This is a genomic window from Bradyrhizobium sp. USDA 10063, assembly GCF_054063735.1.
Genome location: NZ_JBSSGP010000001.1, coordinates 57,672 through 115,342 on the forward strand (window position 1 = coordinate 57,672; position 57,671 = coordinate 115,342).

37 protein-coding genes and 18 pseudogenes (1 of these 55 only partly in view) are annotated in these 57,671 nt (G+C 61.2%); 30 read left to right on the forward strand and 25 right to left on the reverse strand.

Annotated elements, in window-relative coordinates; translation table 11 throughout:
- Positions 1–121: 121 nt before the first annotated feature.
- A pseudogene (locus ACVJGD_RS00230) lies at positions 122–809 on the reverse strand (IS6 family transposase).
- A gap of 146 nt (positions 810–955) precedes the next feature.
- On the opposite strand from ACVJGD_RS00230, the gene ACVJGD_RS00235 reads away from it, so the two are divergent.
- Positions 956–1,360 (forward strand): VOC family protein, encoded by a 405-nt coding sequence (locus tag ACVJGD_RS00235; protein ID WP_456632536.1) that lies wholly within the window; start codon positions 956–958, stop codon positions 1,358–1,360.
- A 679-nt stretch (positions 1,361–2,039) separates the two neighbouring features.
- Positions 2,040–2,459, forward strand: a complete 420-nt coding sequence (locus ACVJGD_RS00240; RefSeq protein ID WP_209943960.1) for a globin domain-containing protein — start codon at positions 2,040–2,042, stop codon at positions 2,457–2,459.
- Positions 2,460–2,756: 297 nt separating this feature from the next.
- On the opposite strand, the gene ACVJGD_RS00245 is transcribed toward ACVJGD_RS00240, so the two are convergent.
- Positions 2,757–3,095: an HU family DNA-binding protein gene (locus ACVJGD_RS00245; protein ID WP_456632768.1), complete on the reverse strand. Its 339-nt coding sequence runs from the start codon at positions 3,093–3,095 to the stop codon at positions 2,757–2,759.
- Positions 3,096–3,624: 529 nt separating this feature from the next.
- On the opposite strand from ACVJGD_RS00245, the gene aepX reads away from it, so the two are divergent.
- From aepX to ACVJGD_RS00260, 3 genes are all read left to right on the forward strand, one after another.
- Positions 3,625–4,488: a phosphoenolpyruvate mutase gene (gene aepX / locus ACVJGD_RS00250; protein WP_456632769.1), complete on the forward strand. Its 864-nt coding sequence runs from the start codon at positions 3,625–3,627 to the stop codon at positions 4,486–4,488.
- Positions 4,489–5,129: 641 nt separating this feature from the next.
- Positions 5,130–6,476 carry an IS5 family transposase gene (locus tag ACVJGD_RS00255; protein ID WP_456632537.1) on the forward strand — a complete coding sequence of 449 codons (1,347 nt, stop codon included), beginning with the start codon at positions 5,130–5,132 and terminating at the stop codon, positions 6,474–6,476.
- Positions 6,477–6,562: 86 nt separating this feature from the next.
- Positions 6,563–7,588: an IS110 family RNA-guided transposase gene (locus ACVJGD_RS00260; protein ID WP_456632538.1), complete on the forward strand. Its 1,026-nt coding sequence runs from the start codon at positions 6,563–6,565 to the stop codon at positions 7,586–7,588.
- Positions 7,589–8,393: 805 nt separating this feature from the next.
- Here ACVJGD_RS00260 and ACVJGD_RS00265 read toward each other — a convergent pair.
- On the reverse strand, positions 8,394–8,624 hold the full coding sequence (locus tag ACVJGD_RS00265; protein ID WP_456632539.1) for a reverse transcriptase domain-containing protein: 231 nt from the start codon (positions 8,622–8,624) through the stop codon (positions 8,394–8,396).
- A 22-nt stretch (positions 8,625–8,646) separates the two neighbouring features.
- Positions 8,647–9,411 carry a reverse transcriptase domain-containing protein gene (locus ACVJGD_RS00270; RefSeq protein WP_456632540.1) on the reverse strand — a complete coding sequence of 255 codons (765 nt, stop codon included), beginning with the start codon at positions 9,409–9,411 and terminating at the stop codon, positions 8,647–8,649.
- A 380-nt stretch (positions 9,412–9,791) separates the two neighbouring features.
- Between ACVJGD_RS00270 and ACVJGD_RS00275 the strand changes: the two genes are divergently transcribed.
- Positions 9,792–10,856: an IS630 family transposase gene (locus tag ACVJGD_RS00275; protein WP_456632541.1), complete on the forward strand. Its 1,065-nt coding sequence runs from the start codon at positions 9,792–9,794 to the stop codon at positions 10,854–10,856.
- Between the two features lie 74 nt (positions 10,857–10,930).
- A pseudogene (locus tag ACVJGD_RS00280) lies at positions 10,931–11,348 on the forward strand (transposase); the annotation flags it as partial.
- A 23-nt stretch (positions 11,349–11,371) separates the two neighbouring features.
- Here ACVJGD_RS00280 and ACVJGD_RS00285 read toward each other — a convergent pair.
- Positions 11,372–12,314 (reverse strand): IS630 family transposase gene (locus tag ACVJGD_RS00285; RefSeq protein WP_456632516.1). Its coding sequence is split into 2 segments (ribosomal slippage): positions 11,372–11,974 and positions 11,976–12,314, totalling 942 coding nucleotides; the frame shifts between segments, so codons are not numbered across the junction.
- Positions 12,315–12,413: 99 nt separating this feature from the next.
- Here ACVJGD_RS00285 and ACVJGD_RS00290 point away from each other — a divergent pair.
- The 7 genes and pseudogenes from ACVJGD_RS00290 to ACVJGD_RS00320 all read left to right on the forward strand — a co-directional run.
- Positions 12,414–12,788 (forward strand): annotated as a pseudogene (locus ACVJGD_RS00290) (transposase); the annotation flags it as partial.
- Positions 12,789–12,872: 84 nt separating this feature from the next.
- Positions 12,873–13,319 carry an IS66-like element accessory protein TnpA gene (gene tnpA / locus ACVJGD_RS00295; protein ID WP_456632542.1) on the forward strand — a complete coding sequence of 149 codons (447 nt, stop codon included), beginning with the start codon at positions 12,873–12,875 and terminating at the stop codon, positions 13,317–13,319.
- Entirely contained in the window at positions 13,300–13,653 is a 354-nt protein-coding gene (gene tnpB / locus ACVJGD_RS00300; protein ID WP_259192484.1) for an IS66 family insertion sequence element accessory protein TnpB, read from the forward strand. The genes tnpA and tnpB overlap by 20 nt, the downstream gene beginning before the upstream one ends.
- Positions 13,654–13,753: 100 nt before the next feature.
- Positions 13,754–15,352, forward strand: coding sequence for an IS66 family transposase (tnpC, locus tag ACVJGD_RS00305; RefSeq protein ID WP_456632543.1), 1,599 nt, complete (start codon positions 13,754–13,756; stop codon positions 15,350–15,352).
- 111 nt (positions 15,353–15,463) lie between these two features.
- Positions 15,464–16,015, forward strand: a pseudogene (locus tag ACVJGD_RS00310) (transposase); the annotation flags it as partial.
- Between the two features lie 311 nt (positions 16,016–16,326).
- A pseudogene (locus ACVJGD_RS00315) lies at positions 16,327–17,439 on the forward strand (IS5 family transposase); the annotation flags it as partial.
- Between the two features lie 160 nt (positions 17,440–17,599).
- Positions 17,600–17,968 (forward strand): annotated as a pseudogene (locus tag ACVJGD_RS00320) (sigma factor-like helix-turn-helix DNA-binding protein); the annotation flags it as partial.
- Between the two features lie 96 nt (positions 17,969–18,064).
- Here ACVJGD_RS00320 and ACVJGD_RS00325 read toward each other — a convergent pair.
- The 7 genes and pseudogenes from ACVJGD_RS00325 to ACVJGD_RS00355 all read right to left on the reverse strand — a co-directional run.
- Positions 18,065–19,060 carry a tyrosine-type recombinase/integrase gene (locus tag ACVJGD_RS00325; protein ID WP_456632544.1) on the reverse strand — a complete coding sequence of 332 codons (996 nt, stop codon included), beginning with the start codon at positions 19,058–19,060 and terminating at the stop codon, positions 18,065–18,067.
- Positions 19,050–19,994, reverse strand: coding sequence for a tyrosine-type recombinase/integrase (locus tag ACVJGD_RS00330; RefSeq protein ID WP_456632545.1), 945 nt, complete (start codon positions 19,992–19,994; stop codon positions 19,050–19,052). The genes ACVJGD_RS00325 and ACVJGD_RS00330 overlap by 11 nt, the downstream gene beginning before the upstream one ends.
- On the reverse strand, positions 19,991–21,214 hold the full coding sequence (locus ACVJGD_RS00335) for a tyrosine-type recombinase/integrase (protein WP_456632546.1): 1,224 nt from the start codon (positions 21,212–21,214) through the stop codon (positions 19,991–19,993). The genes ACVJGD_RS00330 and ACVJGD_RS00335 overlap by 4 nt, the downstream gene beginning before the upstream one ends.
- A gap of 88 nt (positions 21,215–21,302) precedes the next feature.
- Positions 21,303–21,677: a sigma factor-like helix-turn-helix DNA-binding protein gene (locus tag ACVJGD_RS00340; RefSeq protein WP_456632547.1), complete on the reverse strand. Its 375-nt coding sequence runs from the start codon at positions 21,675–21,677 to the stop codon at positions 21,303–21,305.
- Positions 21,678–21,869: 192 nt separating this feature from the next.
- Positions 21,870–22,604, reverse strand: a complete 735-nt coding sequence (locus ACVJGD_RS00345) for a hypothetical protein (protein ID WP_456632548.1) — start codon at positions 22,602–22,604, stop codon at positions 21,870–21,872.
- A 112-nt stretch (positions 22,605–22,716) separates the two neighbouring features.
- Positions 22,717–23,631, reverse strand: a complete 915-nt coding sequence (locus ACVJGD_RS00350; RefSeq protein ID WP_456632770.1) for a Ulp1 family isopeptidase — start codon at positions 23,629–23,631, stop codon at positions 22,717–22,719.
- A 72-nt stretch (positions 23,632–23,703) separates the two neighbouring features.
- Positions 23,704–30,788, reverse strand: a pseudogene (locus ACVJGD_RS00355) (shikimate kinase); the annotation flags it as partial.
- A gap of 356 nt (positions 30,789–31,144) precedes the next feature.
- Between ACVJGD_RS00355 and ACVJGD_RS00360 the strand changes: the two are divergent.
- Both ACVJGD_RS00360 and ACVJGD_RS00365 read left to right on the forward strand, forming a co-directional pair.
- The gene (locus ACVJGD_RS00360; RefSeq protein WP_456632549.1) at positions 31,145–31,738 is read left to right on the forward strand and encodes a hypothetical protein; all 594 of its coding nucleotides are present in this window, start codon (positions 31,145–31,147) and stop codon (positions 31,736–31,738) included.
- 432 nt (positions 31,739–32,170) lie between these two features.
- Positions 32,171–32,266 (forward strand): annotated as a pseudogene (locus ACVJGD_RS00365) (IS5/IS1182 family transposase); the annotation flags it as partial.
- 979 nt (positions 32,267–33,245) lie between these two features.
- Here the strand turns inward: ACVJGD_RS00365 and ACVJGD_RS00370 are convergent.
- The 4 genes and pseudogenes from ACVJGD_RS00370 to ACVJGD_RS00385 all read right to left on the reverse strand — a co-directional run.
- Positions 33,246–34,008: pseudogene (locus ACVJGD_RS00370) on the reverse strand (IS6 family transposase).
- A gap of 54 nt (positions 34,009–34,062) precedes the next feature.
- Positions 34,063–34,488 (reverse strand): annotated as a pseudogene (locus ACVJGD_RS00375) (conjugal transfer protein TraH); the annotation flags it as partial.
- Between the two features lie 12 nt (positions 34,489–34,500).
- The gene (locus tag ACVJGD_RS00380; protein WP_456632550.1) at positions 34,501–35,640 is read right to left on the reverse strand and encodes a conjugal transfer protein TraB; all 1,140 of its coding nucleotides are present in this window, start codon (positions 35,638–35,640) and stop codon (positions 34,501–34,503) included.
- A gap of 16 nt (positions 35,641–35,656) precedes the next feature.
- Positions 35,657–35,932: pseudogene (locus tag ACVJGD_RS00385) on the reverse strand (S26 family signal peptidase); the annotation flags it as partial.
- 86 nt (positions 35,933–36,018) lie between these two features.
- Here ACVJGD_RS00385 and ACVJGD_RS00390 point away from each other — a divergent pair.
- On the forward strand, positions 36,019–37,332 hold the full coding sequence (locus tag ACVJGD_RS00390) for an IS701 family transposase (RefSeq protein ID WP_456632535.1): 1,314 nt from the start codon (positions 36,019–36,021) through the stop codon (positions 37,330–37,332).
- Positions 37,333–37,632: 300 nt separating this feature from the next.
- On the opposite strand, the gene traA is transcribed toward ACVJGD_RS00390, so the two are convergent.
- A complete protein-coding gene (traA, locus tag ACVJGD_RS00395) occupies positions 37,633–40,311 on the reverse strand; it encodes a Ti-type conjugative transfer relaxase TraA (protein ID WP_456632551.1) in 2,679 nt (892 codons plus the stop codon).
- 220 nt (positions 40,312–40,531) lie between these two features.
- Between traA and ACVJGD_RS00400 the strand changes: the two genes are divergently transcribed.
- From ACVJGD_RS00400 to ACVJGD_RS00420, 5 genes are all read left to right on the forward strand, one after another.
- On the forward strand, positions 40,532–40,786 hold the full coding sequence (locus ACVJGD_RS00400; protein WP_456632552.1) for a TraC family protein: 255 nt from the start codon (positions 40,532–40,534) through the stop codon (positions 40,784–40,786).
- Between the two features lie 4 nt (positions 40,787–40,790).
- Positions 40,791–41,006, forward strand: a complete 216-nt coding sequence (gene traD, locus ACVJGD_RS00405; RefSeq protein ID WP_456632553.1) for a conjugal transfer protein TraD — start codon at positions 40,791–40,793, stop codon at positions 41,004–41,006.
- Positions 40,993–42,924, forward strand: a complete 1,932-nt coding sequence (gene traG / locus ACVJGD_RS00410) for a Ti-type conjugative transfer system protein TraG (protein WP_456632554.1) — start codon at positions 40,993–40,995, stop codon at positions 42,922–42,924. Before traD ends, traG begins: the two co-directional genes overlap by 14 nt.
- Positions 42,925–43,201: 277 nt before the next feature.
- A complete protein-coding gene (locus ACVJGD_RS00415; RefSeq protein WP_456632555.1) occupies positions 43,202–43,582 on the forward strand; it encodes a hypothetical protein in 381 nt (126 codons plus the stop codon).
- Positions 43,583–43,657: 75 nt separating this feature from the next.
- A protein-coding gene (locus tag ACVJGD_RS00420; RefSeq protein ID WP_456632556.1) for an IS630 family transposase occupies positions 43,658–44,597 on the forward strand; the annotation gives its coding sequence in 2 pieces (ribosomal slippage) (positions 43,658–44,004 and positions 44,003–44,597; 942 coding nt in all).
- 224 nt (positions 44,598–44,821) lie between these two features.
- On the opposite strand, the gene ACVJGD_RS00425 is transcribed toward ACVJGD_RS00420, so the two are convergent.
- Both ACVJGD_RS00425 and ACVJGD_RS00430 read right to left on the reverse strand, forming a co-directional pair.
- Positions 44,822–45,400, reverse strand: coding sequence for a hypothetical protein (locus ACVJGD_RS00425; RefSeq protein WP_456632557.1), 579 nt, complete (start codon positions 45,398–45,400; stop codon positions 44,822–44,824).
- Positions 45,387–46,376, reverse strand: coding sequence for a hypothetical protein (locus ACVJGD_RS00430; RefSeq protein ID WP_456632558.1), 990 nt, complete (start codon positions 46,374–46,376; stop codon positions 45,387–45,389). The genes ACVJGD_RS00425 and ACVJGD_RS00430 overlap by 14 nt, the downstream gene beginning before the upstream one ends.
- A gap of 909 nt (positions 46,377–47,285) precedes the next feature.
- Between ACVJGD_RS00430 and ACVJGD_RS00435 the strand changes: the two genes are divergently transcribed.
- Entirely contained in the window at positions 47,286–48,320 is a 1,035-nt protein-coding gene (locus ACVJGD_RS00435) for an IS630 family transposase (RefSeq protein WP_456632559.1), read from the forward strand.
- 111 nt (positions 48,321–48,431) lie between these two features.
- On the opposite strand, the pseudogene ACVJGD_RS00440 reads toward ACVJGD_RS00435, so the two are convergent.
- Positions 48,432–48,671, reverse strand: a pseudogene (locus ACVJGD_RS00440) (IS110 family transposase); the annotation flags it as partial.
- Positions 48,672–48,775: 104 nt separating this feature from the next.
- Between ACVJGD_RS00440 and ACVJGD_RS00445 the strand changes: the two are divergent.
- Positions 48,776–49,295, forward strand: a pseudogene (locus ACVJGD_RS00445) (IS701 family transposase); the annotation flags it as partial.
- A gap of 679 nt (positions 49,296–49,974) precedes the next feature.
- Positions 49,975–50,280: pseudogene (locus ACVJGD_RS00450) on the forward strand (IS21 family transposase); the annotation flags it as partial.
- Here the strand turns inward: ACVJGD_RS00450 and ACVJGD_RS00455 are convergent.
- The 4 genes and pseudogenes from ACVJGD_RS00455 to ACVJGD_RS00470 all read right to left on the reverse strand — a co-directional run.
- A pseudogene (locus tag ACVJGD_RS00455) lies at positions 50,278–50,511 on the reverse strand (helix-turn-helix domain-containing protein); the annotation flags it as partial. The pseudogenes ACVJGD_RS00450 and ACVJGD_RS00455 overlap by 3 nt on opposite strands.
- Before the next feature lie 92 nt (positions 50,512–50,603).
- A pseudogene (locus ACVJGD_RS00460) lies at positions 50,604–50,804 on the reverse strand (SMC-Scp complex subunit ScpB); the annotation flags it as partial.
- A 53-nt stretch (positions 50,805–50,857) separates the two neighbouring features.
- Positions 50,858–51,064, reverse strand: a pseudogene (locus ACVJGD_RS00465) (DUF3422 family protein); the annotation flags it as partial.
- 128 nt (positions 51,065–51,192) lie between these two features.
- Complete coding sequence (locus tag ACVJGD_RS00470; protein WP_456632771.1) at positions 51,193–52,560, reverse strand: hypothetical protein; 1,368 nt, start codon at positions 52,558–52,560, stop codon at positions 51,193–51,195.
- 96 nt (positions 52,561–52,656) lie between these two features.
- On the opposite strand from ACVJGD_RS00470, the pseudogene ACVJGD_RS00475 reads away from it, so the two are divergent.
- Together ACVJGD_RS00475 and ACVJGD_RS00480 are read left to right on the forward strand one after the other, a co-directional pair.
- A pseudogene (locus ACVJGD_RS00475) lies at positions 52,657–53,188 on the forward strand (IS701 family transposase); the annotation flags it as partial.
- A gap of 551 nt (positions 53,189–53,739) precedes the next feature.
- The gene (locus ACVJGD_RS00480; protein WP_456632560.1) at positions 53,740–54,117 is read left to right on the forward strand and encodes an SGNH/GDSL hydrolase family protein; all 378 of its coding nucleotides are present in this window, start codon (positions 53,740–53,742) and stop codon (positions 54,115–54,117) included.
- A 308-nt stretch (positions 54,118–54,425) separates the two neighbouring features.
- Here the strand turns inward: ACVJGD_RS00480 and ACVJGD_RS00485 are convergent, their stop codons facing one another.
- Positions 54,426–55,460: an IS630 family transposase gene (locus ACVJGD_RS00485; RefSeq protein ID WP_456632559.1), complete on the reverse strand. Its 1,035-nt coding sequence runs from the start codon at positions 55,458–55,460 to the stop codon at positions 54,426–54,428.
- 47 nt (positions 55,461–55,507) lie between these two features.
- Between ACVJGD_RS00485 and ACVJGD_RS00490 the strand changes: the two genes are divergently transcribed.
- From ACVJGD_RS00490 to ACVJGD_RS00500, 3 genes are all read left to right on the forward strand, one after another.
- Positions 55,508–55,765 (forward strand): hypothetical protein, encoded by a 258-nt coding sequence (locus ACVJGD_RS00490; RefSeq protein WP_456632561.1) that lies wholly within the window; start codon positions 55,508–55,510, stop codon positions 55,763–55,765.
- Between the two features lie 189 nt (positions 55,766–55,954).
- Positions 55,955–56,470 carry a DUF6932 family protein gene (locus ACVJGD_RS00495; RefSeq protein WP_456632562.1) on the forward strand — a complete coding sequence of 172 codons (516 nt, stop codon included), beginning with the start codon at positions 55,955–55,957 and terminating at the stop codon, positions 56,468–56,470.
- On the forward strand, positions 56,467–57,671 hold the 5' portion of the coding sequence (locus tag ACVJGD_RS00500; RefSeq protein WP_456632563.1) for a helix-turn-helix domain-containing protein. It continues 58 nt past the right edge of the window; 1,205 of the gene's 1,263 nt are visible here — the first part of the coding sequence; its start codon is at positions 56,467–56,469; its stop codon lies beyond the right edge, outside the window. Before ACVJGD_RS00495 ends, ACVJGD_RS00500 begins: the two co-directional genes overlap by 4 nt.

Below are 57,671 nucleotides of genomic sequence, written 5' to 3' on the forward strand. Positions count from 1 at the left end.
GATGGCGAGCGCGTTTTTGGCTCGGCGGTGAAACTGAAGCGCCGCCAAATTCGAGATTGGCGCGCAGTCATCTGACTCAAGAGAGTCAAGCGAACTGAGTATTCATAGCGGCATCGTCAACTTAATCGACCACCGAGCCGAAGGAGGCAATTCCCAAAGGTCGAGATTCGGCGGTAGCGCTTGTCATGGAGGTCTCGCGCCAAGTCGCAAAGGCTCGCTCACGCGAGGCACGACGGAAGTCGGCGGCGAGGATCCAGGATAGGGAATGTGGAGAAGATTCGCAACCTGATCATGACTGAGAGAAACCGTTCAGCCTGATGGGACGATTTGAAACGCGTCATGATCCGCTCGCGTCGCCGCGTCGGCTGATGAAAATGTTGAGAGCTTTGTGCTGGCGATGATCGACGTGAAAGCCCATCTTCGCCCTCGCAGCACCGTACGAACGGCATTTGTCCGTGATCATCACGCGCGGCGGCATGCCGGCGGATTTCAAGAGCTTCTTCATGAGCCGCTGTGCAGTGCGCGAATCTCTTCGGCGCTGGATCAAGACGTCGAGAACGAATCCATTCTGGTCGACAGCGCGCCAGAGCCAATGTTATTCGCCCGCGATCGAGATAACGACTTCGTCCAGATACCGTTGTCACCGCGAGCGGGAGCGCGCTGGCCGATCCGATCGGAGAACGGCTTGCCAGCATTTCCTCGACCATGCGCAAGCTTACGGGAAACCGGAAATGCTACCAAACGGCATAGCTGATCACTTCCGGCGGGAAGCGATGGCGGTGATAAGGAGGATCCTTGGCAGTCCGCACGTCGCTCGTATACCCCCTTGCGCCGCTCCAGTTCGTCGAACTTGACGGCACCCTCGGACCCCCTACCAGGACGAGGAGGCGACAGCATGCTTTGCGTGTAGCATAAATTCTTGCAATCTGCGTTGCCACAGCATAGGGAGCAAATAATGGCACTGAAAGATGTTATTGGCGAATATGCTTTTGTATCCAAGGTAGATGTATCAGACTTGGATGCCAGCGTGGCGTTCTATGGAAAGAAGCTCGGCTTAATTCCAGACGAAAAGTACCACACGTCGACATGGCGGCAATTCCGTGTGCTTCCACGTGTTGCCATCGGACTGAATGTGCACCCTACCGGAGTCGGAACAGGCGGTGCCGTGGCAACGCTTGTCGTCGATGACATCGAGCAGGCAAGTAACCGGTTGCAGAAGCAGGGCGTGGAGGTCAGTAAAATAGATGATGTGGGAGACGGCGTTCGGCTTGCCTTCTTCAAGGACCCCGACGGCAACTCCCTCGGTCTTCGTCAAAACTCTCCGCAGCATCCCAAGGCAGCTGACGTAGGCGGCGCGTAGTCCACCAGCTACCGGCTTGCGCCTCATGCGAGCCGGTAGCTGCTGACCCGCTGGCGGGTTGCCGCTTCGGAAAGTTGGGTGAACCCGGCCCGCCGCCGGCTCACTTACCCTTGCGCTTCGGCACTTCACAGAGGACCGCCGAGATAACTTGCTGTTGAATGGTTGCGCTGCCAGTCACTGCCGGCACGACACAGTGTCCGCCTCCACAAGCGACGAATGTGACTCCGCCATTCGGCGGGAGACGCACGTCGCCCGGCAAAGTGATCGCCAATACCTACCCAGACCTCCAAAGGGACCGCCAGTCTCTACAGACAAATTGGCATCCGTCTGATTCGCCACGGCATGCGGTTCTTGGACTAGTGGGCTTACCGCTACACCGCTAGCCGGTGCCTGACGGCTTACAAATTCTCGCCCATCTTACGTATGCGTCGCTTGTGCATAAGAATAGAGGTTCCGCATGCTCCCAATTTCGATACGACATCGCATAGAATGCGTTCGCTGTGGTTCTGGATTAGTCACCCTCGAGTGGCATGAACGCGTGAATGCGAATGAAGTTCAGAATCATTGGCATTGCTGGAACTGCAAACACCAGTTTGTCTCCATCATCACTTCTGACGAGAGGGTGCCTTCAGTCGATGAGATCACAAAACCATTCTTTACGAGCCTGCTCGTCTGATCAATGACGCCCGAGCAGGTCGACCTTATAAGGACATCATTTGACGCGATGTGGCCGATTCGTCGCGACCTCGCTGACCTGTGCTACAACAGGTTCATCGAACTAGCACCTGATGCAAGGAGCTTGTTCGGCGGCGATGCTGAGAAGCAGCGAATGAAGATGCTGGATATGATCACCGCTCTGGTCGCTTCGCTTGACGAAAGACCGATGTTCCAATCGCTGATCACGCTTTCCGGTCACAAGCACGCCAGACTTGGCGTTCAGCCATCGCACTTTGTCGCAATGGGCGAGGCGCTGATGTGGAGCTTTGAGCGCAAATTCGGCGCTTTCTTCACCCCCGAGTTGAGGGAATCCTGGCGGACGCTTTACGCCACCGCCCAGAATGAGATGCTGCGCGCAGCTGGCCGGCAGAGTACGTTTTGACAACGGCGGGCGAGGAGCCTAATTTTCGTGGATGACCACGTCGGACGCTCGTAAGACGCGTGTGGACGCGTACAACACTCAACGCCACATTAGACTAACAGCGCGCGTGCCTCGCGTCGCGCGCAGAGCGACACTCGCGGCCCGCCTTGGCGAGAACCAACCGGCGATCCGCTTTGCCGTCAGCGGAGAGCCCCGGCTCCTCCCTGTCGATCGTCCGGTCGATCATCGTGTCTTTGCTCGCGGATTTCGGGACAGAGGCTCCGGAACCAATCAGGCTGTGCGTGGCCTGTCTTCTTGCTAGACAACGTCAGGCGGGGAGTTGATCGCATCCGAGAGCTGGTCGCGGTTCAGCCGTTCATGCACTGCCCTACTGGCCTTGAAGACCGGAAAACGCTTTTTCTCAATTTGCACGTAGTCGCCTGTTTTTGGGTTACGGCCTTTGCGAGCCTGCCGGTACTTCGCCGAAAGTACTCCAAAGCCCCGCAGCTCAACGCGCTCGCCCCGCGCCAGCCCCTCGATGACCTCATCGAGAATGGCGTTCAGAATATTTTCGACGACGCGCTGACGAAGATGTGGGTGCCTGTCGGCGATATGTTGAACGAGCTCTGACCTGATCATCGACGCCGTTGTTACCATTGTTTGGGATGCAGCTATTTCCCCGAAAGCATCGGCGACTGTCAAGGTTATAGCGCGACAACCAGGATGAGAGCGGAGTCTCACCCTGATCGCCGCCGCGCACAAGGTAGCCTTCTGCTCACACTGGTGAGGTTATTTCATCGCGAAACGGAAGGTATCAGCTCGTGCCAGCGTGCTTCGCAGGTGGAACGCGAGACGGTCGGACCTGGCATGAGGCTCCCACATTGAGGCGTTCACTGCCCATTCGGAAAAGCAAGACTCGCTTCAATCGGCAGCACCAGTCGCACATCCTGTGATCATCCGCGTGTGTGGTGACACCATTGCTGCTCATCTTCAGCGACGACGCAACAATGGCGCGACCCGATCAACTACCAATTCTCGCAATTGATCTAGATGACAGAAACATGTCAGCGTCCACTGACGAATCTCGCTTGGTCAATCGCACGCGCAGGCACTCATCATGCACGAGAAATCACGCTCTGTTCTCGCCAAGCGGCCAGATCAATCCTCTGGCTCCTCATCTTCGCAAATGCTACGTGCCGAAGTCTGCTCCAGCAGCGAACTCTCCTTCCTCATGGAAGCTCATGACGGCCTCTCCGCCGCGATCGCCGAGCGCGTAGGATTCAAAGGTCTCTGGGCGTCGGGCCTTTCAATTGCCTGCTCTTTGGGTTACCGCGACGCCAGTGAAGCGTCATGGAGCCAACTCGTCGACGCAGTCGAGCGAATCGTGGACGCGACCGAACTGCCTATCCTGGTTGACGGCGACGGCGACGGCGGCTTCGGCAATTTCAACAATGCTCGTCTGCTGGCGCGCAAACTCCGTCAGCGTGGCGCAGCCGGTGTCGCGCTGGAGGACAGCTGCTTTCCGAAGACGAACTCGCTTATTGGCGAGCGACATCCCCTCGCCGATACCGACGAATTCTCCGGCCGTCTGCGGGCGGTTAAGGATGCGGTCGCGGAAGACCTTGTTCTTGTAGCCCGAATCGAAGCCCTGATCGGCGGCCATGGAATGGACGAAGCAGTGTTGCGCGCTCACGCTTACGCCGACGCAGGAGCCGATGCGATTCTCATTCACTCGCGAAGGACCGCCGCGGACGAGATCCTCGCGTTCGCAGGTGCCTGGCAGAACAGGCTACCGGTCGTGATCGTTCCAACCAAATACTATCGAACACCGGCTTCTGCGTATCGCAAGGCCCGTATCTCCACTGTGATCTGGGCTAATCACTCCATGCGAGCTGCAATAGCGGCAATACAGCAGGTCTGCCATCGCATCCTCACTGAAGAGACGACAATCAGCATTGAACCGAGCATTGCGACGCTCGACGAGGTGTTCAACCTCTTGAGGTACGATGAACTCGCCCGTGCGGAAGCGCGCTATCTTCGCCCTTCCTGATTGATGGCATGACGCCGCATTCGCGCCGCAACATACTCTTTCTCGACGGACCACCGCCATGCAACCAGCCGCCTTTGCATCACACTCAATTCCACTCATCAGCGGCGTTGTCACTGCTGAGAGTGGGTATGCGATCGACTGCCGAGATCACCCTTACGGGGACGATTTGTCCATTGCCGTGGTATCTCGGCGCGATCTCCCTATCTCAACGACCATCCAGTCACGGGCCAAGGATCGCGCCAAGGGTTGCACGCTCATTTCTCTCTGGAAGAAACACCAACGCGGACGATGAGCCGTCATTCCTGAGATGCGGGGGCCGTTTTCGAGAAGCCCGTAGATCCTACATCGCAGCAGACAACCGCGAGTGAAATTGTGGACGGGAGGAGAGCCTTGTAGTGGCGCAGCGGATAGTCTTGTTCGGGCTCCGTTGCTGCGAGAATCCTCAATCCTTGCGAAGCTCGGCGACTTGCGAGTCCCCCGTGAACAAGCCTCTAAACAGTTGAGCAGGAGTCTGTTTTTGGGATTTGAGGGCGTTTGAGATTGCAGGAACTTGAAGCTTGAGTGCTGCAAACCTTGCAAATTCGTTTTTATGGATTTCCCTTCGCTGCGGATCATGATTCTGTGTTGCATCGGAGGGGACGATGCGGCCGAAGAAGCATAAGACGACGGGATCGAACGATCTGTTCCGGGCACGGCTGGACCAGATCATCAACATGAAGCACGAACTGGTTCTGCTCGCCGGCAAGGTCGATTGGGACTGGATCGACGGCGAGATCGCGCCGCTCTATAGCGAGAACGGCAGGCCGAGGATCGAGACCCGCTTCATGATCGGGCTGCTGTTGCTCAAGCACATTTACGGGCTCTCCGATGAGGGGGTGTGCGAGCGCTGGGTGCACGATCCGTACTTCCAGTTCTTCACCGGCGAAGAGTTTTTCCGGCACGTTTTCCCGCACGAGCGCTCGGACCTCAGCCATTGGCGCAAGCGGCTCGGCGACAAGCTGGAGCGGTTGTTGGCCGAGAGCCTTCGGGTGGCACACGAAGCCGGTGCGTTGCGCAGCCAGGACCTCAAGCGGGTCACGGTCGACACGACCGTACAGCCGAAGGCCATCAGCTTCCCGACCGACGCCAAACTCCTGCATGCAGCGATCCGCGGGTTGAACCGCCTGGCGAGGAAGCACGGGGTCAGGCTGCGGCAATCCTATGCTCGCGTGGCCAAAGGCGCGGCGATGATGGCGGGCCGCTACGCTCATGCCAAACAATTCAACCGGCATCAGCGACAGTTGCGCATTCTGCGCAGCCGGCTGGGCCGGATCATCCGCGACATTCGCCGCAAGACCGAAGGCCAGGCTGCACTGGAGGAGGCATTCGCCCTGCCGCTGAGCCGAGCCACCCAGATCCGCTCGCAGCAGCAGCGCCAGCGCGGCTTCAAGCTTTATTCTTTCCACGCCCCGGAGGTCGAGTGCATCGGCAAGGGCAAGGCCGCCGCGCCCTATGAGTTCGGGGTGAAGGCATCCATCGTCACCAACAATCGCCGGGCGCCCGGTGGCCTGTTCGTGTTGCACGCCAGGTCGCTGCCCGACAATCCGTACGACGGTCACACGTTGCGGGACGTTATCGACCGCACCGAGACACTCACCGGCTGTGCGATCGAACGGGCTTATGTCGACAAGGGTTACCGCGGCCACGACGCACAAAATCCCCGTCGCGTCTTCATCTCCGGCCAGAAGCGCGGCGTCTTCGGCGTCATCAAGCGCGAGCTGCGCCGCCGCTCCGCCATCGAACCCATCATCGGACACCTGAAGACCGATGGTCACCTCGGCCGCTGCTGTCTCAAAGGTCGCGTCGGCGATGCGGCCAATGTCATCCTCTCAGCCGTCGGCCACAACTTCCGCCGCGTCCTCGCCTGGCTCAGAGAACTCTTGTGCCTCATCCTGGTCCAGCTATGGCGCACGTTCGTCCGTCCCGCCCAGCTCAATTCGCCTTCTTAACATGGCGTAATCGCGGCTGACGTCTTCTTGAGGACACGAGGGTCGGTAGGATCGGTCTCCGCAGATTATCGAAAGGGAGCAGCGCCATGAAGCAGTACGTTGGTTTGGACATCTCTATGGAAGAGACCAGCATTTGCGTCTTGGACAAGAACGGCGGCGTGACATTCGAAGGTAACGTGCCCACCAAGCCAGAGGCCATCGCAAAACTCTTGCGGCGGCATGCCGGCAATGCTGAGCGGATCGTTTTTGAAACGGGCTCGCTATCAAATTGGCTTTGGCACCAACTCAGGGCGCTGGGCTTTCCGGTCATTTGTCTTGATGCGCGTCATGCCAACGCAGCATTATCGATGCGCATCAACAAGTCGGATCAGAACGATGCCAGGGGGTTGGCCGAAATGGCCCGCATGGGATGGTACCGGGAAGCGGCCGTGAAGGGGGAGGAGAGCTGGAAAACCCGTTCGATGCTGGCGGCTCGAACCAAGCTCGTGAACCTGCGGCGAGATATTGACAACCAAATGCGCGGTCTGTGCAAGGGGCTGGGAATAGTGCTCGGCAGGGCCGGCTCGACCAACCTGGCTCGCAAAGTCGACGCCGTGCTTGCTGAAGCGCCGGATTTGCAAGATATTTTCGCACCGTTGCTCCTTGCCCAGTCCTGTTTGGCTGAGCAAATTGAGAAGTTCGATCGGCAACTCATGGCAGTGGCAAAAGGCGATCAAACTGTTCGGCGAATGATGACCGTTCCCGGTATCGGTCCCCTGACTGCCCTGTCCTTCGTCGTTACCATCGACGACCCCACTCGTTTCAAACATTCCGCCGATGTGGGCGCCTATCTAGGCCTGACACCAAGACGTTATCAATCCGGTGAGATGGATCGTACTGGCCGCATCTCCAAGCGCGGCAACCACCAGATGCGAACTTATCTGTTCGAGGCCGCGAATGTCCTGCTGACCGTTGTCAGGCGAGGCTCTGCGCTCAAGCGCTGGGGCTGCAAGCTGGCCAAACGCATCGGCGCCAAAAAGGCCAAGGTTGCCGTCGCTCGCAAAATGGCTGTCATCCTCCATGCCATCTGGACCGATGGCACCGAATTCCAGGCAGAGATGCGCACCGCATGAAGCAGTCTTAAACCAACCCAGATCCGCCTTCGGCGGAACAAGCGTCCCTGCCGGGACGAAGGTGTGGGCAATCCGAAGTCGTCCCTGCGGGCTTCACGCACCGCGCTCTTAACATCGGGATGCCACACCTCCTGAACGCCATCATGCGGCGCTCCTGCATCGAGACGACCGCGGAAAGAACCATGAACCCGGCAGCGGATCATTTTTGTCGATCGGGGTTGACACCGTGCCCGCGATTAAAGAACGGTCGACTAGTCCCCACTTTCCCTGGGAAGTTCGCGGTAGGGACGCTCATTACTGAGCGCCCCCCGCACAACACCGTACGTGCGGCTTTCCCGCATACGGCGTCCACCTTGGGTGAGTGACGGCAAATCGCTGATTGGGCCAGGGGTGAAGGATCCGAGGTTGTGGGAGGTAGTCGTCAGCAAGCTTCAGTATCCGCTCCCCGCTCGTGTGGTCCTTCTGACCGCGTCGCCGTAGCGTTCGCAGCCAAAGGTCCCTGATATGGGAGCGGAACCTCAGCAGAGCTCGAAAATTTGTCGGCACTGCATGGTAGGCAAAGAAGCCCGTGGTGACCTGCTTGAGCCACTTCCCCTGTTCGGGGATCGGCCTGTGCATACGCCGTCGCAATTCTCCTTTGACCTCCTTGAGTTTCGCCTTCATGCGATCGCGTTGGGTCTTCCGATGGATCAGGAATGTTCCTCGGCGCGACTTGCCGCAGATCAGCGTGAAGCCCAAGAAGCTGAAGGTCTCCGGTTTGCCAAGCCCGCGCTGCTTTCGCTTGGTCGCCGCATGGCGGCCAAACTCAATCAGTCGGGTCTTGTCCGGGATGCAGCGACAGCGAGAACTCCTGCAACCGCTCGCGCATGGCTTCCCAGAAGCGGCGGGCGTCACTCTCATGCTCAAAGCCCACGACCAGATCGTCGGCATATCGCACTATGATCATGTCGCCCGTGGCCTCGCGCCGTCGCCAGCGCTCGGCCCAGAGATCGAAGGTGTAGTGTAGGTAGACGTTAGCGAGGAGCGGTGAGATCACCGAACCCTGCCCAGTTCCCCTATCACTGACAGTCACCCTCTTCAAGGACGCCCGCCTTGAGCCATTTCTGAATCAGACGGATCATCCGCGAGTCCTTGATCCGATGCTCCACGAAACGGACCAGCCATTCCCAGCTGACCGAATCGAAAAAGCTTCGGATGTCGGCATCGAATATCCAGTTCACCTTTGTGCTGCCGATTCCGACAATGAGCGCATCCAGCGCATCATGCGTGCCGCGCCCAGGCCGAAACCCATACGAGAAGCCGAGGAAATCTTCCTCATAGATCGCGTTCAGCACTGCGAGCGCTGCTCGTTGGACGACTTTGTCCTCCAGAGCGGCGACCGCGAGGGGGCGCTGCCGCCCGTCCGGCTTAGGTATGTATACTCGCCGCGACGGCAGTGCCCGATACGCTCCCCGATGGAGCCGAGCATGTAAGTCCTCGAGATTGCGCTCGAAGGCTGTCTCGTACTCCTGCCACGTCAACCCGTCCACTCCAGGTGCGGCATTCTGCTTAAGTTCGTAGAACGCCTCTTCGAGCAGCTCGACCCTGATGTGGTGGAAGAGCGAGGTGAACTTCTCCTTCTTCCTTTCCCTTGCGACTCGTCGTATGCGGTCCAGCGCATTTGACACACTTTCCCGGTCCTGTGCCCGGCGTGCGTTTTGCTGGTCCGCATTCCCCTTGGTCCCCGCCCTTGGCTCTACCGGCTCCGCAGCCGGTCGCCCGGCCTTGTTCGTCGGCTTCACAGCTACTATGACGGGGGCAGACTTCCCACGTTCGTGCATCATCGACTACGGCTCCTCGCCTTCCCGATGCGGGCCGAGGTGGCTACGCCGCCCCGGTCAAACGCGGGATCTCCCAGGTTCCGTTGCGATCCTTTTGTGCGTGATGTGGCCTTCGACCCCGGCAGGGCGACAGCACCTCGCATAGCGGTGCCGCACATGTTGCCTTCGACCGACTCAACAGCCTCGACCCCTGCGTTGTTATCAGTTTCGTGGCTCAATCCCACACCCCACACAATTGCTGTGTACGCTTCGTACCCGCCGTCGCCGACGGCCACGCAACACTCACTACCGGGCGGCCTGCTACGGCCTTACCCGGACCGGTCTTGCACCGGCTGGATCGCACCAGCTTCTCCTGGCGCACTGAGTCATGATTCAAGGTCGGGATGATACCCGAAGCAAGAGAAGTCCACCTTTCGAGGAAAGATCGCAAGGTGCTTGAGGCATGCTGTCGCTCACCGGTGACGTTGCAGCGCGATTTGAAGCGGGCACGGATCGTTCTTTTGGCGGCTGCCGGTCGCAGCACCCGATCGATCGCCAAGGAGGTTGGGGTCCAGCCGCGGATTGTCAGCCTTTGGCGGCATCGCTATGCGGATCATGGTCTTGAAGGTCTGCAAAGCAAGCCCCTGCCAGGCAAGCAGCCGATCTATACGAAGGCCACCGACAAACGGATTTTGAAGTTGCTCGATAAGTCGCCTCCCGCGGGATACGCGCGCTGGACTGGGCCTCTGCTGGCTGGGGAGCTTGGCGATGTCGACGTGCAATATGTCTGGCGGTTCTTGCGCAGCAACAAGATCGATCTGGCGGCTCGCAAGTCCTGGTGCGAGAGCAACGACCCGCAGTTTACGGCCAAAGCCGCCGACGTGGTTGGCCTCTATGTCGCCCCGCCCAGGAAGGCCATCGTCCTATGCGTGGACGAAAAGCCCTCGATCCAGGCCTTGGAACGAGCGCAGGGCTATCTGAAACTGCCCAATGGCAGATCCCTGACCGGGCAAAGTCACGACTACAAGCGGCACGGCACGACCACGCTGTTTGCGGCGCTGGAAGTCGCCACCGGGAAGATCCTTGCGACGCATTCGAAACGACGTCGCCGGGTCGAGTTTCTCGATTTCATGAACAGCCTCACCGCGGCCTTTCCGGGCCGAAAGCTTCACGTCATCCTTGACAACCTCAACACCCACAAGAAGAACGAGGACTGGCTCAAGGCCCATCCCAACGTGCAATTCCATTTCACGCCGACAAGTGCGTCCTGGCTCAACCAGGTCGAGGTATGGTTCTCGATCTTGCAGGGGCAGTCGCTCAGCGGCACCTCCTTCACAAGCCTTAAGCAGCTTCAGGACCACATCGATGCCTACGTCAACGCGTACAACGACAAAGCTGAACCTTTCGTCTGGACCAAGAAAAAGGTCCGTCAACGCCGTTTCAAAGGTCGCCGTATCACTCAGCTCTGATTCCGGGTACTAGCACTACTTAGGCACATTTTTAGCGGCGACGAGTTTTTTGGGATTCCCAAGAGAGGGTTTGCGTGATTCATGAGGGGTCGGCTTATGGAGGGCCGATCTATGGACATGGACTGGCAAGCCGATCTCGATCGCTGGCTTGCGCCGTTTGTCGCGGCGCTAAGGCACAAGACGCGGGCCCGGATGTGCCCTCTCTACGTCGCGGGTTTGATTGGTCCAGGAGACCGCAAGAGCGTTCAACCGATGGCGGCACGCGCCAGCGGGGTGGGTTACGATCAGCTCCATCATTTTGTCGCTGCCGGAGTTTGGGACAGTGCTCCACTCGAGGCTGCCCTGCTGAAGGAGGCAGACAGATTGGTTGGCGATGATGCGGGTTTTCTTGTCATCGATGATACGGCGTTGCCCAAGAAGGGACGTCACTCAATTGGCGTCGCGCCACAATATGCCTCGTCGCTCGGAAAGACTGCCAACTGTCAATCGCTAGAGCGTTTTCCACATGATGTGGATCATTTGGTGTATCCGGCATGTCTAAAGTAATTGGCGCACATCTGCGGCGCAAACGACCTGACGAGCTTGCCGATGAGTTTGAGCAGGGTGTCGACCGTGCGGGCGGCGCCTTTGCGCAGCGCTGCCTTCAACCGGGAGAATGCCTGTTCGATTGGATTGAGGTCGGGCGAGTAGGCCGGCAGATAGCGCACGCGGGCGCCGAGAGCCTCGATCGCCTCGCGGACGCCGACGATCTTGTGAGTGCGCAAGTTGTCCATGAAGACGATGTCGCCCTTGCGCAAGGTCGGCGCCAGAACCTGCTCGACATAAGCCAGGAACGACGGCCCATCCATCGCACCGTCGATGACATAGGGCGCCGTGAGGCCGTCGATGCGCAGCGCGGCAACAAGCGTCAGTGCCTTCCAGTGACCGTGGGGTACGTCAGAGACGAGGCGCTTACCGCGAGGAGAACGCCCATAGTGCCGGACCATCTTCGTCGTGACCGCGGTCTCATCGATAAAGACGAGGCGCGGCGTACGCAGCTTGGGCTGCTCAGCTTTCAGCGCAGCGCGCTCGGCAGCAACGTCAGGCCGATCCTGCTCGGCGGCGTGCAATGTTTTTTTTGAAGGTGATGCCGTGACGGTCGAAGAAGCGCCAAATCGAACCGATGCCGGCCTTTTGCCTTCTCTGGGAGCGCAGACGCACACGGATCTCCTCGAGCGTCAGGTCCGGCTCCGTGGCGATCAACTCGGTCAGCCACTGCTTGTGCTGCTCCAACGGCGAGCGGCTGTGCCCGGCGCCGGGCTTGGCCTCGACATTTCCGGTCTTCCTCCAGCGATCCATCCATCGGATCGTCGTCGAAGCGCCGAGGTTGAGAATGCGCGCCGCCTCGCGGGCGCTTTCGCCGGACTCGATAAGCTCAACCGCACGCACCCTGAGGTCATTGGAGTATCCCTTCGCCATCGTATGACCCCGCATGTTGCCGCAGGTGACACCGAATCTGATTTGCAAGTCCAAGGGAATCCCCTGTGACGCTCTGATTCACATCAACTGGAAACCGCTCTAGTCTCGCTAACATTGGCGTCGGGGGAGGTGCCGGTGATGGTGGGCCTGAGGCTGTTCCTGCCCGAGAGCTGGACAGATGATCCTAAGCGCATGGCGCGGGCCGGTGTGCCGAAGGATAGACAGACTGCTCTGACAAAGCCGGAGATTGCGATCAAGGAGATCGACCGCGTCATCGCCTCTGGTGCGCGTTTCGGCTGTGTGCTTGCCGATTCAGGGTACGGCTCCAGCGGGCCTTTCCGTCAGGCTTTGAGCGAGCGCGGTCTGCTGTGGGCGGTGGGTCTGTCGCGGCGCCAGAACGTCTATCCCGCCGACGTTGCCCTGATCTTCCCCATCGCGAAGACCGGAAAGCCTCGCAAATACCACATCCCTGATCGTAAGCGCTTTTTTCTACGCACCTGTGCAATTGAGAACCCGGATGGGATGAGGTGTCCACCATGAACAAGGTGGACACCATCGATGATCACTGCAGAAGAACCTTTTAAGCTTGAGACGCTCGGCATGTTGCGGAATGGCCGGCGTCGCTATGATCCAGCGAGCAAACAGCGGCTGGTCGAGGCCTGTCTGCAGCCTGGCGTGTCGCTGGCGGGGCTGGCGTTGCAACACGGCGTGAACGCGAACCTGCTGCGGAAGTGGGTTGCCAAGCGACAACTTCAGAACGGGAATGGCCAGCCGGAGGCGCGGGCGGCGATTGCGCCGGCGTTTATTCCGGTGAGCGCGCCGTCGCGGTCGCCAACCCGATCTGCCGGCGCTATCGCCCTTTGCGCTACGGAGCGATCCTCTGCTGGGCGGCTGACGGCATCGATGCCCAACGGCGTGACGCTTTCGCTGGAAGGCGGCGACGCGCAGTTGTTGTCGGCGGTGATTGAAGCGCTGGGGCGTTGCGATGTTCCGGCTGGCGTCTGATCTTCGAGTCTACCTTCACCGCGCGCCGATTGACTTCCGGGCGGGGATCAACAGCCTGGCGATCGTGGTCGAGCAGTCGATGGGGCTGGATCCGTTCCAGCGCGCCGTGTTCGCGTTCTGCAATCGCCGTCGCGACCGGGTCAAGCTGCTGATTTATGATCGGTCGGGATTTTGGATGCTGCTGAAGCGGCTGGAGGCGGACCGATTCCACTGGCCCCGAAGCCAGGAGGCGGTGCTGACGCTGACGACGGAGGAGCTGCACTGGCTGCTTGACGGCATCGACATCGCGGCGGTGCGGCGCCATCCGGTGCGGCAATATCAGAGCGTGGGCTGACAGTGTTCGATGCGCGCGGCGTCATCGGCGCGATCGGATGACGCCGCCAACTACATGGAACCCGGTTGACGCGGCGGCATGACTTCGATTCAAGACTACGATGAGTCGCAAGCCCACGACGCACGAGCTGGAAGCCCTGATCGCGGCGCACGCGGCCGAGATCGCGGCGCTGAAGGCGGAGAACGAGAAACTCGCGCAACGCGTCCTGCATCTTGAGGAGCAGTTGCGCCTGGAGCGCTTGCACCGCTACGCGCCGAAGAGCGAAAAGCTCAAGGAGCGCATCTTCAACGAAGCCGAGCAGGCCGCCGCTGAAAGCCGGGACGACGGCGATGTCGAGGCGGTCGCCGTGCCGGACACGGGATTGCCGGAGGCTCCAAAGCCGGCGCCGAAGACACGCGGCCGCAAGCCGCTGCCTGACGATCTGCCGCGCCAACGCGTCGAATATGATCTGGGTGAGGATCAAAAGAACTGTCCGTGCTGCCAAAATCGGATGCATCGGATGGGCGAGACCGTCACCGAGCAGTTGCACGTCGAGGTGAAGGCGTCGGTGCTGCAACATGTGCGGTTCAAATATGCCTGCCGTCACTGCGAGCGCACCGCGCTGAACACCCCGATTGTGACCGCGCCGATGCCGGCGCAGCCGCTGCCGGGTAGCGTCGCCACGCCATCGACGCTGGCGCTGGTGCTCGCCAACAAATACGTCGACGGCACGCCGCTGTACCGTGTGGCGGACGCGCTGGGGCGCGCCGACGTCAGCATCGGCCGCGGGACGCTGGGCAGCTGGGTGATCCGGGCGAGCGAGTTGCATCTGCATCGGGTCTATGACGCGCTACAGCAAAAGCTCAGGGCACAGCCCCTGGTCCACGGTGACGAAACCTGGGTCCAGGTTCTGAAAGAGGAAGGCCGGGACGCGCAGGCCAAATCCTTCATGTGGGCCTACCGCAGCGGCCAGGACTGCGCGCAGCCGGTCGTGCTGTTCGATTACCAGCCCGGTCGCGGTCAGGAGTATCCGCAGGCGTTCCTGGCCGGCCATCGCGGCTTGTTGATGAGCGATGGCTATGACGCCTGGCGCACACTGACAGGCGCGACCCATCTCGGCTGTATGGCGCATGCGCGCAGGAAATTTACCGATGCGCTCAAGGCCAGGAAGACGCCCGGCGGTCCGCCATTGCAAGCGCTCAAGTTCTTCGAGGCGTTGTATGAGGTCGAGAGGGTGGCGCGCCTGACGCCGCCCGACGGCGAAACGCGCGCCGCATACACCTTGCGGCTGCGCCAGCAGCATAGCCTGCCGGTATTGGCCGCCTTCAAGACGTGGCTCGACGACCAGGCGCCGAAGGTCCTGCCCGAAAGCTTGACCGGCAAGGCGATCGCCTATGCGCGCAACCAATGGGACTATCTGACCCGCTACACCAGTGACGGTCTTGCCCCGATCGACAACAATGTTCTGGAGCGCGACATCAGGCCGTTTTGCACCGGAAGAAAAAGTTGGCTGTTCAGCGACACCGTTGCCGGCGCCAAGGCAAGCGCCGTGATCTACAGTTTGGTGCTGACATGCCGGGCATGCGACGTCGATCCCTATGCATGGCTACGTCACGCGCTCACTGAATTGCCTCAGCGTGCGCCCGACGCCGATATCGAAGATCTGTTGCCGTTCAACTGCACCGCTCAAAAACACCTGCCAGCTGCGAACAACGGCTGACGTTCGAACGCTCAGGTCAACCAAGCCGTTCCGATGATCCCGCCGCGGCCCGGCGTCACACCACGCCGCGGCCACCTGCGCGCAGCCTGTGCAGTAAAATGCGCGCTTACCCCTGATCAGCCACCGGTCTCTGCTGAAGCGTTGTTGGCCGAAGGCAAATGGCAAAGGGTCAGCTGGCGGCGGGGCACCAAAGGTCGGCTCACATGTCTCTTCACGGCCCGCCGTGTCCGCGTTGCGGATGGCCATAAGCGCCGGATGATCAATAACCGTATGCAGTGCATGCCTGGCGACGAGGTCTGGCTCGTCGGCGAGCGCCGGTCGACCGGGGAGCAAAAATACTATGTGTCGAACCTGCCGGCCGATGCCACCATCAAGACGCTTGCTGCCACGATCAAGGCCAGGTGGGTCTGTGAACAGGCTCACCAGCAGCTCAAGGAGGAGCTGGGGCTCGACCACTTCGAAGGTAGATCCTGGACGGGATTACATCGACATGCGTTGATGACGATGATCGCTTACGCCTTCCTCCAATCCCGCCGCCTCAAAGCAGCGGGACGGAAAAAAAAGAATCTCAGGACCGCCACCACAACCAAGCATGCCGGCCATCAGGCAAGCGATCCTCGACCTCTTCACACGACCTCCACCCCGACGATGTCCTCACTGTGACCTGCTCCTTGCAAATATCGCGAAGACTAAAGTGCCAAAGTAGTGCTAGCTAGCTGTGCAGGTTGGCGGGCAGGGTGACGCACCCAACTACGAACAAAACCAGCGAGCTCACAATCGCGATGAGCCCGGCCCGCATATACAGAGTTGCCCGTGAACAAGCCTCTAAGCGATTGAGCGAGAGTCTGTTTTTTGGGCTTGAGGGCCGTTTGAGATTGCAGGGATTTGAGGCTTGAGCGCCGCAAACCTTGCAAATTCGTTTTGTGGATTCCCCTTCGCTGTGAACCGTGCTTGTGTGGCGCATCGAGGGGACGATGCGGCCAAAGAAGCACAAGACGACGGGATCGAACGATCTGTTCCGAGCACGGCTGGACCAGATCATCAACATGAAGCACGAGCTGGTTCTGCTCGCCGGCAAGATCGATTGGGACTGGATCGACGGCGAGATCGCGCCGCTCTACAGCGAGAACGGCCGGCCGGGGATCGAGACCCGCTTCATGATCGGGCTGTTGTTGCTCAAGCATATTTACGGACTGTCCGATGAGGGGGTGTGCGAGCGCTGGGTCCACGATCCGTACTTCCAGTTCTTCACCGGCGAAGAGTTTTTCCAGCACGTTTTCCCGCACGAGCGCTCAGACCTGAGCCATTGGCGCAAGCGGCTCGGCGACAGGCTTGAGCGGTTGCTGGCCGAGAGCCTTCGGGTGGCGCACGCGGCCGGTGCGTTGCGCAGCCAGGACCTCAAGCGGGTCACGGTCGACACGACCGTGCAGCCAAAGGCCATCAGCTTCCCGACCGATGCCAAACTGCTGCATGCAGCGATCCGCGGGTTGAACCGCCTGGCTAGGAAGTACGGGATCAGGCTGCGGCAATCCTATGCTCGCGTGGCCAAAAGCGCGGCGATGATGGCGGGCCGCTATGCCCATGCCAAACAATTCAACCGGCATCAGCGACAGCTGCGCATCCTGCGCAGCCGGCTGGGCCGGATCATCCGCGACATCCGTCGCAAGACCGAGAGCCAGCCTGCGCTGGAAGAGGCATTCGCCCTGCCGCTGAGCCGAGCCACCCAGATCCGCTCGCAGCAGCAGCGCCAGCGCGGCTTCAAGCTTTATTCTTTCCACGCCCCGGAGGTCGAGTGCATCGGCAAGGGCAAGGCCGCCGCGCCCTATGAGTTCGGGGTGAAGGCCTCCATCGTCACCAACACTCGCCGGGCTCCCGGTGGCCTGTTCGTGCTGCACGCCAAGTCCCTGCCCGACAACCCGTACGACGGTCATACCTTGCGGGACGTCCTTGACCGCACCGAGACACTCACCGGCTGTGCGATCGAGCGGGCCTACGTCGACAAAGGATACCGCGGCCACGACGCGCAAAATCCCCGCCGCGTCTTCATCTCCGGCCAGAAGCGCGGCGTCTTCGGCGTCATCATGCGTGTTTCGGCAATTTCCGGACAGCAATTTCGCTGATTCGCGGACAGCGATTTCAGTAATTCCGGGACAGGGATTCCGCTAAATCGCGGACAGTTGCGGGAGGTTGGTTTTCGGGAGCGCCGTTCAGGCAATGTTCTCTCTCAAGCTGAGTTTGAGAGGGGCAATGCCGAGACGGAAGCAAGCGAAACGAACCACAGTGAAGGACCTACGATCGATCCTGAGGCTGACGTACGAGCAGGACCTGTCGGTTCGGGAGATCTCGGAACGGCTGCAGATCAGCAAGAGTTCGGTTGCCACCTACCTGCTGCGAGCGCGTGAAGCGGGTTTGAGCTGGCCGCTGCCGCCGATTTACGAGAGCGAGGCAGCCTTGCAGCGAGCCTTGTTCCGGCGGGTCGGGCGCCCCCCGCAGGACTTGAGCGAGCCTGAGTGGCCACGGGTGGCGCAGGAGCTCAAGCGCAAGGGCGTGACGCTGACGCTGCTGTGGCAGGAATACCGGACGGCGCATCCCGACGGCTATGGTTACACGTGTTATGTTGCGGCCAGATTTATGTTGTCGCTGCTGGAGTGAGCCAAGGATTTCGCCAACCTCCTCGGCTCGCTCCGCAACATAAGAGTGTGACCTTTCGGCCTACAGGGCCTTCAGGAATGCCATCAACGACGGGAGAGAGGATTGCCGAGGCGGCGGCCTCAGGCTACTGATATCGACCCTGGCTAACGCCTCTGCTTTCATCTCCAGGTCGACTTCAGCATAGATGTGCGTGGTGTTTAATGACACGTGACCCAGCCAAGCACGGATTGTGTTGATGTCGACGCCGGCGCGCAGCAGGTGCACGGCCGTTGTGTGCCGAACCGTATGTGGGCTCACACGCTTCGCCGCCAACGTCGGCACTGTTTCGCTCGCCATTGCGGCATATTGCGTCACGAGACGGTGTATTCCGAAGCGGGTCAAAGGCTGGTTCGTCCGCCCGAGAAAGACCGCTTCACTTTCGTTCCGGTCGGCCACAAGACGAGTCAATGAGGTTGCCGTCGTTGACCACAATGGACAGATTCTAATCTTGTTTCCCTTGCCGTGAAGTCGCACTGACGGGGACGCACCCAGTTGGAGATTGCCGACCGTCAATTTTGCTGCCTCATCGGCGCGAGCACCGCTGTTGTATAGGAAAAGCAGCAGAACATGGTCGCGCACCCCAAGACTCGTGCGTCTGTCAGGTTGGTTTAGCAACGCGTCCATCTCGGCCTTTTCGAGGTATCCGATCGCGGACCTGGCCGTCTTTTTGAACGGCACTGCCCGTATCTCGGAACACCAGGCCAGGTGAACCGGCGAACTCGTCCCGATAAAGCGCGCCAGTGAATGGATGGTCGCCAGCCGTTGGTTGCGGGTGACCTCGCTGCACCGGCGATCGCGCTCCAGGTGGTCCAGGAACTTGCGGACGACTTCCGGCGTCAGCTCTTCCACGGTCATGCGATCGATGGCGCAGCCTCCCTGCTTGCTGGCAAACGGCAGCAACAATGTCAGCGTGTCGCGGTAGCTGGCTTGGGTGTTGCGGGAAAGATTGCGCTCGGCAACCAGATGTTCCAGCAAGAACCGCCGGATCCACGGACCAAGCAGGTTCTTATCCTTCATGGTCGGCCTCCATCGCGTACAGAGCGAAGCGCTCGCTGGCTGCCTGGAGGAGATCCGGCGTCATCTGCAAATAGCGCTGGGTTGAACGGATATCGATGTGGCCAAGGTAGGTTGCCAGTTGCGGAAGCAGTCGCTGCACGTCTTGACCGGAGCGATACCATGCGATCACCCGGTGCACCGCGGCTGTGTGGCGAATATCGTGCAGCCGTGGAGATCGAGGCTCACCGACAGGGCAACTGATTCCGGCCGCTCGGCGGACATGCTGAAACCAGGAGATGACCCGCACATAGTGCCATGGTCGACTGCCGCGCGTAGTGAATAATGGAGATTCTTGCCCGCGCGGCAGAGGGAGCCGGCGACGGCGCTCGACGTACTCGACCAGTTCCTGGTTGAGCTTGGGTCCGATTGGCACGAGGCGCGTTTTGAAGAACTTCGTGTCACGGACGGTGATGACCTGATCAGTCAGATCCACGTCTTGCAAGACCAAACGAAGCGCCTCGCCAATGCGCATGCCGCTTCCGTACAGCAACAAGAGGAGCGTACGGTACATAGCTGGCACGTGAGGGCGATGCCCAATCTTCAGGATCGAGGTCGCGTCCAACAGGCGGCGCAGTTCTTCCGTGGAATAAACATAGGGCGTTTGTTGCGGCGGCAGCTTTGGAAACGTTGTCGGCAGTGGGGAGGATGCCGCGTACCCGCGACTGATGGCGAATCTATAAAGGCCGCTCAAAACTCTATATCGCAGCATCCAGGTGGCACTGAGCGATCCTTTGCCTTGGAGGAACTCGGCTACCGCCTCTGGGGTGACTTCGCCGATATCTCGATTGCCCATCGCTCGGCAGAACCTGCGGAGCAGGACCTCAGCGGACTCGAAACGCGGCCCCAGTGACCGTTGCTTGGCCAGATAGGCGTCGACAACATGGGTCAGCATCATTGGAGGCCTCCCAGGTCGAACGCTCCGACGTCGCGAAGCGCCTGCATGTTCACCTTGGCGTAGATGCTGGTTGACGCCGCGCTGCGATGTCCCAAATGGTCCCCGATCTCCTTTATCGACAGACCTTCGGCAAGAAGCCGGGAGGCGCAGGCGTGGCGCAACGCATGGCCACCGCGGTGGGCGGCGTCGATTCCAAGTGCAACAAATCTGCGGTTAGCGACATCATAGATGCTCCCTGCCTTCAACGGCCGACGGGGCGCGTGCATGCAGAGAAACACTTCCGGGCACGATGATAGCGGCCGCATCGTGTCGATGTAGCGGGCGAGCGCCTCAGCCGCAGAGGGAACCAGCGGGTAGATCTGCGGCTGACGGCGCTTCAGGCGGAAAAGCCGTAGCGTCCCACCCGGCCAGTCGATCTGATCGAGGCGCAATGCCGCCACTTCGCCGCTGCGCATCCCGTAGACCGCGAGCAACAGCAGGATCGCACGATCACGGATGTCCCGGGGGGTGTCAGTCTCGGCGTCGGCCAACATGCGCTGCACGTCGCACCAATCTGGGGCATACGGCAGCGACTCCTGTCGATAGAGCCGAGGCCGGCAAATCGAGGCCGCTAAGCGATCCGTACACATTCCCCGCTTTGCCGCGTAGCGCAGAAATCCCCGCAAGGCAGAGGCTGTGCTGGCTACCGAAACGCGGGACCATCGTCCCGTCGCCTGGGTAACGAAATAGGCGTCAACGTCCCCAGGCTGAAGGTCCCTAAGTTGCCGGCTTGTCTGATCACACCAGCGTAGGAACCTACCGATGATCCGGCTCCATTGCTCCACCGTCGATGGCGTAAAACCGCGCTCATTGCGCATCCATGTCACATACTGGTCGAGTTGGCTCTGGTACTGAAACACGACGGTTTGTTCACGCCACCAACCGAGAAATCGAAGCCAAGGTCGTCCGATGTCGACCACTCTTCGTGCTGCGGTGACAGCCCCCGTCAGGCGCAGACGCTCGGTCGCGATCCGTTGGAGCGCCTCGATATCGATGCCCTCCGAAGCATCTGGACCGAGATATGCGGCAATCCGCAACAGTTCGTTCCGCTTGACTCTGAGAGAAGCTGCGGTCGCGCCGGCTTCTGCACAGTGGCGAAGGTATCGGTGCCGCTCGTCGGTGAATGGCGCGTCATCACGGTGGGGCACGGTCAAGGGGACGGAATAAATCGTCTGATCCATAGCGAGGCTCCATTGGACAAATGGTTCGCTACTCAGACGTCGAATTATGTTGCGTGAACAATGCCCCCAGTGTTCAGGCTCCCCGCAATTATGGCTCCTTGCACAACATAAATTTGGCCGCAACATAACACGAATAGCTGAAGCTGTCGGACTTGGAGTCGCAATACTCCTCCCACAACAGCATCAACGTGACGTTCCTCCGCCGCAGCTCGCGATGCACGAGCGCCCAATCCGGCTGCGGACGCTCATCGCTCGGCAGATCGGACGGTGGCGGAAACAGGCGGTTCTCGAGCCGGACATCGTCATTGAGCTCCGGCGGCAACGGCCAGGTCAGGCCGGCCCGGCGCGCCAGGTTGAGGTACTTGTTGACCGTGCCCTGGGCCAAGCCGAGGCTGCGGGCAACCGCGCGCTGCGACATGCCGACGCTGTAGTGCAGGCGTAAAACTTCGCGAATGTGGCGCATGGACAGTCTCTCTGTCGGCATCTCAATCCTCTGCTGTCGGGCAAAAGACCAAGCTACCTGGGTTGCAGACTGTCAGTGGTGTCCGGCTCGCTGTCCCCGATCACGATCCGCTGGAAACAGCGATCACGATCCTGTGGAATTGGTGATCACGATCCCCTGGAAACGGTGATCACGATGCTCTGGAATGGGTGATCACGATCGTCTGGAACGCGCAGGCATTTCGTCAAGGCCAGCGGTTTGCGCTGGCTGTCCGCCATGCTGTTGGTGCGCGTGCCGTGGGCCGACCGCATCATGGCGCTGCCCTTTCTGACCCTGCTGGCCCCGTCCAAACGCTTCTATGCTGGCAGACCGAGACAGCCCAAGGCCCTGCTCGACTGGGCCCGCCAAGCCGTCCTGCAGATCAGTCGCTGGCTTCCTGGACGCTATATCGTGCTCGTCGCTGACAGTGCGTTTGCGGCCGTCGAATTCCTCGCCGCCATTCACAGCCGTGTCTGCGTCGTCACCCGCTTGCGGATGGACGCCAACCTGTTCGACTTCCCGCCGCCAAAGCGCAAGGGCCGCGGTCGGCCGCCGATCAAAGGCAAGGCGCAGAAGAAGCTGTCCGCAGTCGTCAAGGATCGCAAGGTCCGCTGGCAGCGCTGCCACATCAGCCTCTGGTACGGCCGAACCAATCGCGTCGTCGAGATCGCTACCGGTACCGCCCTCTGGTATCGAAGCGGCGTCAAGCCGCTGCCCATCCGTTGGCTCCTCGTCCGTGATCCGATCGGTGAACTCGAACCGCAAGCATTCCTCGCCACCGACCTCAACGCCAAGCCGCACGACATCCTCGCCTGGTTCGTCAGCCGCTGGCAGCTTGAAGTCACCTTCGAGGAAGTTCGCGCTCACCTCGGGTGTCGAGACCCAGCGCCAGTGGTCGGACAAGGCCATTCTGCGGACCACTCCGATCTTGCTCGGCCTGTATTCCCTCGTCACGCTATGGACGCACGACCTCGCGAAGGCGCGGAAGCTCGAGCCCAGAACCACCGCCTGGTATCCGAAATCAGTACTCACCTTCAGCGATGCGATCGCGGCGGTCCGACGCGAAATATGGGCTCATCAAATTTCCTTCATGTCCCAGCCTCACCGAGATGCCATAGAAATTCCCCGCCATATCTGGCACCGCATGCAGGACGCTCTCGCCCACGCCGCATAATTCGGCCAAAGTCAAGCTTAGTCGGTTCCGCAATGCCTGCCGATCGGCGACGATGTTGTCGAGGTGCAGCGCCTCTGGCCGCTGTCCTTGCGCCAAACGTTCAACCAGCGCCCGCGTGGCGTCGAGCACGAAGACGCCGCAATCATAGTCGTTCTGCTGCTGGGCCATGGCAGCTATGCTGAGGCGGGCGCCCAGCCGTGTTGCGAGCTCTTCTGCGACGGCCCGGTTCCTATTCCCGCTGGAGTCGTAGTGATAGGCGCGTATCCTTTCCGGCACGCGGCGATCAACGAGCAGCAGCGACCAATGGGTGCCTGCCCGATCAGCGCCGCCATCGTTCACCGGCAGCAACAGAAAGTTGGCTGTATCGTTACCATTATGGTCCTGGACGATCCCCATCAGAGTTTCTTGTATGTCGTTCGGGTTCTCGGCCAAGCGCAGTAGTTGAACTGGCGCGGGCGGTGCGAACCGGATCTGCGCGGCTAGACCCGGGTTCTCCCTCTGCCATTCCTGCTCCAGGAGCGCGTAATCCGCCGCGATATGCTCGTCGCCCAGCCATTCCTGGGCGTCGAGCGCTAAGCTGCTGCGACGGTGGAGCGAGGCTGTCGGATCCAAGGTGTCCGTGCGAGCATCCGAAGCTTTCATCGACGACACCCGTAAATGGTGAGGCAAATCAATCAGAGCTCCACGGCTGGCATGGATGTCTGACGATCGAGCCACCGCAGATGATGAGGCGGCGGCGACCCGCATCTCCTGCACGAGCATACCCGAAGCTCCCGCATTCTGAGAGCTTGGCGCAACAGGAAGCTCCTGAAACAAGCCGGTCTGCCGAGCGCCCTGCCCTGCGTCGCAGAGATAGGCGTGCAGCGCGGTCACGCATTCATCCGCCTGATTTTGATGCGACCCGCTGCCCGAGCCAATCGTGAGATCAGCAGTTTGATAGACCGGCTCGCGCTCCCTAATCAGTTGTGTGACGGTCGCCTTCGGGTCGGGGGTCTGCAGCAGCCGTCGGCCGGACCGGCCCATGTTGCGCCGCATTATCACGTCGGCGTCGGCCTTGAGCCAGATCGAGACTGCCTTGTCATGGATCAGGTTACGGGTCTGATCGTGGATCAACGAATCGGAACCAGTCGCGAGCACCGCGGACCCTTGCTTGAGCGCATGCGCGATTACCTTAGCCTCAAGATCCCTAAAATACTGTTCGCCATAGGTCTGGCAGAGTTGCCTTATCGACGTGCCGGCTTCTTTCCTGATCTCGGCATCGGAATCGATGAAGTTCAGCCGCAGCCGCTTCGCAAGACGCCGGCCGATGGTGGATTTGCCAGCACCTGGCATGCCGACGAGCACGATCGGTCGATCGCCGAGAGCCGTCACAATCTCTCCAATCTCGCGCCTTCCTGGCTCGGCAGCTCGCGCCGTAAAGGCTGCACCAGCCTGCCTTCTACGAGCCGGTTCTACTCCCCAGTGGGGGATGTTCTTGGCGCCATCGGGGATAGCCACCTTCTTACAGACTTCTCGCGCACGGCGCGCCAGTTCTTCGGCGTTATACAGAGCATCTCCGCTCGATTGCTGCTGAAGCTTCTCCAACTCCTTGTAGGTATCGTGATTGGCGATCTTGGCCTTGTAACTGTCTGGTGTGTGGAACTCCGCCTCGAAGCGGTAACCTCGCGGAGTGGCGAGTACGGTTTTGATGCCGACAAACGTCGGATTGCGCATTCTGAACCAGTTGGTTGTGCTGATCTCGGCAAAGCCCCGCTCACCGAAGCCCAGCACGGCCTTCTTGAAGGCGCTTGCAAAATCCTCGTCAGGGACTTCGAAGACGTGGCGAACAGCGCTGCTGATCAGCTGAGAGTCGTCGTCAGACGTGACGCTCATCCCGGTGAGTTGGGCCGTCATGGAGGCTTCCGATCTCAAGCGGCGATCGAGATGGGGCATATTCACCTGGACGCCCACCTGGCTAAGCGTCTTGGCAACCTCGAATGCCGTTGCAGTGATCTCTGTCTCTTCGACTTCCGCGCGGGCGGCCTCCATTTGAGCACGCTCCGCAGCCTCCTCGCGGGTCAGCATGACCGTCATGGCGGCATCCTCAGCCGTAAGCAGTCGGCCAGTGGGTTCGGGCAGAATGTGCTTCTCCGCAGCAAGCTTGATTGAGGCCTCCATGACTGACGCCGCCAGCGTGGGATTATCCTTCAGATCCTCCAAGGCCGCATCGACGTCGAACCGGCCCTGGCTGAGCGTCGCCGCCAGGCTCTTGCTGAAGGGTACGGAGGTCAGGCCCGGCACCTGTTGCAGGAGTCGCTGCAGCTCTTGGCTTTTCTTCATGAAAAGGTGGACTCCGGTGTCGGATTTATACCCGTCGGTCCCGACCTTGATGCCAAGACTCAGAAGATTGTTTGCGCTTTGGACGAGATCGTCCAGATTGTAACCATCCGGTCGGGGCTCGATGCGCGCAGGGTAGTGGTCAAGCAAGACCTGGATGCGGTCGCGGGGCTGAGGAGCGGCCGAATAGGCCTCCGCCAGTTCCGGGAAAAGCTCGACGAACGCTGGGCTCACCGTCAGTTTGGTGTCGCTTTCGGCTGTTTCGGGCAGCACCTGCTCATCCGCCCTCGCTGCCCATGCCTTAAGGTCGGCAACAAGCAACTCGGCCGTTTCGCGGGCGACCGGATGGTCTGCGACCTCGGTCTCGCGCCTCGCCCGCTCGAGCTTGTCCTCTATATCCTGGCCACTCACCTGTTCCTGGTTCAGTAGCTGACGGATGTCGTGCCGTAGCTTGTGGTGAACGCCCTCGTAAGTACCAAAGATGGCCCGCTCGGCAAACCAGCGTCGTGCTTGATGGGACTGCGCCAGAAAGCTTCGCTGCAGGCTGCTATAGATTTCCAAAACATTCGTCGTGGCCGCGAGGATCTGGCTGGCACGACTGAACTGATAGTTACCATCCTCAATCGCCGGCGTATGCGACTTTGGCGGCTTGAGCGAGCAAACGCCGCGAGCTTGCTCCTTTTCATCGAACTGCCAGACATGCTGATAAAGCTGCGGCCGGTCGCCGATGATAATGACGGCATCCCCGTCGAAGTCGCCGTCGAGCTTCTTCTGTTCATCGGGCGGGACGGCAACCAACGACCCAGGAGCGAACAGCTCGGTCGCCTGCAGGATGCCCACGCAGTCGACCGGCATGTCCACGGTTGCGCGGTCCTTGCGTTTAGTCCAGCTCGAATGGCACTTGACGTCCTCGGCCGACATCACCAGCCCACGGTCGGCGTAGTTGGCCGGCCACATCTCATCCGGCACCACGATCAGAATGCCCTTGGCAAAGAAGCTCGGATCGTCGGCCGCCAGTTCCTCCCGCGATTTCTGGGCGACACTGAAACTGTATTGCATGGCCACGCACCAATCGAGGAATGCCGCAGTCGGATCCCCATCAGCTGCCGACTTGACTCGTTCGGCAGCGAGCGGACGCAGGTTGGGCTTATCATAGGGCGCCCGCCCGATCAGCACGCCCCCCGTTCCCGGCAGCGTGTCGCTCTTGAGCTTTGGCACATGGAGGCAGCCATCATCGGATGGAACGGCGACCGCGCCGGGACCATCGGTGTGTCCGGTCGTCACGGTGCGAAACAACTCTTCGGACGTCAGCTCTCGTCCGTCTCGGCTCTCAAGCCAGGTCTTGGCCTTCTCGCTCGCTTCTTCCGCCACTTGGTCGTTGCGAGGGTAATGTTGCAGCGCCGAGGGAGGGACGGACGATCTCCTTCCCTCACCAAAGGCCCGCAGCCGATCGGGACCTTCCTGGTGACCAACCCGGTGAACAGCTGGCATCTGCTCGGCCAGCGAGGCCTTGATGAAGCCGCAGCCGTCATGCGGTCGCAAGGCAATCGGACCTTCCGGTCCAGTCAGCTTAAAGGGATGCGCCTTGGTGGCCGGGCGGTCTGGCAGCAGCAACAGCTTGAAGGCGCCCTCCAGCGCGTAGTCTGTGAGGCCCTAGATCTTTGATCGCCGGTGGCGCCGCAAACCCCCTGCGTTGGGTGTACCAATAGGCTTCTTTGAACGGCGCCCAGGCGCGCGACAGTTGCTCGAACGCCGTCCCCGGAGCGGTTTCGGCATAGGGAATGGCCAGCAGCTTGCCTCCGGAAGACGCGGCTGGCTGCGCGCCTGGAGCCCGGGCGGCGATCTGCGACAGGGTCGGCTTTGGTGGTTTCAACTTGCTGCCGCCAAACAGGTCCAGGCGGTACGGCACACCATCGACGGTGAGCGTCCGCGCCAACATGAAAGTGCTCAGCTTTGCCGGCAGCTGCACCGCGACCACCGGCAATGCCCCCGAGGTCAGGCGATGAAAAATCGAATAGCGCGTCTCGGGCTCCGTCGCCACGCGCCGTCCCTGCATGTCGACTACGGGCAACTGCATCAGTCCCGCATCACCCTGCGGCGGTCTGGGCTCATGGTCCATCGATCGCAACACCTCATGCATGTCGAAGACGGATGCCGGATGTCGCGCCTGGATCCTCGCCGCATCCTGCGCCATGAACGTGTCCAGCACATCGAGCGGATTGTCCGACTCGATCTGCGCGATCAGGTTCCAGCTCATGTTGGAAAGATCGCTTTCGATGAGGTCGCGCGTGCTGTCCAGGATCTCCTTGGTCTTGCGCTGCAGCTCGCCCTGCCGTGCGAGCAAATCGGGCTTTTTGCCCTCGACATACGGCCGCTTGAACAACGTCTCCAGGACCGCACGGGCTTTCAGCACTTGATAGATCGACAACGCCGGGCAGCGGCTCGCGAACGGCCCACGGGTCCGTTCGGCCTCGCTTGCGTTGAGATGCGCCTCGATCTTGTGCTCCACGACGGGCTGGATGTCGTTCAGCAGGCTCAGAGCCTGCCTACGGTGCCAGCGCAGATGCGGGCTACGCGCCAGCGGCAGCAGGGCGGCGCAAAGATTGCCCGTGGTTTCGAGGTTATTCTCCGCGGCAAAACCAGGGGCACGATGCAATCCCGTAAGGCGATCTAGCCCTGTTGGTGCGAGCAAACCGAGGTCCTCGAACAGCCTGACCTTCGCCAGCGCCTTGAAAATGGTAGCAATGCTCAGAACATCGGCCTGCTCCAGCCGATCATCGGCATAGTGCAGGTAATGAGCCAGCTGATGTAGGCTATTCTTCAGCAGGGCCGTCTCCGCAACGTCTCCACCGTCCTCGCCCCTTATGACACTGCGTCCCAGAGCATTGGCGATCGTGGCGAGCTCAAGCGTCGTGAACGAACCAAAGCGTCGGCCCGGTCCGCCGAGGCCGCGCGCGATGTCCATTACCGCCTGGTGGCATGCCGCATCTTCCGGCCATTTGCTGAAACCGTTCACCAGGTTCGCCAGCGCCTGGGGCTTAAAATTGGAGAGCTGGGAAGGCACCTCACCGGCGATCGCGGCGGCGGCCTCGCGACAGCCCGCCGCGTCCGGCCATTTGCTGAAACCGTTCACCAGGTTCGCCAGCCCCTGCGGGTCAAAACGGGTGAGCTGGGAAGGCACCTCACCGGCGATGGCGACGGCGGCCTCGCGACAGCCCGCCGCGTCCGGCCATTTGCTGAAACCGTTCACCAGGCCCGCCAGCCCCTGCGGGTCAAAACGGGTGAGCTGGGAAGGCACCTCACCGGCGATCGCGACGGCGGCATCGCGACAGCCCGCCGCGTCCGGCCATTTGCTGAAACCGTTCACCAGGCCCGCCAGCCCCTGCGGGTCAAAACGGGTGAGCTGGGAAGGCACCTCACCGGCGATCGCGACGGCGGCATCGCGACAGCCCGCCGCGTCCGGCCATTTGCTGAAACCGTTCACCAGGCCCGCCAGCCCCTGCGGGTCAAAACGGGTGAGCTGGGAAGGCACCTCACCGGCGATCGCGACGGCGGCATCGCGACAGCCCGCCGCGTCCGGCCATTTGCTGAAACCGTTCACCAGGTTCGCCAGCTGCTGGGGGTCAAAACGGGTGAGCTGGGAAGGCGCGACGCACCTCACCGGCGATCGCGACGGCGGCATCGCGACAGCCCGCCGCGTCCGGCCATTTGCTGAAACCGTTCACCAGGTTCGCCAGCCCCTGCGGGTCAAAACGGGTGAGCTGGGAAGGCACCTCACCGGCGATCGCGACGGCGGCATCGCGACAGCCCGCCGCGTCCGGCCATTTGCTGAAACCGTTCACCAGGTTCGCCAGCCCCTGCGGGTCAAAACGGGTGAGCTGGGAAGGCACCTCACCGGCGATGGCGACGGCGGCCTCGCAACAGCCCGCCGCGTCCGGCCATTTGCTGAAACCGTTCACCAGGTTCGCCAGCCCCTGCGGGTCAAAACGGGAGAGCCGGGAAGGCACCTCACCGGCGATGGCGACGGCGGCCTCGCAACAGCCCGCCGCGTCCGGCCATTTGCTGAAACCGTTCACCAGGTTCGCCAGCCCCTGCGGAGGAAAATCAGAAAGCCGGGCGGTGCGGACGGCGCGACGACGCACCTCACCGGCGATGGCGACGGCGGCCTCGCGACAGCCCGCCGCCTCCGGCCATTTGCTGAAACCGTTCACCAGGTTCGCCAGCTCTTGGGGCTTAAAATTGGAGAGCCGGGAAGGCACCTCGCCGGCGATGGCGGCGACCGCCTCGCGACAGTCCGCCGCGTCCGGCCATTTGCTGAAACCGTTCACCAGGTTCGCCAGCCCCTGCGGGTCAAAACGGGAGAGCCGGGAAGGCACCTCGCCGGCGATGGCGACGGCGGCCTCGCGACAGCCCGCCGCGTCCGGCCATTTGCTGAAACCGTTCACCAGGCCCGCCAGCTGCTGGGGCTCAAAATTGGAGAGCTGGGAAGGCACCTTACCGGCGATGGCGACGGCGGCCTCGCGACAGCCCGCCGCGTCCGGCCATTTGCTGAAACCGCTCACCAGGTTCGCCAGTTCTTGGGGCTTAAAATTGGAGAGCCGGGAAGGCACCCTACCGGCGATCGCGACGGCGGCCTCGCGACAGCCCGCCGCGTCCGGCCATTTGCTGAAACCGTTCACCAGGTTCGCCAGCTGCTGGGGCTTAAAACGGGTGAGCTGGGAAGGCACCTCACCGGCGATGGCGACGGCGGCCTCGCGACAGCCCGCCGCGTCCGGCCATTTGCTGAAACCGTTCACCAGGTTCGACAGCTCCTGGGGCTTAAAATTGGAGAGCTGGGAAGGCACCTCACCGGCGATGGCGACGGCGGCCTCGCGACAGCCCGCCGCGTCCGGCCATTTGCTGAAACCGTTCACCAGGTTCGACAGTTCCTGGGGCTTAAAATTGGAGAGCTGGGAAGGCACCTCACCGGCGATGGCGACGGCGGCCTCGCGACAGCCCGCCGCGTCCGGCCATTTGCTGAAACCGTTCACCAGGTTCGCCAGCTGCTGGGGGTTAAAATTGGAGAGCTGGGAAGGCACCTCACCGGCGATGGCGACGGCGGCCTCGCGACAGCCCGCCGCGTCCGGCCATTTGCTGAAACCGTTCACCAGGTTCGCCAGCTGCTGGGGGTTAAAATTGGAGAGCTGGGAAGGCACCTCACCGGCGATGGCGACGGCGGCCTCGCGACAGCCCGCCGCGTCCGGCCATTTGCTGAAACCGTTCACCAGGTTCGCCAGCCCCTGCGGAGTATCAGAGAGCCTGCCGGGCCAGCGAGCAACCTCACCGGCGATCGCGACGGCGGCCTCGCGACAGTCCGCCGCGTCCGGCCACTTGCTGAAGCCGTTCACCAGTAAGGATAGGCCTTGATTAGTCTGCCTCCAAAGTTCGCGGCTTTCATTGCAACAAACTTCCGCGATTCTGATCGCCCCGCTGCGGCATTCCGGCACCCGGGAGTGCCGACCGAATGATACGGCGAAGAGCGCAAGGGCTCGGTCCTCGACTTCGTTCATAAGCGCGTCGTCGAGCCTCGATACTCGAGCTGCTAAGGCCTTGCAAGCTTCCATGCCCTCCCGACCACCAGCCTCCCCGCTCACCGCGTTGCATGTCTTGGCGTAGCTCCATGATTCACCAGCGCGGATATTTTCCTCCAAGCGCGCGACAAATCTGTATCGGAAATCAGCGGCGGCCTTTTGCAGGAACGTTGCCTTGTCTGGCATCCGCAACTGCCTGGCATAGTTCACCACTGCACCTGAGAATGCATAGACGTTGCGAGCCCGATCAATGTCCTTTAGCGCCGTATTAAGTGAGCTCGAAGAGCTATAGGGGCGCTCTAAGCTTGCACCATGGACGCTCTGCGCGGCGACATCATCGACGCGCCGTTTTCCTGGCCTGGCACTCAGGTCGGACGCGGAATACCTATGTGGCGGGAACGCCTCTGTTCGCGAGCTTCCGGCTGCTCGATCGCTCCGCCAGTGCTCGCCGCCAGAACGCGACAAGCTCTCTTCCCGACTTCGTGCGCCACGATAAGGCCTGTACGATTGTTCAGAGCTTGCACCATGGACGCTCTGCGCGGCGACATCGTCGACAGGCCGCCTTCCTGATCCAGCCGCTCGGTCGGACGCGGAATATCTATGTGGCGGGAACGCCTCTGTTCGCGAGCTTCCGGCTGCTCGATCGCTCCGCCAGTGCTCGCCGCCAGAACGCGACAAGCTCTCTTCCCGACTTCGTGCGCCACGATAAGGCCTGTACGATCGTTCAGAGCCTGCGCCATGGACGCTCTGCGCGGCGACATCGTCGACAGGCCGCCTTCCTGATCCAGCCGCTCGGTCGGACGCGGAATATCTATGTGGCGGGAGCGCCTCTGTTCGCGAGCTTCCGGCTGCTCGATCGCTCCGCCAGTGCTCGCCGCCAGAACGCGACAAGCTTTCTGCCCGACTTGGTGCGCCACGATAAGATCTATACGGGATCTCGGAGCTTCCACCATGCCCGCGCTGCGCAGCCTTATCGTCGATAGGGACGCGAGCAGAACAAGTCTCTAAATCTTGCGGCTCAGAGCCCATCCGCCCAAGGACGGAACTGTTCGTTTGACCGCCCTCACCAGAAACGCCATCTGTGTGAGACTTGGCCGCGCCTTCAGCGCTGTCGTCCGCAGATTGCCAAATGCGATTCCCAAGTCCGCTGATGCGAGTCATAACGCGCCTCCAATACAAGCGAGAATGCGCTGGTTGTGATCTTCGCACAATGGGCGGCCTTGAGCGTGCCACTACACCCATCGTCAATTCGCCAGATGCTTGAGCACAAACGATAACAAATCCTTTTCGATCACACTCCCAATGCTCGAAGAGCGATCGGCCATCCGTTGTATTCGAATCTGCTGTGCTCCTCTCCTACGACCAGGACAAATAGATGTTCATTATGAAGCGATATTCCACGCCTATTGCTCTGAGCCAAGGATTGGGAATGTCTCAATCGCAAGGCGCTCGCCTTCCTCAAGCTCGCCTCCATTCGCCTCATGCTCCGAAAGCTATGCAATCCAAGTTGATTTTCCCGGACAGACTCTAACTGCGTAAATAGGAGGATTATGGCCCCAGCGCCATCATGCTCTAGCGTTCCAGCTAAACCTCGCGCGCGTCGCTGGCTCGTTCTGTACCGACAACAACCGAGACAGCAACAGATCGAAGGAGGCTTGTATCGGCCCTCGCGTCAGGTTGTACATTGCGGCGGAAGACAACGTCCGCGAAAGCCCATCGGCAAATGAAGCACCCGTTTCTCACTTTGGGATTCTTAAGTGTGTTTCTCGAAAGCGGTTTTGGCTCGGTGATTGATGCGCTCCATCGATCTCTCGTTCGTAAGGGCACGCAATTGAAGAGTCTGCGTGCTCGCCGTTTGCGGATCCGATCCATTCAATCAGCTCTGTCAAATAAGACCAGGACAAGCGGCCGAGCCGGCGCGTGCTATCGCGCTCGTGAGGGCAGCCTGCACAGTTTCCGCTACATTGGAGATGGATTATGAGGCCCATTGACGAGCGCGGCAAATCGCCCATTTCAGAATTTGGCGCCAACGAAGGTCGAGGCGCTGAGGGGTCTAGTACTGGGCGGGCTTCTGGTCCGGGTGAAGAGGGCCGATCGTTCAATTCTGTTGTGGAGCGGATACGTTCTGAGCCTCAGGATTCAGATGCTGCATATTCTCGCGTCCCGCCGCGCGGAAGTGCAGGCCGGTTTGCCGGTCCTCTCGCCGGCCCACATCGACGCCTCGCGGCTGCGCTGCAAGGCGCAATCGGTGAGAACCGTCGTCGTTTCCGCTCCTTGCCGGAATCCGGCGTGTCGCGATCTGAGGGGGAAGCGCGGCGCGACGATCCAGAGGCTGAAAGCTCACGAGGACGCTCGCTCCTGTCGCACCCAGCGAGCGGACCAGAAGGTGGGCACGTCCATGATGTGCCCACCCAGGCGGTCCAAGGCCGAGGCCTGCAGCGACCTTATAGACGAGACAGTGGGGGACCAAGTCGAGACGGCATCGTCAACTTAATCGACGGCCGAGCCGAAGGAGGCCATTCTCAAAGGTTCGAGATTCGGCGATAGCGCTTGTCGTGGAGATCTCGCGCCAAGTCGCGAAGGCTCGCTCGCGCGAAGCACGACGGAAGTCGGCGGTGACGGCTCCGGGATAGGGGATGTGGAAAAGGTTCGCGACCTGATCATGAACTGCCAAAAACCGTTGAGCCTGACGGGACGATTTGAAACGCTTCATGATCCGCTCGCGTCGCCGCGTCGGCTGATGAGAATTCTCGGCCCGATTGTTGAGAGCTTTGTGCTGGCGATGTTCGACGTGCAAGCCCATCTTCGCCCTCGCAGCGCCGTACGAACGGAGCTTGTCCGTGATCATCACGCGCGGCGGCGTGCCGGCGGATTTCAAGAGCCTCTTCATGAGCCGCTGCGCAGCGCGCGAGTCTCTTCGGCGCTGGATCAAGACGTCGAGAACGAAGCCATTCTGGTCGACAGCGCGCCAGAGCCAATGCTGTTCGCCCGCGATCGAGATAACGACCTCGTCCAGATGCCATTTGTCGCCGCGAGCGGGAGCGCGCTGGCGGATCCGATCGGAGAACGCCTTGCCGAATTTCCGTCCCCACTGGCGCACGGTTTCATAGGCCACGCCAATGCCACGCGCCGCCAGCATTTCCTCGACCATGCGCAAGCTTAAGGGAAACCGGAAATACAACCAAACGGCATAGCTGATCACTTCCGGTGGGAAGCGATGGCGGCGATAAAGAGGGTCACGGGCGGTCGGCATGCCGCTCGTCTACCCCCTCGGCCGCTCCAATTCGTTAACTTGACGGTACCCGTCGAACACATACTTCCCCTCGAAATACCCGCTCTTCCAAGCTTCGATCGCATCGCCGAACGCCTCGTCGACCGGCGCGCCATACCATTTCGTGACGATGCGATAAACCTTGCCGAACAGCGCGGTGCCCATTCTGATATTGGCGCAGGCGTCGACGAGGTCGGGCTTGAGCTCGGCGACGTCGGTGACGCCGAGCCCGGCCGGATATTGGATCACCCCAACGCGGACCATGGCCTGGCCGACGTAACGACGGACGAGCTCCATGGCGTCATCCGGCGTCTTGGGCGGCGTTACGAGGATGACGCGGTTTCCGGTCCGGACAGTGACGGCGAGCGGATCGGGTGCCCCGACCGCGCGGATGAATTTCTCCACGATCGCGGGCTTCAGAGCAGCATCGGCGCATTGATGAATGGTGGCGGCATCGATCATGATGATCCCCCTTCAGGTGTTGAACGAGAGCACGAGCGGCAGTCCGAACAGGCGCGCCCAGGCTTCGGTACTGGCTCTTTGAATCGCGAGGACGTTGGTACCGGCGGTCCACCAGTCGTTGCCAACAGCGACAAGCACGCCGGGCGAATGGAGCATCGAGTGCAGGACGGGCCAGACGAGCAGTTGCTCGTAACAGATCAAGGGCGCCACGTGGTGGCGAGTAGACTTCACGACCGGGTTGGCAAAGAAGCTGGCCCTGGCGCCTCCGCCCTGCCCCGTCCATGCGAGCCATGGTTGCCACATCGAGACCGGGACCGGCATGCGCTCGCCATAGAGCCGGCGCGCGCGGCCCGTGCTGATTTCCATCATGGCGTTGTCATAGCCTTCGCGATCGACGATCGCCGCACCGGCGATCACCGTGACGTCGGAGCCGCGAAGGCCGTCCATCCAGAAGCGGCTCGTAGTCGCCGTCCACAGCCCGGCCGCACTCTCGGGAAGCACGACAACGCGGGCTCCGGCAGTGCCAGCCTCGCGCACGCGCTGGAGAAGCGCCTGGGATTGATCGAGATCGGGAGCCCGGCCGAGCGCGCTGCCAAGCTTGGTATCGAGACCAACCCAGCTGTCTGGTTGCGCTGGCGCGATCCAGTGCGCGGCCGACCAGGCCCAGAAGCCGGCCACGACGATCGCCGCGATGGGCCACTTGCCGGTCGTCATGGTGAGCAGGATGGCCGCGGTCGCGGCCAGCCCCCACCATCCCCATCCCGGAAACAAAATGCCGGCCGCGGTGATCGGCTGCGCCCATCCGACGATCCCAAAGGGCGGCACGCTCATCAAGATCGCCGCAAGGGCGAACCGTAGCGCCCGCCCCCATCCCCGCCGGCTTTGCCACAGCACGGCGTGGACCAGGACGAAGATGGCCGCCGCGGCGATCCACAAGGCGATGCCGACGCCGAGATCCGTGCCGTAGAAATTGACGACGCCCTGCGGCAGAGCGCGCGATGCCGCAAGGAAATAGGCCGCGCTCACTACGGCTGAGATCAACCGCGACGGCGCGAGCGCCCACAGCGTCGGGAAGGTGCAGGCGAGCGGAAGGGCGAGCGCGTATCCGCTCCAGGCGACGGCGCCCACCCCAGTCGCCGCGATGACCATCATCGCGGCGCGCCAGGCGCTAAGGACCGAAGGTGAACACGGGCCGGGCGAGGCCGAGAACGCCCGATGACGGGATCGGGCCGAAGTAGCGGGAATCATAGGAGCCTGCAAAATCGGAGTGGAGATAGAGCTCGCCGTCGGGAATGACGCCGCCGGCAAAGGCTAAGAGAGGACGGCCGGCGGCATCGGTATGCCGGACATCGGAATCGGGCAGCGGGCGGCCGTCGATCGAGACCTGTTCGGCAACATCGACCTGTTGGCCACTGACGCCGGCGACCGTCTTGATGAGTGGGCTTAACACTACTTAGGCACATTTTTAGCGGCGACGAGTTTTTTGGGATTCCCAAGAGAGGGTTTGCGTGATTCATGAGGGGTCGGCTTATGGAGGGCCGATCTATGGACATGGACTGGCAAGCCGATCTCGATCGCTGGCTTGCGCCGTTTGTCGCGGCGCTAAGGCACAAGACGCGGGCCCGGATGTGCCCTCTCTACGTCGCGGGTTTGATTGGTCCAGGAGACCGCAAGAGCGTTCAACCGATGGCGGCACGCGCCAGCGGGGTGGGTTACGATCAGCTCCATCATTTTGTCGCTGCCGGAGTTTGGGACAGTGCTCCACTCGAGGCTGCCCTGCTGAAGGAGGCAGACAGATTGGTTGGCGATGATGCGGGTTTTCTTGTCATCGATGATACGGCGTTGCCCAAGAAGGGACGTCACTCAATTGGCGTCGCGCCACAATATGCCTCGTCGCTCGGAAAGACTGCCAACTGTCAATCGCTAGTCTCGCTAACATTGGCGTCGGGGGAGGTGCCGGTGATGGTGGGCCTGAGGCTGTTCCTGCCCGAGAGCTGGACAGATGATCCTAAGCGCATGGCGCGGGCCGGTGTGCCGAAGGATAGACAGACTGCTCTGACAAAGCCGGAGATTGCGATCAAGGAGATCGACCGCGTCATCGCCTCTGGTGCGCGTTTCGGCTGTGTGCTTGCCGATTCAGGGTACGGCTCCAGCGGGCCTTTCCGTCAGGCTTTGAGCGAGCGCGGTCTGCTGTGGGCGGTGGGTCTGTCGCGGCGCCAGAACGTCTATCCCGCCGACGTTGCCCTGATCTTCCCCATCGCGAAGACCGGAAAGCCTCGCAAATACCACATCCCTGATCAGCCACCGGTCTCTGCTGAAGCGTTGTTGGCCGAAGGCAAATGGCAAAGGGTCAGCTGGCGGCGGGGCACCAAAGGTCGGCTCACATGTCTCTTCACGGCCCGCCGTGTCCGCGTTGCGGATGGCCATAAGCGCCGGATGATCAATAACCGTATGCAGTGCATGCCTGGCGACGAGGTCTGGCTCGTCGGCGAGCGCCGGTCGACCGGGGAGCAAAAATACTATGTGTCGAACCTGCCGGCCGATGCCACCATCAAGACGCTTGCTGCCACGATCAAGGCCAGGTGGGTCTGTGAACAGGCTCACCAGCAGCTCAAGGAGGAGCTGGGGCTCGACCACTTCGAAGGTAGATCCTGGACGGGATTACATCGACATGCGTTGATGACGATGATCGCTTACGCCTTCCTCCAATCCCGCCGCCTCAAAGCAGCGGGACGGAAAAAAAAGAATCTCAGGACCGCCACCACAACCAAGCATGCCGGCCATCAGGCAAGCGATCCTCGACCTCTTCACACGACCTCCACCCCGACGATGTCCTCACTGTGACCTGCTCCTTGCAAATATCGCGAAGACTAAAGTGCCAAAGTAGTGTTAAGCCCCCGGCGCAAAGTCCGCCCCGGATGTAACCGCGCACGAATGCGCGTTCGAACTCGGCCGTATCGGGCGGACAGATGAAGACGAGATCGCCGGCGGCGGCGGCCCGATCCAGCGTCTCGATCCGCCAGAGACCCCGCGGGTAGCTCGGCGTCATGTTGATACGCAGTCCGGCGCCCCAGCCGGCACCTGCCACGGCAGCGACGAGGCCGGTGCCGATCGCCAAGATCGCCAGAGGGGAACGCCGAATGCTCATTTCAGGGTCTGTCCCTGGCTCTGGGTCAGATGCTGCGCCTCGGCCTGCTTGAGGGCCTGCGCGGTGCGCTCCCCTGCTGCGAGCTGCCGTGCCGCGCGCATGGCTGGCCAGGCTTTTTTCAGCTGCTCGCGCCGCGCCGGATCCATGCCGACGGCCGCCTTCTCGAAGAGCCGCCCGTTGGGCTCCTTGGCGGCGTTCGGCAGGAAGGTGCGATCGCCGAAGCGCTCCGCGACGGCCTTGTTGAAACCGTCAATCTCCGCCTTCACCATCCGGTCCGCGAGCGCGAATTCGAGCGCACTCGGCAGGTCGTTGCGGTCAATGGCATCGCGCACGCGCTCGAGCACGCGACGCGCCTCGCGCGACAAAGCGGGGATATCGATGGTTACACAATGCCGGATCGCGCGTTCCTCGGCCTCATGCTTGTGCTCGGCCTCGACGCGAAGACGCAAGTAACGCTCGATGTCGCGCTGGGGCGCCGGCACATTGGCCTCGGCGCGCTGGCGCTCCTGCTTGTCGGCCTTGCCCGCCAGCAGACCGGTCTTCCCGCGCAGCGGCCCGAACGATTCCGGGTTCGTGGCAAGACGGGCGATCGTCGACGACGCCGCGGCGGCATCCTTCAGCATGGCGTCAAAGTTCGTCGCGCGGAACGCGCGCTCAGGATCGGCAAAGACGAGGCGGAAGCGGGTGGACACATCCTCCCACTGCTTCTTGATGGCGGGGTCAGCGAGGATCCTGTCCTCGACGGTATCGATGAGGGATTTGGGGAATGTCGTTACGCCTGCGACCATCGGCTTCGCCTCCTTGGGTGCGGTGCTGAGGATGGGTTTGCGGCCATCGACGAGGCCGAGTTTTTCGGCTAGCGCACGCAGTCGACGGCCGAAATCGGCAAGGCGCTGCTTCTGGCGAGCCGTCCAGCGCAGGCGGTCGTTCACGAGCGTGCGCGCCACCTTGACGATATGCAGTCCGCGGTTCGCGGCGAAGCGCAGCGCATCGCGATAGAGGCTGCCGCGTTCGTAATCGAGCGTGGTCTCCTTTGCCCGCCGCTGCGACAGGATCGGGATCAGGCCACCGGCCTTCTGGAACGAACGCCGGCCGTAATAGAGCGCCACATCCTCGCGATGGCGGGTCAGCGCGACATAGGTCAGGTGCTTATCGAGGGACAGCGTTGCCAGCACCTTGACGCGGTCGACGGTGGCGCCTTGCGCCTTATGCACGGTCGTCGCATAGCCGTGGTCGATACTGCGGTAAAAGCGCTGATCGACATCGACGCGGCGGCGGCCCTCACCCTCCCCGATCTCGGCGACGAGGCGCGCAGGCTCGGCGGCCACGACCCTGCCGATCATGCCGTTCTTGACGCCGAGCGAGCCCTCGTTCTTCAGGAACACGATCTGGTCACCGGGCGCAAACCGGCGCTCACCATCCTCGGTCCGGAAGACATGCCCCTCTTCGACGAGTCCCCGCTCGACGAGTTTAGAGCGCGCCATGTCATTCAGCGCACGGACGTCGCGGCGCAAATGCGCCAGGACCAATGTCGACTTGGACGGATCGTACTCGCGGTTCCAATCGGCAACGAGATTGTCGATCGCCTGCGCCTTCAACTCCGAGCCGAACAGACGTCCATGATGACGATAGGCGGACAGGGCCTCTCCCGTCCGGCCACGGGCAAGATCGAGCGAGGCCTCGCGCATCCATTGCTGGCGCTGGCGATAGATGGTTTCGAGTTCGGCATAGCCGATGCGTTCCACGATCGCGCGGAACGCTGCGCCTGCTTCGATCGGCTGGAGCTGCTCGGGATCGCCGACAAGGACGAGCTTCGCTCCCGCCCTTGACGCTGTTTCGACGAACAGCGCCATCTGCCGCGAGGCGACCATGCCGGCCTCGTCCAGGACAAGAACCGTTTTGTCATCGAGGCCATCCCGACCGCTTTTCCAGCGTAACTCCCAGGAGGCCAGCGTGCGGGATTTAATGCCCGCCTCCTTCTCCAATCCCTCGGCCGCCTTGCCCGCCAAGGCGCCGCCGACCACGCGGTAGCCGGCGGCCTCCCATACCTCGCGTGCGGCCCGCATCATCGTGGTCTTGCCTGCGCCTGCACGGCCGACAACCGCGGCGATCCTCTCTCCGGTCGCGATGTGCGCGATGGCAGCGCGCTGCTCAGCCGAGAGGTTGGCGTGACGCGCGGACACCGCGGCAATCTCCTGTGCCCTGACCGTGAAAGCCGTGCTGCCCGAGAGGTGGACCGCGCGCCGCGCCATCTCCGCCTCAAACCGGATCAGCTCGCGCGTCGTGTATTTTGCCGGCGCCTGCGCGCCGGTGGCGAAGTCGACCTGCTCCCCTTCCAGCCGGAGCGCATCGGGGCTTTGCAGCACCCGCGCCATCAAGTCTTGGAAGGTTGCGGCATCGTCGACGTAGCGATGCAGGAGCTTGCCGACGTCCCGTTCGTCAAAGACGCTCTTCTCCCGCGAAATCATGTCGAGCACGATCTCCGGACGGCGCTGGATTCGCCTCAAGGTCTCGGCCCGGTTCTCGTCGAAGACGCGCAGCCGTTCGAGATTGGGGTCGCGCCCCTCGCGCTCCGCCCGGCGCTGGATGGCCTTGGCCGCGACGCCGATATGGGTGGTTGGCAGTGAAATGGGTGATGGCCACGGCTGGAAGCGATCCTTAAGACGAACGAACATGCTGTTCGTCGGGATCGACCTGCCCATTTCTGGGCGGGAAGCAGGACGTCGCGCCAGCGACGTATTACTGCGCCCTTGGAAGCCGCTCCTTCGGAACGGCGGGATGATCTTCCAAAGCGTCGGCTCCGCCGACCCCGTTAATTACCCGGGTCGCGCTTCGCGCTCAGCCCGGATTTCCTGTCGGGCGCTTCGCGCAAAATGATAGGAAAGGTCTTCCGGAATGAAAAAGCCCTCGCGGCAGATCAGGGACGAAATCGCTCGGCTTCAGGATCAGCTGAAACAGGCTGAAACGCGGGAGGCCGAGCGCATCGGCCGCATCGCGCTGAAAGCCGGGATGGGAGAGATCGAGGAAGGCGCGCTGCTGTCGGCCTTCGAGGAGATCGCCGGCCGGTTTCGCAAGGGTGGGAGCCGAACCGCAAAGGCGGCCGCGATCGTCGCGCCTGGCGCGTCTTCGGGCGTGGCTGAACAGGGCTGAGCGCATGCGCCGCTCCGATGCGACTAGTGCCCGCAAGAAGGACACGCGGGAGAAGATCGAGCTCGGCGGCCTGATCGCCAAGGCCGGGCTGCGTTACGAGAAGCGTGCGCTGCTGCTCGGTCTGCTGCTCGATGCCGCTGGCCGTCTCCGCGACAATGAGGCGGAACGCGAGCGCCTGGCGGCGATCGGCGCGAAGGCGTTCGGCCATGAAGGCAAATAAGATCGCGCTGGCGATCGTGCCGGCCGTGCTGATGGCGGGCCTATGCCTTGCCCTCACCGGCATCGAAGCCTGGCTTTCGAAGTTCGGGACAACCCCGAAGGCGCACCTGGTGTTCGGCCGGATCGGCATCGCCCTGCCCTACGTGATGGCGGCGGCGATCGGCGTGGTCTTCCTGTTCGCGGCAGCCGGTGCGACGGCGATCCGCTCCGCCGGCTGGAGCGTCGTGTTCGGCGGTCTGCTGGTGGTCGCGATCGCCGCCTCGCGCGAGATCGCGCGCCTCCATTCCTTTGCCAATGCCCTGCCGGCCGGAGATCGCCTTCTCGCCTATGCCGATCCCTCGACCGTCGTGGGAGCGACGATCGCCGCGCTCGCGGCCGTGTTCGGGCTGCGCGTGGCGATGAGAGGCAATGCCGCCTTCGCGGCCGCTGAGCCGCGCCGCATCCACGGCCGGCGAGCCATTCATGGCGAGTCGGACTGGATGACAATGAGCGAGGCTGTGCGGCTATTCCCGGAGAGAGGTGGCATCGTGGTCGGGGAGCGCTATCGCGTCGATCGGGATGCGGTCGCTGATCAGTCCTTCCGGGCCGATGACGGCGAGACATGGGGCGCCGGCGGCAAGTCGCCTTTGCTCTGCTTCGACGCGTCCTTCGGCTCGTCGCACGGCATCGTGTTCGCCGGTTCCGGCGGCTTCAAGACAACTTCGGTCACGGTGCCGACGGCGCTCAAATGGGGCGGCGGACTGGTCGTCCTCGACCCCTCCAACGAGGTTGCACCGATGGTCAGGGGACACCGGCACGGGGCGGGTCGCCAGATCTTCGTGCTCGACCCGCGCGCCTCGGCGATCGGCTTCAATGTGCTCGACTGGATCGGCCAGCACGGCGCAACCAAGGAGGAGGACATTGCCGCCGTCGCGTCATGGATCATGACCGACAATCCGCGCCAGGGCTCGGCGCGGGACGACTTCTTTCGGGCCTCGGCGTTGCAACTGCTGACGGCGCTGATCGCCGATGTCTGCCTGTCCGGTCATACCGAAAAGAAGGATCAGCACCTCCGCCAGGTCCGCGCCAATCTGTCCGAGCCGGAGCCGAAGTTGCGCCAGCGGCTTCAGACGATTTACGACAACTCGGAATCCGGATTCGTGAAGGAGAATGTCGCGCCCTTCATCGCCATGACGCCGGAGACCTTCAGCGGCGTTTACGCCAACGCGGTCAAGGAAACCCACTGGCTCTCCTATGCCAACTATGCCGCGCTGGTGTCCGGTTCAAGCTTCACGACGGCCGAGCTCGCGGAGGGCCGGACCGACGTCTTCATCAATCTCGATCTGAAGACGCTGGAGAACCATGCCGGTCTCGCCCGCACCATCATCGGCTCGCTGCTCAACGCCATCTACAATCGCAATGGCGAGGTGACCGGCCGCACCCTGTTCCTGCTCGATGAGGTCGCCCGCCTCGGCTACTTGCGCATTCTCGAAACCGCGCGCGATGCGGGGCGCAAATACGGCATCACCCTCTTGATGCTCTACCAGTCGATCGGCCAGATGCGCGAGGCCTATGGTGGGCGGGATGCCACCAGCAAGTGGTTTGAGAGCGCGTCCTGGATCTCCTTCTCGGCGATCAACGATCCCGAGACGGCGGACTATATCTCGAAGCGCTGCGGCGACACGACCGTCGAGGTGGATCAGCTGAGCCAGTCCTCGCAAATGTCGGGTTCGTCCCGGACGCGGTCCAAGCAGCTCGCCCGCCGCCCGCTCCTGCTGCCGCATGAAGTGCTGCGGATGCGGACCGATGAGCAGATCATCTTCACCGCCGGGAACCCGCCGCTGCGATGCGGACGCGCCATCTGGTTCCGGCGCACCGACATGCGGGCGTGCGTCGGCGAGAACAGGTTCTACCGGAGAGAAGCTGGCGGGCGTAGCTGATCATCGCGAAAGCGGCGATCAGGGAAAGACTCGGCCAGCATACAACAGACCGGCTGGCTCCCAACTACGGAAAGACGGGCGTGCGGGGGAACGGCAATATTGTCGGAGATGGAAAGTCGAGACGAAACGCATCCAGCAACGACGGCATACCGGGCTCGGTGCTCGGCTCGTCGTACGAGCCAGCGCATCACCTCGCCCCGCCTCACCTGCAAGCCGCCTAATTATTGCCCGCTCAGGCCGCAACAAAATGCCCAACGATTTGCAAGGAGAAAAGCAGATGAGCGATAACACCGACCTCGAAAGCAGAGTCGTTGCAGCGATCCGACGCTATCGCGAAGCGCTCGAACTGGCGGAAAACCTGGAACGAGAGCACGCGTGCGCGCAAGGAGCGCTGTCGAGCACTCTGCTCGACGTGAAGCGTACTCTGCGAGGCGAAGCGGCACCGCATCTCAACAACGACCTGTTTGAGATTGGCTCCGCAGCGGTTGCGCGGTCGGACAATACATGGGCCGACCTGGTCGAGGCGACTGCGAAATTGGATTCCGCCCGTCGAACTTTGGCTGCCCTGGAACGGCAGTTGGGATATCTTCCAAAAGTCTCGATCGGGGCGGACATAAGTAGATCCATTGAGTCCTATAGCGGTTTTCGCCCGATTTGAATCTGGGGGATTCCCAAACGGTTAGCGATGATGGAGACTGTGTGCATTGATTCTCCTTGCCGGCGGGGGCGGGCGGTGCCGAAGGCCTATTCTTGTGACCTGCGGGAACGCGTTATCGAGGCCGTGGCTGCGGGCGCGTCGCGGCGCGAGGCGGCCGAACGCTTCGAGGTGAGTGTAGCATCGGCGGTCAAGTGGGTGCAGCGCTGGCGGGACGATAACAGCGCCGCTGCGAAGCCGCGCGGCGGAAGCGTTTCGCCGCTCGAAGAGTTCGCAACCGAGATTTTGGCTGTGGTTGCTGAGCATCCAGACCTGACCCTGGTGGAGACGCTTGCAGAGCTGCGCAAGCGGAGAATTCGAACCAGCCGCAGCGCGCTCTGGCGCTTTCTCGACCGTCACAACATCACCTTTAAAAAAAAGCCTGCAGGCTACTGAACGGCAGCGAGAGGACGTTGCGCGAGCTCGCCGACGTTGGATACGAGAGCAAGGTTTTCTTGATCCCGCCCGGCTCGTTTTTATCGACGAGACTGCGGTCAGCACAAATCTGGCGCGGCTCCGGGGGCGTGCGCCAAGGGGTGTCAGGGTGATCGGCGCCGTTCCGCTGGGGTCATGGGAGACCATCACTTTCGTGGCGGCCTTGCGCCACAATAAAATGACTGCCCCGATGGTGATCGAGGGAGCTATGACCGGAGAAATGTTCCTCGCCTATGTTGAGCAGTGCTTGGTTCCAACCCTTCGGCGCAACGACATCGTCGTGATGGACAACTGCCGAGCTCACATGGCGCCTGCCGTTAGGCACGCGATTGAGAAGGCAAAGGCGAGCGTGCGGTATCTCCCGAAATACTCGCCTGATCTTAATCCGATCGAGCTGCCCTACAGCAAATTTAAGGCATACTTGCGTAAGGTCGCGGCACGAACAGTTCCGCATCTCACGCGCGCGATCCGTTCGTTCATCCCACAACTAAGCCCACGCGAATGCACCAACTATTTCGCTCACGCAGGCTATGCTTCTAAATGACAGGAATCCGCTTTAGGCTAGTTTCCGTCGCGAAACGGCTGAACTTAGGGGGTCCGATTGAAGTTATGCCGATAGATTGGGCATAAAGTGACGGAGAGTGGTGGAATCGGCAAGCTCGTAACGGGCGATTTTTTCGGTGCGGTTCGGAGTTGCGCGCCGTTTGTCAGCTTGGGATGTGCTGAGCCGCGGCCACTTTGGGTGACCGGGGCGGGCCGTCGTGTCGATCAAGCAGCTTTTCGCTTGCGTGACGGTCGCGCCAGCAGTGCTGCGATCCTCATGAGATTGTTGGCGAGCACGGCGGCGCCGACCCACAGCTCGAAACGGTCGCGTCCTTCGGCGAGGCAGCGCTTCATGCCGCGGCCTCGAAACAACACGGAGATGCGTCCCTCGATGCCGGCGCGAAAGCGCTGACCATCCTTGAAGACCGCGCTCTTCTCGTACGCTTCACGTCGTCTCGTCCGCTTGCCGCCACGTTGTGGAATGCAGACCACCTTGACGCCGGCGTGCTTGCACGAGGCGAGGTTCTGTTCGCTGAAGAAGCCACGATCCGAGCCATACAACTGCGGGGCGCGGCCAAAGGCCTGCCTGTGGCGCTGGAGGGAAGATGCCACGTGAACCTCGTCGGGCGGATTGCCTTTGAGCACCTCGTATTGCGTAATCAGGCCCTGAGCGCTTTCGGCGAGGAAGACCTTGTGGCCAAACTCGACCGGCGTGCGCACCTTGCCGCGCTTGATCAGGTCGGTATGAGGCTCGAAGATGGAATAAATCTTCTCGTCGGTAGCGAGCTGCTCACCAAGGAGCACACGACGACGTGACTGATCGATGACACGATCTCCCAGGTGGCAGAAGTGCCTCGATCTGCCCGCGCAGTTGCTCGATGGCCATGGCGGTGAGCACGTCCTTGCCGCGGATCGTGCGGGTTCTCTCGAGCCCCGCGCGTGCGTTGCCTACGACCTCCTCGACGATGTCGATGAGCACCCGGTAGGTGCGGGCCTGCTGCTCGTGACGTTGCCTCGTCGTCATGCGCTGGATCTCGTACATCCGGCGCCGCGCCGCCCGCGTGCGGTCGCAAAAGCCCTTGATTCTTCGCAATTCCAGCGCTTTGGCCAGACGGCGGACCAAGCGTGTGACGACGCGGACCACATCCCATAGCAACGTGTTGTCGGTCGGATGATGAATGTCGGTCTGCACGACCGTGGTGTCGACCCGCAACTTCGCGCCGTCCTCCAATCCGAGCTCGACCGCTGCCCGAACCACCAAATCGTTGACCGCTCTCAGGGTTTGTGGGGTCAGACGGATGAAGCCACGCTGAAAGGCGTCATGCTTCGGCACCGGCGCGCAGTAGAAGTCGGTGAACTGACGAAGCGTCAATCCATCTGCGATGCGTTCACGCAACTCGCGATAGTCCCAGTTCTTGAGCCGCATCAAAACCAGCGAGCGCAGAACCTGCGTCGCCGTTAATCCGTGACGACCGCTATCGGGCTGCTTCAGGCCACGCACCAAGTCCCGCCGGACGCGCTCGATGACGTCCCGCTGGTCGTCGAGAAAGCCGGATATCGCCTCCAGCAGCGGTTCCAGGCGAATGCCCTGATCGCGTTGCCGCATCAGCTCCCAATCGGCAAAGCTGATCTGTCGCGCCGTCGTTCTCACATCGCTCGGCTCTTCTTGCTCTTGGATGCTTCGGCGCGTTCTCGCTTCAACGCTTTGATGTATCGCGGTGCCGCCTGGTGCAGCCTGCAGAGCGCGCCCGTTGTCCAGGCTGTGCTGAACCTCCGGCACAAGCTCTTCCGGCACGTCGACGGCAACGCGACGCCCGTTCGCGCGACCGTAAAGCACATAACTTTGATGCTGTTCGCCAGACCGGCACGCCGGGCAATTCTTGCGGATACATCGGCTCCGACGCAGGCTCAGCGAACCCAGAAGCGCAGGCCAGAGATTCGTCGATTCGCTTCGCAGCCAGCGCGCGACATCCGAAGGCGATTCCGAATCAACATGCTTCATATCAAGAATGTGATACGATGCACATGTACGGCGCAAGAAAAAACGTCGCGAAAATCGCGCGATAACCCATATTTTAGAGGGCGAAATGCGTTTCGCGACGGAAACTAGGCTAGATAAGAGTCTCGCACGATCGGAAGGTTCGCGACCATTTCAGAGCGGCGGCAACGCTCTGACAGGCTCGCATCCCCGCCACAATTCCGCACACCTTCTCTGTGCCCTCGTGTTTGGGACCGCCGAGGTAAAGGGCGAGAATCGGGACATTGTGATCAAGCCCGAAAAATGGATCGACGACACGCCGACCGACGGTCATCCCCTCTTGCTCGATGCCGCTGCCTTCCGGAGGAGGTCAGGGTCCTCCCGGCTATGCCGACTACTTCGAAGCCATCAGTTCCACTGGCCGCATTCGCTGCGTGGTGGACGTTCATATCCTCACGCTGTCAGGAGAGCTGAACCTCGCCCTAGGCCAGCCGCCCATGACGCCGCCGCCTTGGTAGCAGAGCCTCGGAGGACCGGTGCGCCGGCCGCAAGAAAATCCTCTGCAGCATTACCACAGTCGGGCTGGCGTAGCCGTGACGATTGCGGACAAATTGCATAGGGAGAACCGCTCCACGCCGATGGCTGGATCGACGAGCTTACTCATTGGTCAGAAATATAGACGACATTGCAGCGTTGGTGTATGCTATCGGCATGAAACGCGACGGCCGACTTCTTGACCACCGGACACTGGAAGAAATCCGCAGGATGGCGCTGGAACGGGTGCGCGAAGGCGAAAAGCCGAGCGCGGTCATCGGCAGCTATGGATTTCACCGCAGCGTGATTTACCGCTGGATGAACGCGGCGCAAGGTCGTGGGAAAGGCCTGCGGGCGCTGGCGTCGCGCAAAGGAACGGGACGTCCGAAGAAGTTGACGGCGGTGCAAGAGCGACAAGTGTTTCGCTGGATCAACGGCAAGAACCCGCTGCAATACGGGTTCGATTTTGGCTTGTGGACGCGGCAAATCGTGCGCGAACTGGTGGTGCGGGAATTCGGCGTGAGGCTGAGTCTGGCGTCGATCGGGGGGATGCTGGCGCGCTTGGGATTGAGCGCGCAGAAGCCATTGCAACGCGCCTATCAGCGTGACCCGGAAGCGATCGAGCGTTGGCAGCGGGAAACCTATCCGGCCATTGCGCGGCGCGCCAAGCGGGAGAAAGCGGATGTCTATTTCTGGGATGAATCCGGTTTCCGGGCCGATGCGGTGCAAGGCACGACGTGGGGCGTGAAAGGAGAAACGCCGGTGGTGCACACGCCGGGGCAACGGCAAAGCATCGGCGCGGCGTCGGCGGTGAGCGCCAAGGGCGCGTTCTGGTTCGCTACGTACAAGGGCGCACTGTCTGGTGAGCTGTTCGTGGAACTGCTCAAGAAGCTGATGTATCGCCGCAAGAAAGCGCTGCATCTGATTGTGGACGGGCTGCCCGCGCACAAGAAGGCGGTGGTCAAGGACTACGTGGCGAGCACGCAGGGAAAGCTGACGCTGCACTTTCTTCCGGGATATGCCCCGGATTTGAATCCGGACGAGCTCGTATGGAGCCATGCCAAGCGCACTGGCAATGCACGCCGGCCGCTGCGCGCAGGCGAGAAATTGGAAGACCGGGTCCGCACCCAGCTCGCCGACATCGGCAACAGACCAGCTTTGGTGCGTTCCTTCTTCAAGCATCCAGATGTCGCCTATATTTCTGACCTATGAGTAAACCGACCCAGATCCGCCTTCGGCGGAACAAGCGTCCCTGCCGGGACGAAGGTGTTGGCAATCTCGAAGTCGTCCCTGGGCGTTACGCACCGCGCTCTTCACATCGAGATGCACAAGCCGTGTGATCTGACGATGGAGACCGTAGCCGGTCGGGCCGGCTTCGTAGCAAAAGGCGAGGTCCCGGTGCCTTTTGGCGAGCTTCGTAACCAGTCGCTCCACCGCATCAGGCGCACTATCGATCTCACCGATGAAGCGCACGTCGCCATCGCGCCCCGCCTCGGCCACGGCTACCGAGATCTTTAGCTTCGACGTATCCAGTCCCACGTAGATTTTGCTATCCTGCCGCACGGCTCGTCCTCCTATGCGAGAGGCTCGGTGCCGGCCCACCCGGCGCAACCCTCGCTCATCGCATACTGCGGACGAGCCACCTCTCGGACAACGAACATACGGTCTGCCAAGTCGCGGTGTCGCTGTCGCTGGCCAACGCTCATGCGAGCCTGCCGGTGGCCTATCGCTTGTATTTGCCGGAGACCTGGGCTTCTGACACCGCCCGCCGCAAGAAGGCAGGCGTGCCTGAGGAGATCGTCTTTCAGACCAAGCCCGAGATCGCGCTCGATCAGATCCGCGCGGCCTGCACAGCGGGCTTGCCGCGCGGAGTGGTGCTGATGGATGCGGGCTATGGCACTCACATCGATCTACGCGAGGCTGTCACGGCGCTTGGGTTGCCTTACATTTGCCGGCATTCTCTCGAACACCACGGTGTGGGCGCCTGGCACGGGGCCCTTGCCGCCTAAGCCTTACGTCCCGGGCCGCGGCCGGCCGACCAAACAGCTCCGCCGCGATGCCGAGCACCAACCGATCAAGGTCAAGGATCTTGCCTTCAGCCTGCCGGCCAAGCACTGGCGGACGATCACTTGGCGCGAGGGAAGCAACGTGCCCCTCAAATCGCGTTTTGCGCGGGTGCGCATGCGACTGTGCAGCTCGTCAAGTGAGAGAAGGCTCTCCTGATAGGCCGTGAGGAGGCGCTCGATGCTTTTCCGGGAGCGCGCAAGATCGCGGCGAAGCGTTTCCTCCCGGCGCTGTGTGGGATCGGCGTTGCGCGCCGCCTTGAGGCGGCGCTCAAGTTCGTCTTCGATGAGCTGTCGGTCTTCAAGTAAACGCGCGATCTCTTTCCATACCACCTCGTCCAGCAAATCCTGGCGCATCGGGCGATTGGCGCAGACCGGCCCGCCGAGCCGGCGCCAGCCATCCGAGCCCAAGCAGCAGCGGTAGTAATGGATGGTTCAAGCGCTCGACCTGCTGGAGGTGCGATAGAGCCCATAGCCGCATTTGGCGCAGCTCAACAATCCTTGCAGGGCGCTCGGCGTGATCGTGCGTGTCATTCGGCCTGCAATATTGACCCCCTAAGCCGGGGGTCAAATTTGAACGCCGATTGACATCCATTCCGCGCGTGACTGCCGCGCGGCAATCAGGGTGACAGTGGAGCGTCAATCAGGATGAGAGAGCTACGCCGGGCTCGTGACGCAGGGAGGGCGTAGCCCGACCGGAGTTAGGCGCCCGGCGTCGGCGCGATCCACAGGGGACCGCGCCGACTGGTGATCGCGGCCGGCTGGTTGTGCAAGTGGTTCTTCCGCCAAGAGGAATCACTCGCTTGCCAGGCCGACACGTTACCGATCACCAGATGAGGCTCTACATGAAGTACCGTCAGACCGATACCCCGCCAGTGGCCGCCGCCAAGGCATCGTTCAGTACTTCGACCGCGTATCGCTTCGAGAAGGATCGAAGGCTCCCATCGCAGAAGAAGGGAGCCCGCGGCCGGCGCCGACCGGACCCGTTGGCCAGTGTTTTTGAGACCGAGGTCGTGCCGATGTTGAAGGCGGCCCCCGGCGTACGGGCTGTCGCGATCTTCGAGGAGCTGTTACGCCGCCACCCTGAGCTCGGGGCTGGAATCCGCCGCCCGGCAGCGTTGCACCAGCCAATCACGATGCTTTCCCGAAATCTTCTTCGGCTTGTAGCCGCCGATCTGGTCCGGCTCGACGCTGCCGGTCACGCGAAAGCGCTGCACCCAGAGAATGGCCGTGCTGATGCCTACACCAAATTGCGCCGCCGCCTGATGGCACGACAGGCCACCCTCGCAGACGGCGTCAACCACGCGCTCACGCAGATCAATCGAATACGCCCGCCCCATCCCATGCTGGCCTCCTTCCCAGCCAGCATGTTGAATCAGAACCGATGTGATTTGGGAATCCTCAATCGATTCAAGCTAACGCCATCACGCTCTAGGTTTTCGGACTGCGACAGGGATTTGTCCTCGCCTCCCCCGATCGCCGCCCGGATCACGTCGCCGAAATTCTTCCGGGTCCGGTGCTGCCAGCCGCCGGCGACCGAGACGAGCTCGTAGGGCCGGCCACGCAGCTCCTCGCGGATGTCGTCGATGACGAGATCGAGATTGCAGTCGCGGCCGACGACGCGCGCCAGCACGGTGCAAGCTCAAGGGCCGCCGATAGGCCAAGCAGCGCCAACGGACGGTAGGTCTCGATTTCCAGGAGCCGCTGCACCAGCGCTCCGAGATCGTGCGACGTCAACCCGAGGTCGCAGACGAGGATTTTCGTGAAGCCGTTTTCGTCTACGCGGAAGTCTGAGGCGGCAACGCCTGCGCCGCTCTTTGTGGCAACCATGGCCAGGCTATTCTTGTCAAAAATCTGCTCGGCGCGCCTGGTCGGCGAGGCGTCCTGCTCCACTTCTAACCTGATCGCGACCAGCAACTGTCCGGTCTGGCGCAACGCGCGGATCAGCGATCGGACGGTATCGTCAACTTTGTTGAATTGGTGAGCGGCAGGATCATTTACGTTAGGATGTTCATGAACAACTACTGAATGGCGGCGGGCAACATGGTAAGTTCATCCTGCCCTACAGCCACGATCTTATCAACCGAAAACCCGTTGAATCGCGCCATATCCGTATAGGCGCCCACATTCTGGAATTCAATCCAATCGCCTTCGCTCAAATCGCGTGGCAGTGAATACGCGAATCCAAGCCTGTCCATGCTGTCGCAAGTTGGGCCAAAGATGATGAAGTCCTGCCACTCCTCAGTCTGGATCGGCTGTCCCCCACGCCAAGCGCGGGCGGGGAGCAGAAAACATTGTCGGGCAGGTGAGAGCCCGCTGTAGATGCCCGCGCCGCAGTAGAGCGCCTCGCCTTTTCTTAAGATCACGCGGCAAAACAAAGAGATGCTATCATGAACCAGTGCTCGTCCGGGCTCACACAACAGTTCAACACGCTTTAGTGCATCCGTTCCGCGCACCAGTTTCGTGATCTCGGAGAGCATGCGCAAGGGAGAGTGATAGGGGACGTTCAGATAATGGCCGGGAAAGCCGCCACCGATATCGAGCGCTGTGGGGGCCGGAGAAACAGCTTCTATAATGTCGACGGCCGCCCGAATGCCATGCAGATAGGGATTGACAACGATCGTTTGGGAACCTGGGTGAAAGGACAACCCCGTGGTCCAGCGCGATTGCGCGTTGACGAGATCCAGCAGACGGCTCGCTTCGGCGGGCGAGGCACCAAACTTGCCGTTTAAGTCTAAGATGGCGCACGTCCTGCTACACTTGAACCGGACGTAGATTCGTATTTCCGGATCATGCGACGGCAAGACTTCGAGGAGCTTCCGCAGCTCGGCATCGCAATCGATGACATAGTCGCGAACCCCCAGATCGCGGAACGTCCGTTCGATATCGCGTCGAGATTTCACGGGATTCATGAACCATGAACGGGCTCCGGGAATAGTGGAATGGACAAGGTGGGCTTCGGCCAGCGACGCCACGTCGAATCCGGCCACTCCGGCGCGAGAGACCGCGTGAAGAATTTTGGGCAACGGATTCGCCTTCACCGCATACAGCACGCGTCCTGAGAAATGCTCGGTGAATTCGCGCGTGACGGATGCAAGACGCCCCTCATTGAGAGTATAGAAGGCGTCAACTTCCGCCCTTTCCAATGACCTTACCAAGCTCATATTGGACCATTCCTCTCGCGCCAGACGCGCAGTAGCCAGTGCCGTTGTTGCCTGCTGCGAGAGCAATGACCATGCCAGCGCTCCTCGCGCATTAAACCGCCTGGTTACGCTTTGAAACAGTTCGCCATGCGCCACGGCGCGCGATGTCTTGGATCTTACAGCTTTTGTACACGGCTGTAAAAAACCAGACAAAGATCGAGGGGCCGACGCATCCGGATCGTGCATCACGGCCTTAATCTCTGGTTGAAATTCGCTCTGGCCTAACATTACAGTCGTAATTTTTGTTGCGCGCTTTCGCGAGTTCTGACTCGATGCATCACCATGATTCGATCTCAATCATGGCCGACGGGCGCGCCGATCGAAACGGTGCTGGAGTTGTGGGCGTCGTCGCTTCGGGACGTGAAGCGACGGATACGTCCATTGTTTGCGCAGGAGCGTACGGCGGCGAGCGCGGGCACGTTCATTGACGGATTGCTGAGCGAAGAGCGGCGTAAGACAGGTGGGATGCGAGCGGAGGCAGCGGGCGATCCCGGCCCACGGCGCCAGCAGGAGCTTTTGGGCCGAGACCGATGGGACGCAGACGAGCTGCGAGATCTGGTGCGCGATTACGTGGTCGAGCATCTCGGTGATGAAGGCGCGGTGCTGGTTATCGACGAGATTGGCTTTCTCAAGCAGGGCAAGGCCTCCTGCGGAGTGGCGCGACAATACACCGGTTCGGCCGGGAAGATTACGAATTGTCAGATCGGCGTGTTATGTGTCGCGTCACGGCCATGCCTTCATGGACCGCGCGCTCTATCTGCCGAAAAGCTGGACGGAGGATCCGCGTCGCCTGAAAGCCGCTCATGTGCCGGAGGGATACGTTCGCAATATCCCGTCATAACGACAAACTATTTGACCAAGACATCGCGGCAGAGCACCCTCATTAGCCATCTGCCCTCGCTGAGTGAGGGCTTGCGACAAGCGACAGCTAAACAGTCGATCGAACCCCAGCAGCATCGTTTGCCGTAACGTGACATCGCCGCCGCTGCAATGCACAAGTTACGACACTAGGTCTTGATTGTACCATGCACCACATCCGCCCAACTCGACCTCTCTCTCACTACATTGCGCCAGTTAATAACGAGCCCGACGAAACTTCCTATGATGCTACAACCTCGTCATCGGTTGATCGGGCTCAGGCATCACCGCTCGCAGCTCTGAATCGTAACGCAGCAACTAGGCTTCGCTGGCGCTACGCTTGGCGCGGTACCTAAACGACGTCTTCAGTTCGTCGGAGTGCCCTTATGCGCCTGCGAAGTGATAGCTCCGGCAACCGGATCGCCATCGAGCTAGGAAGCGCAGAAGATGACGTCGACAAACCCAAGCTGCGAGACGCGGGACAACCTCATCTCGTTGGGCTAGCATTTGCCCCATCTGGCTGAAGCACTGCATGGTCCCGACGATGTAAGCATTGTTGCCATCGGTTCTTCGTCGACGGTAGGCGAAGGAGCGAGCTCAAAGGAAAACTCGTACCCGAACAAGCTCGCTGCCGCGCTGAGTGCCCGCTTCCCGGGCCCAAAGATTGACATGCATAATGTCGGCGTGAACGGCCAAGAGGCGCCGGACAAGGCTGCGCGATTCAAGAATGACGTCCTCGCGTTCAAACCAGCGCTGGTAATTTGGCAAGTCGGCACGAACGCCGCATGGAATCTAGACGACGTTGGAGCAGCCATTCTTCGCGGCCTGGATCACCTCTCGGGCGCGAACGCCGACGCCTCGAGCTCCGCCGCCCATGTGATATGAGCATCTGTCCCGGCCGCCGGTTCCTGACCTTTCAGGTAGTATTTCCTCGCGGGAGACCAAAAGCACGATGTCAGCATCCTGTTCGATCGAGCCGGACTGTTCAGTTCTGACCAGCTATCGATTGACTCTGTGCCCGTTCGTAGCCACTTGATGGCCGTATCGACACAATCAATTGGCAGGGAAAGCATGAAGTCTCTGATGCAGCGCGAGGAAGAACTCAACGAGGATAAGCAAGCCAAAACCAGAAAAGAGGAAGAGCGGAAACAGCGCGAGGCCGCAGCTATCAGGGAGCTGTCCGAAAACATTACTCATAGGTCAGAAATATAGGCGACATCTGGATGCTTGAAGAAGGAACGCACCAAAGCTGGTCTGTTGCCGATGTCGGCGAGCTGGGTGCGGACCCGGTCTTCCAATTTCTCGCCTGCGCGCAGCGGCCGGCGTGCATTGCCAGTGCGCTTGGCATGGCTCCATACGAGCTCGTCCGGATTCAAATCCGGGGCATATCCCGGAAGAAAGTGCAGCGTCAGCTTTCCCTGCGTGCTCGCCACGTAGTCCTTGACCACCGCCTTCTTGTGCGCGGGCAGCCCGTCCACAATCAGATGCAGCGCTTTCTTGCGGCGATACATCAGCTTCTTGAGCAGTTCCACGAACAGCTCACCAGACAGTGCGCCCTTGTACGTAGCGAACCAGAACGCGCCCTTGGCGCTCACCGCCGACGCCGCGCCGATGCTTTGCCGTTGCCCCGGCGTGTGCACCACCGGCGTTTCTCCTTTCACGCCCCACGTCGTGCCTTGCACCGCATCGGCCCGGAAACCGGATTCATCCCAGAAATAGACATCCGCTTTCTCCCGCTTGGCGCGCCGCGCAATGGCCGGATAGGTTTCCCGCTGCCAACGCTCGATCGCTTCCGGGTCACGCTGATAGGCGCGTTGCAATGGCTTCTGCGCGCTCAATCCCAAGCGCGCCAGCATCCCCCCGATCGACGCCAGACTCAGCCTCACGCCGAATTCCCGCACCACCAGTTCGCGCACGATTTGCCGCGTCCACAAGCCAAAATCGAACCCGTATTGCAGCGGGTTCTTGCCGTTGATCCAGCGAAACACTTGTCGCTCTTGCACCGCCGTCAACTTCTTCGGACGTCCCGTTCCTTTGCGCGACGCCAGCGCCCGCAGGCCTTTCCCACGACCTTGCGCCGCGTTCATCCAGCGGTAAATCACGCTGCGGTGAAATCCATAGCTGCCGATGACCGCGCTCGGCTTTTCGCCTTCGCGCACCCGTTCCAGCGCCATCCTGCGGATTTCTTCCAGTGTCCGGTGGTCAAGAAGTCGGCCGTCGCGTTTCATGCCGATAGCATACACCAACGCTGCAATGTCGTCTATATTTCTGACCAATGAGTAATGCCTACACCGGGGCCAAGGGACTGCTGGTCGAACAGGTCGTAAAAGCCGGTACGCTCCTTCTGAGCCGGCACAGCGACGCCCGGACAGAGCACAAGCTGGTCATCACCGCAGATGAACAGGACGGCGGAAGCTTCCTGTACACGATCGGCACGCCACCTAATTTCAAAGACTGGAGCGGTGTAACTGGCGCCGACAGGCCAGAAGATGACGTGCTCGCGGGCCTCATACGCTGGTTCAAGCACCCTTAGATTTTGGTTATATGGCAGGATTTTCGCCGTCTCGATGCGCCCTATGTTGGGCCTCATCAAAAACAAGCACGGCAACGCATTGAGTTGCATTGCCGTGCTTTGGCACGCCGCCGCCGCACTTAGTGAGTTCTAGATCGCAAGGTTTGCTCCGCGAAATGGCCCGAAATAGCCGAAAACGGACGATTAGCCTTGACTTCGGCGCCTTACAACATTATTGTTGTAAGCATGATTCCTGCGCTCGTCGCCATAGCTGGCGCTCCGTGGGATGTGCTGCCGCCGGGCGTTCACCTCGCAACCCTGACTGAGATCGCCGCCGCCTACACCTACAATTCTCGTAGGCGTGAGCTCTATGCGGGGCTGATCGAAGCTGCAGTGCATCTGCGCCAGGTGGGATGCCAAACCGTGCTGCTCGATGGCAGCTACGTTTCCGCCAAGCCGATCCCGGGTGACTACGACGCGTGCTGGGAGCCGACCGGTGTCGACTTCGCGAAGCTTGATCCTGTGTTCGACGATTTTAGCAACGGGCGCGCCGCGCAGAAAGCTCGCTTCGGCGGCGAGTTTTTTCCGTCGTCGCTGGTTGAAGCCGCGAGCGGCGCGACGTTTGCCAATTTTTTTCAAACTGAGGGGTTCACCGGCAAGAAGAAGGGAATTTTGTCGATTTCGCTAACAACAGATGAGGTAGTAGCGCGGAGGTTAAAGCCATGATCTTCAGCGATCGCCAATATGCAGTCTCCAAGGAGCAAGTTGAAAAACTCCGGTCAGCGCTGACGAACGTGCGTGCTGACACGAAGAAGCATGAGCGCCTGCGCAAAATAGAAGTGAACGCGCTCGAAAGTCAGATTTCTGAGATCGACGGCGAGCTTGCGAACTATGACCTACTGAAATCGGGCTCAGTCGCGTTTTCCGAAACCTATTCGCTTGCCGACCTCCCAAGCATCCTGATCCAAGCGCGCATTGCGCAGGGACTAAGTCAGACGGACTTGGCCGAGCAACTCGGAATGAAGGCGCAACAAATACAGCGCTACGAGGCGACCCAGTACATGAGTGCAAGCCTTGCTCGATTAATCGAGATAGCGGGTGCCCTAAAGGTTCGTGTGTCGCAGTCTTTTGCGACGACTGAAAGCCCGGTTGAAAGCTCGCTGTTTTCCTGGAGCGATCCGGCCAGCATAGATTGGACGCGCTTCCCCTTAAAAGAAATGTCGAAGCGTGGCTGGCTGAAAGGCCGAGACTTAGTAGGCGCGGCCCGCTCCTACTTTCTCACGGCCGCGGGTCCGCAATTTGCCACAGCCCTACACCGCAAGAAGGTCCGCAGCGGCAATGCGCCGAACGAGTTCGCTTTGCTTGCATGGCAAGCTCGCGTCCTTGAGCTTGCGCGGCAAGAGCTGGAGACCGGACGAATAGGCGAGTTTGAAATTCAAGACTCGTGGCTCCATACGCTCGTCTCATTGACCCAATTCGATGACGGACCTGAAAAGGCGCGCCAGCTATTAAATGCGCACGGCATCGCGTTAATTATCGAACGGCACTTGTCAGGCACCTACTTGGACGGCGCGGCCATGATTTCGCCGACCGGCCACCCGGTAGTGGCGCTCACCCTTCGACATGATCGATTGGATAACTTCTGGTTCGTGCTGTTTCACGAGATTGGCCACGTATTTCTACATCTTTATACGTCTCTACGCCTCGACTTCTTTGACGAAGAGGACGGCGTTGATGGGGATGGACTAGAAAAAGAGGCAGATCAGTTTGCTTTAACAAACCTGATCCCCGACCAACTCTGGAAGCAATGCTTATCGCGCTTCGCATTATCCGAGGAAGCGGTACTGATTGATGCAGAAAAGCTCGGCATCCACCCCAGTATTATCGCGGGCAGAATTCGCAAAGAACGAAGCAATTATCACATCCT

What these genes read in the sequence shown, in the direction of transcription:
- ACVJGD_RS00235 (WP_456632536.1), top strand. Translation starts at nt 956, where the DNA reads ATGGCACTGAAAGATGTTATTGGCGAATATGCTTTTGTATCCAAGGTA.
- ACVJGD_RS00240 (WP_209943960.1), top strand. Translation starts at nt 2,040, where the DNA reads ATGACGCCCGAGCAGGTCGACCTTATAAGGACATCATTTGACGCGATG.
- ACVJGD_RS00245 (WP_456632768.1), bottom strand. Translation starts at nt 3,095, where the DNA reads ATGGTAACAACGGCGTCGATGATCAGGTCAGAGCTCGTTCAACATATC.
- aepX (WP_456632769.1), top strand. Translation starts at nt 3,625, where the DNA reads ATGCTACGTGCCGAAGTCTGCTCCAGCAGCGAACTCTCCTTCCTCATG.
- ACVJGD_RS00255 (WP_456632537.1), top strand. Translation starts at nt 5,130, where the DNA reads ATGCGGCCGAAGAAGCATAAGACGACGGGATCGAACGATCTGTTCCGG.
- ACVJGD_RS00260 (WP_456632538.1), top strand. Translation starts at nt 6,563, where the DNA reads ATGAAGCAGTACGTTGGTTTGGACATCTCTATGGAAGAGACCAGCATT.
- ACVJGD_RS00270 (WP_456632540.1), bottom strand. Translation starts at nt 9,411, where the DNA reads ATGATGCACGAACGTGGGAAGTCTGCCCCCGTCATAGTAGCTGTGAAG.
- ACVJGD_RS00275 (WP_456632541.1), top strand. Translation starts at nt 9,792, where the DNA reads ATGATACCCGAAGCAAGAGAAGTCCACCTTTCGAGGAAAGATCGCAAG.
- tnpA (WP_456632542.1), top strand. Translation starts at nt 12,873, where the DNA reads ATGATCACTGCAGAAGAACCTTTTAAGCTTGAGACGCTCGGCATGTTG.
- tnpB (WP_259192484.1), top strand. Translation starts at nt 13,300, where the DNA reads ATGTTCCGGCTGGCGTCTGATCTTCGAGTCTACCTTCACCGCGCGCCG.
- tnpC (WP_456632543.1), top strand. Translation starts at nt 13,754, where the DNA reads ATGAGTCGCAAGCCCACGACGCACGAGCTGGAAGCCCTGATCGCGGCG.
- ACVJGD_RS00325 (WP_456632544.1), bottom strand. Translation starts at nt 19,060, where the DNA reads ATGAAGGATAAGAACCTGCTTGGTCCGTGGATCCGGCGGTTCTTGCTG.
- ACVJGD_RS00330 (WP_456632545.1), bottom strand. Translation starts at nt 19,994, where the DNA reads ATGATGCTGACCCATGTTGTCGACGCCTATCTGGCCAAGCAACGGTCA.
- ACVJGD_RS00335 (WP_456632546.1), bottom strand. Translation starts at nt 21,214, where the DNA reads ATGGATCAGACGATTTATTCCGTCCCCTTGACCGTGCCCCACCGTGAT.
- ACVJGD_RS00340 (WP_456632547.1), bottom strand. Translation starts at nt 21,677, where the DNA reads ATGCGCCACATTCGCGAAGTTTTACGCCTGCACTACAGCGTCGGCATG.
- ACVJGD_RS00345 (WP_456632548.1), bottom strand. Translation starts at nt 22,604, where the DNA reads ATGGCCTTGTCCGACCACTGGCGCTGGGTCTCGACACCCGAGGTGAGC.
- ACVJGD_RS00350 (WP_456632770.1), bottom strand. Translation starts at nt 23,631, where the DNA reads ATGCTCGTGCAGGAGATGCGGGTCGCCGCCGCCTCATCATCTGCGGTG.
- ACVJGD_RS00380 (WP_456632550.1), bottom strand. Translation starts at nt 35,640, where the DNA reads ATGATGGTCATCGCGGCGACTGGGGTGGGCGCCGTCGCCTGGAGCGGA.
- ACVJGD_RS00390 (WP_456632535.1), top strand. Translation starts at nt 36,019, where the DNA reads ATGGAGGGCCGATCTATGGACATGGACTGGCAAGCCGATCTCGATCGC.
- traA (WP_456632551.1), bottom strand. Translation starts at nt 40,311, where the DNA reads ATGTTCGTTCGTCTTAAGGATCGCTTCCAGCCGTGGCCATCACCCATT.
- ACVJGD_RS00400 (WP_456632552.1), top strand. Translation starts at nt 40,532, where the DNA reads ATGAAAAAGCCCTCGCGGCAGATCAGGGACGAAATCGCTCGGCTTCAG.
- traD (WP_456632553.1), top strand. Translation starts at nt 40,791, where the DNA reads ATGCGCCGCTCCGATGCGACTAGTGCCCGCAAGAAGGACACGCGGGAG.
- traG (WP_456632554.1), top strand. Translation starts at nt 40,993, where the DNA reads ATGAAGGCAAATAAGATCGCGCTGGCGATCGTGCCGGCCGTGCTGATG.
- ACVJGD_RS00415 (WP_456632555.1), top strand. Translation starts at nt 43,202, where the DNA reads ATGAGCGATAACACCGACCTCGAAAGCAGAGTCGTTGCAGCGATCCGA.
- ACVJGD_RS00435 (WP_456632559.1), top strand. Translation starts at nt 47,286, where the DNA reads ATGAAACGCGACGGCCGACTTCTTGACCACCGGACACTGGAAGAAATC.
- ACVJGD_RS00470 (WP_456632771.1), bottom strand. Translation starts at nt 52,560, where the DNA reads ATGCACGATCCGGATGCGTCGGCCCCTCGATCTTTGTCTGGTTTTTTA.
- ACVJGD_RS00485 (WP_456632559.1), bottom strand. Translation starts at nt 55,460, where the DNA reads ATGAAACGCGACGGCCGACTTCTTGACCACCGGACACTGGAAGAAATC.
- ACVJGD_RS00490 (WP_456632561.1), top strand. Translation starts at nt 55,508, where the DNA reads ATGAGTAATGCCTACACCGGGGCCAAGGGACTGCTGGTCGAACAGGTC.